Source organism: Streptomyces sp. NPDC002784, assembly GCF_053592135.1.
In genome coordinates, this window is the sequence record NZ_JBSFVD010000003.1 from 167016 (window position 1) to 221483 (window position 54468).

Consider the following 54468-nt stretch of genomic DNA (forward strand, 5'->3'; position numbering starts at 1 on the left):
TGGGTCAGTGACGGCGCCACCGCCGTGCTGGACTCGTGCCGGGTGCACGACGTGCCGGACGCCCTGTTCGTCCTCGACCGCGGCTCCCGCGCGGACGTCGTCGACAGCGACCTGTCCCAGGTGCGCAACACCGCCGTGTCGGTGAGCGACGGCGCCACCGCCCAGCTCGACGACTGCCGCATCCGGGACGCGGCGACGGGCGCCTGGTTCCGCGACCACGGCAGCGGCGGCACCCTCGCCAACTGCGCGCTGGACGGCGTGCAGACCGGCGTCATCGTCACCAAGGGCGCCGACCCCACCATCGAGCGGTGCACGGTCGACTCCCCCGCCGAGGCCGGCTTCTATGTGTCGGCGGGCGGCCGGGGCAGCTTCCTGAACTGCCGCGTCACCGGCAGCGCGGGGTACGGCTTTCACGTGATCGACGGCTGCCGCACGACGCTCAGGAAGTGCCGTACGGAGCGCTGCGCCCGCGGCGGCTACGAGTTCGCGGACGCCGGCCCGGACACGGGCTCCGGGACCGGGCCCGTGGTGGAGGACTGCACGAGCGACGAGAGCGCGGGACTGCGCTCCCCGGCCGCGCCCCGCGAGCCGGCCGTGCAGACCGCGAGCCAGTCACCGGGCCTGCTCGGCGCCATCCCCGGCCAGCGCGCCACCGGCCAGGACCCGTCGGCCGCCCCGCCCGCGCCGGAGCGGCCCGCGCGGACCTCCCAGGACGTCCTCGGTGAACTGGACGCTCTGGTCGGCCTGGACAGCGTCAAGCGCGAGGTGCGCGCGCTCACCGACATGATCGAGGTGGGCCGGCGCCGCCGGGAGGCGGGCCTGAAGGCCGCCTCCGTCAAGCGGCACCTGGTCTTCACGGGCTCCCCCGGCACCGGCAAGACGACGGTCGCCCGGCTCTACGGCGAGATCCTGGCCTCCCTCGGTGTCCTGGAGAAGGGCCATCTCGTCGAGGTGTCCCGGGTCGACCTGGTCGGCGAGCACATCGGTTCCACGGCGATCCGCACCCAGGAGGCCTTCGACAAGGCACGCGGGGGTGTGCTGTTCGTCGACGAGGCCTACGCGCTCTCCCCGGAGGACTCCGGCCGGGACTTCGGCAAGGAGGCCATCGACACCCTGGTGAAGCTGATGGAGGACCACCGGGACGCGGTGGTGGTGATCGTCGCGGGCTATACGGCGGAGATGGAACGCTTCCTTTCGGTCAACCCGGGGGTGGCCTCCCGCTTCTCGCGGACCATCACCTTCTGCGACTACAGCCCCGAGGAACTGCTGCGGATCGTGGAGCAGCAGGCCGAGGAGCACGAGTACCGGCTGGCGCCGGGCGCCGCTCAGGCGCTGCTGGCGTACTTCACGGCGCTGCCCAAGGGGCCCGCGTTCGGCAACGGCCGTACCGCGCGGCAGACCTTCGAGGCCATGGTGGAGCGGCACGCGGGCCGGGTCGCCCAGGTGGCGGAGCCCAGCACGGAGGAACTGACGCTGCTCTACCCGCAGGACCTGCCCGAGTCGCCCTGAGCCCGGGGGGCGGGCAGCTGGAGGCGCAGCCGGGCCAGCAGCCGTTCGCGTTCCTCGGCGAAGGCCGGGTCCGCCTGGTAGTCGGAGTGGCCGAGGACCGGCGCGGGCAGCGGGTGCAGTTCGGTGCGGCCGAAGGCGAGGGGGTCCTTCAGGGCGTCGCGGTCCACCTCGGGGCCGCAGGCGCCGGACAGCAGGACGGGGCCGCCGATGGGGTCGGTGGGCCGGTGGAGGTTGCGCCAGCAGTCGACGTCGTGGTGCAGGGCGCTGAGCGCGGCGGGGCCGAAGTGGGCGGGGAACCAGCGGCCGTAGAGGCGCTCCAGGGGTGAGCCGTAGGTCAGCAGGGCGACGCGTTTGCGGACGGTCGGGTGCAGTTGCCAGGCGGCGGCCGCGGCGAGGACGCTGCCCTGGGAGTGGCCGGACAGCACCAGGCGGCCGCCCGTGGCCCGGGTCCAGGTGGCCATCCGCCAGGTCAGATCGGGCACCGCGCGCTCGGCGTAGCAGGGCGGGGCGAAGGGGTGGGCGGCGCGCGGCCAGAAGGTGCCCACGTCCCAGAGGATGCCGATGGTGCGGCGCGCGGAGGCGTCCTTGTAGGCACGCCGGCCCCAGGTGACGAACAGTATGAAGCCGAGGCCGATCAGCCAGGAGCCGAGGGCCTGGGCGGTCTCGGCGGCGCCCTGCACGAAGGCGTGCGCGGGTTCGGTGGCCTCGGCGGGGGTCTCGTCGGTGGTGAGGGCGCCCACCAGGGCTCCCGCGCCGAGCAGCAGGGTGGCGGTGGAGACGACGGCGACCAGGAGCGGGCCCCGGTCGGTGAGGGAGGCCATCGCGCGGGTGCGGGCGATACGGCGGCTGCGCGTGCTGTCCTGCGGTTCGCCGCCGTAGTCGCGCCGCACGGCGGCGAGTTCGGCGCGCGCGAGCCGCACGGTGTGCCGGGCGAGCCAGCCGCACAGCAGGAGCACCAGGATCAGCAGCGGCGGGATGACGGACGCCTGCCAGGTCAGCAGGACCGGCGGGCCGGGGATCGAGGCGCGCGTGCCGTCCAGCCAGTCGGCCACGCGCTGGGCGACGCCGCCCGACATCACCCCGCCGAGGGCGCAGGCCAGCATGGTGACGGCCGGACCGCCGAGGCCCCGCATCGCGGCCCGTCGGTCGGGGTGGGTGCGGTGCAGGACGGAGGCGATGACGGCGAGGGCGATGACGAGCAGTCCCTGGACGAAGGCGAGGGCGCCGAAGGTGGCGTCGCCGGGGAGCCGGCCGCTGGACGTCCACTGCGGGCGCTGCCAGGCGGCGTAGACCAGGGTGAGGGCCAGCAGGGCGAGGGAGACGAGTGGCAGGCGCCGTACGAGAGCGTTGTCGCGCCGCTGGTCGAGGCGGTGCTCGCTGCGGCCGCGGCGGCACACCACCCAGACCACGACGACCGCCGCGCTCAGCAGGGACGCTTCCATGAGGCGGCCGAGGGCGTCCAGGGCGGCGGGGCCGCCGGGCCGGTGGTCGAAGCGGGCCGCCGGCAGACCGGCCGCGGCGGCGACGGTGAGCAGGCCCGCCGCGGTGTGCGCGGCGCGCAGCCGGGCGACCAGGCGGCGGCCGTACCAGAAGCCGGGGCGGCCCAGCGCGGTGCGGTCGGTGTCCTCGTCGGGCTCGCCCGCGCGGGTCAGCGGCTCCTGGGACTCGTACGCGCTCCAGGTGCGGTGGGAGAGGTACCAGAGCAGGCCGGTGAGGGCGAGCGGCACCAGGGCGGCGAGGGCGAGGCGGCGGCCGGGCAGGCTCCACCAGCCGGCGTCGGCGGCTCGGGGCGACAGGAAGTCCAGCCAGGAGTGGCGCTGCGCGCACGCGCGGGTGCCCGCGCACTGCCAGGCGGTGAGGTCGAGGGCCACCTCGCAGGCCGCCGCGACGAGCAGCACCGTCAGGGACAGCGCGGCGAGGCGGACGAGCAGGCCGTAGAGGCGGACCGTGCGGAGTCGGCCGCGGACGCCGGGGCGCATCCAGTGGGCGAGATTGACCACCATGAAGGGCAGCAGCAGCAGCCACAGGGCGCGGGCGCCGTGGCCGGAGGTGAGGTTGCACCAGACGTAGGCCTCGGGGACCGGCCGGTCGCGGTAGTCGGCGGGGCGGGACTCGGCGTCGGCGTCGTCGGCGCGCCGGAAGACGGCCGCGGTGTCGTCGCCGGCGATCCGCTGAGTGCGGGGATCGCCGAGCATGTCCGCGGGTGTGGTGCCGCCCACGCCGTGGACCAGGAGTTCCAGGGCGATGTCGGCTTGCTCGGGCCGCGTCGCGGCGGCCGAGGCATGGTCTGGCGCACGCTCCACTGTTCGCCCTTCCCCCGTGACGAGCCGTCGGCTGGTGTGGTGCGGGCACCAGGATCGCCGGTCGGCGGGCGGCTCACACCCCTCGTCACGGAATCTCCCCGATCCGGATGACAGGACGGGGAACGGATGATGCGCGGGTGACATGCGCGCGTCGGACAGCCGGTGGCGCGGGCCGTGCCCCGGCGTGCGAGGATGGGACGTCCGCGGCCCCTCAATGGCGAGAATGTGCTCGTCGGAGCGGGTGCGCGAGGCGGGTGAGACGGCTTGAGGCGAAAGGAACCGGAGCGTACGTGAGTGAGAATCAGAACCTCCTCGCGGAGCAGCGGCGCGCCCTGATCCTGGACGAGGTCCGGCGCCGCGGCGGGGTCCGGGTCAATGAGCTCACCCGCAAGCTCGGCGTGTCGGACATGACCGTGCGCCGCGATCTCGACGCGCTGGCCCGGCAGGGCGTGCTGGAGAAGGTGCACGGCGGCGCGGTGCCGGTGGTCGAGGCGAGCACCCACGAGCCGGGCTTCGAGGCCAAGTCGGGTCTGGAGCTGACGGCCAAGGAGGACATCGCGCGGGCCGCGGCCGAGCTGGTCGCCCCGGGCGCGGCGATCGCGCTGTCCGGGGGGACGACGACGTACGCGCTGGCCCATCAGCTGGTGGACGTGCCCGACCTCACCGTCGTCACCAACTCGGTGCGGGTGGCCGATGTCTTCCATGTCGCGCAGCGCACCTCGGGCCCCCGGCAGGGCGCGGCCACGGTGGTGCTGACCGGCGGGGTGCGCACCCCGTCCGACTCGCTGGTGGGGCCGGTGGCCGACCAGGCCATCGCCGCGCTCCACTTCGATGTGCTCTTCCTCGGGGTGCACGGCATATCGGTGGAGGCCGGCCTGTCGACGCCGAACCTCGCCGAGGCCGAGACCAACCGCCGTCTGGTGCAGTCGGCGCGCCGGGTCGTGGTGGTCGCCGACCACACCAAGTGGGGCGTGGTGGGGCTGAGTTCGTTCGCGGCGCTGCACCAGGTGGACACGCTGGTGACGGACCGGGGCCTGCCCGTCGAGGCGCGGACCGAGGTGTCGGAGCAGCTGCGGCGGCTGGTCGTCGCCGGAGAGCCGGAGGACCCCGCAGACAGCTGATGCGCCGTCAGCTAGGGTGGCGCTTGAGGCCCATCGCCAAGGGGGTTGCGTCCATGCTGCGCCAACTGCGGCCGGAGGGGCTCGACTTCGTCGAGAGCGCTCCGGTACGGCTCGTCTTCGCCCGCGAGATCTCCGCGCCGCCCGAGGTGGTCTTCAGCGCCCTCGCCGATGACGTGCCCGGCTGGGCGGAGTGGTTCTCGGCGGTGACCCGGGCCCGCCCCGTCGAGGGCACCGGCGCCGGCCGCGACATCACCCTGCGCGGCGGCATCCGCTTCGTGGAGCACGTCCTCGCGGCGCGGAACCCCGAGGTGTACGCCTACGCCGTCGCCTCCACCAACGCACCCGGCCTGCGCGCCCTGGTGGAGGAGTGGCGGCTGGCCCCGGCCGGGACGGGCACGCGCGTGCGGTGGACGTTCGCGGCGGACGGCCCGGCGCCCTTGCGGATGATGCTCAGGGCCGCGCGGCCCGGACTGGGGCGGGCGTTCCGGGACGCCGTCACCGCGCTGGACCGGCGGCTGGCGGACCGCTGAGTCAGGACGGCCAGACGCCCGTCTCCAGCAGTGATTCGATCGCCTCGGTGTACGGCTGGATGTCCAGGCCCTGTTCGGCGAGCCAGGCGTCCGAGTAGTACTTGTCGAGGTAGCGGTCGCCCGGGTCGCACAGCAGCGTCACCACGCTGCCCTGCCGGCCCTCGGCCACCATCTCGGCGACGATCTTCAGCGCGCTCCACAGCCCGGTGCCGGTCGAGCCGCCCGCCTTGCGGCCGATGACCTTCTCCAGCGCCCGTACGGCGGCCACGCTCGCCGCGTCCGGGACCTTCATCATGCGGTCGATCGCGCCGGGCACGAAGCTCGGTTCCATCCGCGGTCTGCCGATGCCCTCGATGCGCGAGCCGCAGTCGCAGGTGACGTCCGGATCGCCGGTGGTCCAGCCCTCGAAGAAGCAGGAGTTCTCCGGATCGGCGACACAGATGCGGGTGTCGTGCTGCATGTAGTGGACGTACCGGGCGATGGTCGCCGACGTGCCGCCGGTGCCCGCCGTCGCCACGATCCATGCGGGCTCCGGATACCGCTCCAGCTCCAGCTGGCGGAAGATCGATTCGGCGATGTTGTTGTTCCCGCGCCAGTCCGTGGCCCGTTCCGCGTAGGTGAACTGGTCCATGTAGTGGCCGCCGGTCTCCACCGCGAGGCGGGCGGACTCCTCGTACATGGTGCGCGGGTCGTCCACGAAGTGGCACTGCCCGCCGTGGAACTCGATGAGGCGGATCTTCTCGGCACTGGTCGTGCGCGGCATGACCGCGATGAACGGCACTCCGATCAGCTTCGCGAAGTACGCCTCGGACACCGCCGTCGAACCACTGGACGCCTCGATCACCGGGCACCCCGGCCTGATCCAGCCATTGCACAGGCCGTACAGGAAGAGCGAGCGGGCCAGGCGGTGCTTGAGGCTGCCCGTCGGGTGGGTCGACTCGTCCTTCAGGTACAGGTCGATGCCCCACTTCTCCGGCAGCGGGAAGCGGAGCAGATGCGTGTCGGCCGAGCGGTTCGCGTCGGCCTGGACCTTGCGGACGGCCTCTTTCAGCCAGTGCCGATACCCGACGTCGGTGTGATCGACATCGAGGGTCGCGCCGGTCCGGGTCTGCTGAGGGGTGCTCACGACGGGCTCCTTACGCTTCGCGCCGACGGCGGCTCGCGCGGCCGACGCCCCGATCATAGACACCTTCAGCACCCTTCTCACCTGCATAAACACACCTTTGGGCAGCTCAAAGGCCACCCTGGGGGCAGCGCCGCGCAAGCGGTGGGGGCGCACTCGGGCGAGTGCTCCGGCCCCGCACGGGCGACCCGCCGTACGTACTGGTGCTCGACGCCGGACGGGGGCAGACTTCACCGAGGGCACACACGGGATCACGCACACGAGCCGGACCTCGCCCGCTCAGACCCTTCGGTCCGGCCGAACGACACGCACAAGGGGGCGGGACGGCATGGCGGAGCCGGAGTTCACGGCGACGGGCGTGCGGATCGGGAAGCGGCTGCGCTCGCTCACCCGGGCCGGACAGGTCCGGATCAGCGGCGGTCGGCTGGAACTGCTCACCAGCTACGGCAGCGAGATCGACAGCGCGCCGGTGCAGGCGGTGCGGGCCTCCAAGCCCTGGTTCGCACCGGACGACCGGGCGCTCGCGGACCTCAACGGCAACCGGTACCTGCTGACCCTGGGCGACCACGACCCGGCACCCGGCGAGGCGGGGCCGCCCGCGGCGCGCCGGTTCATCGAGGCGGTACGGAAGGCTGCGGGACGTAACCGCTGATGTACGGCGAGTTGCGGTACCGCACCCCCTGCGTCACGCTGGTCTCACGTCACTATGGGTTTACCGGCGACAACGCTGCGAACCAGCCGCCGGCCACGACAGCAGGCGGCCGTAGTACCAGGCACTCTGCTGGATCGATCCGAATCCCGTGTTCTTCCGGACCTCAAGTCGGGGAGTCGCAGCCGTGATCAGTCACCCAAGCAGGCACTGCACGGTGGAGCTCCAAGCCCTGCCGTCGCGGATCGGCCAGGTCCGCAGAATCGTATCTGCGCAGTTGCGCTACTGGCATCTGGATCCCTTGATAGACCGGGCGGCGCTCGGTGTGACGGAGCTGTTGACCAACGTCCACCAGCACGCACAGCCCGACAAGATGTGCACCGTGGAGATCGAGCTGCTGCTCGACCGGCTCATGGTCTCCGTGCACGACCACGACCCGCGTCTGCCGGTCGTGGAGGACATCGACGATGTCGCGACCCTCGCCACCTGCGGCCGGGGCCTCGCGATGGTGGCCGCCGTCAGCGAGAGCTGGGGTGTGCGGCCGGACGGCGAGTCGGGCAAGGTCGTCTGGTTCACGCTGCCGACCCCGGCGTCGGCCAGGGCAGCGGCGGCGCGTCCGCCACGGCGGACGGTGCTGGACACGCACCGGTACACGGACATCGGACCGCGTGTCGACCTGCGCAGGCCCGAACACGCTCCCGCCCGGTCAGCCGCTGTCGGCTGACCGGGCGGTGAGAGTTCTGCGGTGACGCCGATCGCGCTCAGCCCTCAGGGGTTGGGCGCGATCGGCATCTTGGCCCCGACCCCGCCGTCTCTGGCTTCTGTAACTACTAGTATGTACAGTGACGGTATGAGCACCCCCGAGCGGCTGATCGAGTCCACGCGCGCATTGCTGTGGGAGCGCGGTTACGTCGGCACCAGTCCCAAGGCGATCCTGGAGCGGTCCGGTGCCGGGCAGGGCAGCATGTACCACCACTTCAAGGGCAAGCCCGATCTCGCCCTGGCCGCGATCCGGCGGACCGCCGAGGAGCTGCGGGCCACCGCGGAGGCGGTCCTGAGCGCGCCGGGGACGCCGTACGAGCGCATCGAGGGCTATCTGCGGCGTGAGCGCGAGGTGCTGCGCGGCTGTCCGGTCGGGCGGCTGACCATGGACCCGGAGATCGTGGCGTGCGAGCAGCTGCGCGCGCCGGTCGACGAGACCCTCGACTGGCTGCGCGAACGGCTCGCCGGGATCGTCGAGGAGGGCAAGGAGCAGGGCCAGTTCGCGCCCGGCCTGGACGGCGAGGAGATCGCGGCGACGATCGTCGCGACCGTCCAGGGCGGCTATGTACTGGCCCGCGCGTCGGGTTCCCCGGCCGCGTTCGACACCGGGGTCCGGGGGCTGCTCGCCCTGCTCCGTCCGACCGTCTAGGGGGTTTCTGTGCACGCCATGCAGTACGAGATCAGCCTGCCCGCCGACTACGACATGGGCGTCATCCGGCGGCGGGTCGCCGAGCGGGGGCATCTGCTCGACCGCTGGGAAGGGCTCGGGCTGAAGGCCTATCTGATGCGCGAGCGCGGGGTGCACGGTTCGCCGGTCAGCCAGTACGCGCCGTTCTACCTCTGGAACACCGCGGAGGGCATGAACTCCTTTCTGTGGGGCGGCGGTTTCCAGGGGATCTGCGACGACTTCGGGCGGCCCTCGGTGCGGGGGTGGACCGGGCTGGCGTACGCGGAGGGCAGCGGTTCGCGGGCGCGCACGGCGGTACGGCGGCGACGACCGGTGCCGGAGGGGGCCCGGCTGGCCGACGTCGCCGAGGGCGCGCTGAGCGAGGCGCGGCGGCTCGCGGCGCGGGAGGGGGCGGTGCTGGCGGCGGCCGGAGTGGACACCGGGGCCTGGGAGTCCGTGCACTTCTCGCTGTGGGAGCAGGAGGCGCCCGAGGCCGAGGGTGAGGTGTTCCAGGTGCTGCATCTGTCGGCACCCGAGCGGGACCGGCTGAGTCGGAGGGGCCCGCGCGGCGGGTGATCCGTCGCCTGGCCCCGCGGCTGGCCCGATCATGTTGATCTCTGTCCCGGCGGGCCCTTTCGGCCACGCCCGGCGCGCGGAGGATGGAAGCCGGCGGGTTGATTCCCAGGAAAGGCGCGGAGATGGCCCTGGAGATGCGTGACCGCTGCGAGCGCTGCGGGACGGCGGCCCTGCCGGCCGACGGGCCCGCCCTCATCTGCTCCTACGAGTGCAGCTTCTGCGTGGCGTGCGGCGAGGCCATGCGCCAGGTGTGCCCCAACTGCGGCGGCGAACTGGTGCCTAGGCCGCGCCGAGTGGCGTCTGCCGGCCGGCCTTGACCGGTCACCGGGAGGTCAGCGCGCCCAGGGGATCGTCCAGCACCGGCTGCCAGGCCAGCTCGGCCGCGCCCACCAGGCTGTTGTGGTCGAGCGTGCACGCCAGGATCGGCACGCCGCCGCTCTGCCCCCACAGGCTGCGGTCGGCGACCACCGCGCGCAGCCGGTCGGGGTCGGCGGCCAGCAGGGTGCGGTGCAGGCCGCCGAGGATGATGCGGTCCGGGTTGAGGATGTTCACCAGGCCCGCGAGGCCGAGGCCGAGCCGGTCGATCAGCGCCTCGGTGGCGGTGCGGACGCCCGGGTCGTCGTAGTGGTGCCGGATCAGGTCGTTGGCCTGCTGCAGCAGCGACACCTCGGGGCCGGTCTCCCGGCCCGCGGCGGTGAGCAGGGCCAGCGGGTCCGCCTCGACGTCCAGGCAGCCGCGGCTGCCGCAGTGGCAGGGGCGGCCCTCGGGGTTCACGGTGAGGTGGCCGACCTCCAGGGCGAGCCCCGAACTTCCGGTGTGCAGCCGCCCGTCGAGCACCAGCGCGCCGCCCACGCCCCGGTGCCCGGTGGCCACGCACAGCAGGTCCCGGGCACCGCGCCCGGCGCCGTGCCGGTGCTCGGCGAGCGCGGCGAGGTTGACGTCGTTGCCCGCGAACGCCGGTCCACCGATCCCGGCCGCCCGTACGCACTCGGCGAAGATCCGGCGCACCGGGGCGCCCACGGCCCACGCCAGGTGCAGCGGGTTCAGGGCGAGGCCGTCGGGTTCGGCGACGGCGGACGGCACGGCGAGGCCCGCGCCCACGCAGCGCCGGCCGGTCGTGCGCAGCAGGTCCGCGCCCGCCTCGACGACCGAGCCGAGGACCTTCGCGGGGTCGGGGTCGACGGTCTCGCAGCCCGGCGCGGTGGCGACGATCCGCCCGCCGAGACCCACCAGCGCGGCCCGGAAGCCGTCGGCGTGCACCTGGGCGGCGAGCACGACGGGGCCGTCCTCGGCGAGTTCGAGCCGGTGCGAGGGGCGGCCCTGGGAGCCGGCCGCCGCGCCGGGCCGGGCGTCGACCCGGATCAGGCCGAGCGCCTCCAGTTCGGCGGCGACCGCGCCGGCCGTGGCCCGGGTCACCCCGAGTTCGGCGGTGAGCACGGCACGGGTGGGGGCGCGTCCGGTGTGCACGAGCTCCAGCGCGGGCCCGAGCGCACCGCGCCCCCGGTCCAACCGCGTCCTCGAGGTGGTCCCTTCCCCCGCCGGCCGGGGGTCAGCCTTGCCGCTCATGAGGGCGAGTCTCCCATGATCCGCAGGTGCGCCGGTCTACCGGCCACTGACTCTGAGCGTGACGTTCAGCCTCCCGGTCAGCCCCAACTCGGGGGGCGCGGTGCCCGGATACACCTTGGGCACCCCGTGATAGGCGAGCCGGGACGGTCCCCCGAAGACGAAGAGATCCCCGCTGCGCAGCTCCACGTCCGTGTACGGCCGGGTCCGGCCCTCGGTGTTGCCGAACCGGAAGACGCAGGTGTCCCCGAGGCTCAGCGACACCACCGGGGCGTCCGCCTCCTCGTCGCTGTCGCGGTGCATGCCCATGCGGGCGTCGGCGTCGTAGAAGTTGATCAGCGCGATGTCGTACGGCGCCGCCGCCCCGTCCCCGAGCGTGTCCCGCACCGCTTGCCGGCCCAGCTCGCCGAGCCAGGGCGGGAAGGGCTTGACCGGGGCGCCGTCGCCGTCGACGACGGTGCGGGCGTAGCCGTACGGATACCAGTGCCAGCCCAGGCACACCTGCCGCGCGGTCATCGTGCCGCCGCCGGGGGTGCGCACCGTGCGCAGCCCCGCCGGCGGCCGTGCCCACTCCCGGCAGGCCGCCAGCAGCTCGCACTGCCGGTCCGGGTCCAGCCAGTCCGGTACGTGCACCGCGCCCGGCGCGAGGTGCGCGCGGGGCCTCGGGAACAGCTCGGCGTCCATCCCTCCATCCTGCCCTGAGCTGGGGTTCCGCTAGCCTGGACGGACGATGGACGACTGTATGAAGACGCCGTGGGGCGAGACCCCGCTGTCCCGCTTCCCGGAGGACCCGCGCGACCGGCTGCGAGCCTGGGACGCCTCCGACGAGTACCTCCTGCGGCATCTCGCGGACCGGGAGATCCCGCTGTCCGGGACGGTGGTGGTGGTCGGCGACCGCTGGGGCGCGCTGGTCACGGCGCTGGCACCGCACCGGCCGACGCAGATCACCGACTCCCACCTCGCCCAGGAGGCGACCCGGGCGAACCTGGCGCGGGCCGGGGTCGAGCCCGGTGCCGTGCGGCTGCTCACCACGCAGGACCCGCCGCCGGAGCGGATCGACGTGCTGCTGGTGCGGGTCCCGAAGAGCCTGGCGCTGCTGGAGGACCAGCTGCTCAGGCTGGCGCCCGCCGTGCACGCGGACACGGTCGTGGTCGGCACCGGCATGGTGAAGGAGATCCACACCTCGACGCTGAAACTGTTCGAGCGGATCCTCGGCCCGACCCGGACCTCCCTCGCCGAGAAGAAGGCGCGGCTGATCTTCTGCACGCCGGACCCGGCGCTGAAGCGGGGCGCGACCCCGTGGCCGTACAGCTATGAGCTGCCCGACGGCGTCGGCGCGGTCTCCGGTCGTACGGTCGTCAACCACGCGGGTGTCTTCTGCGCGGACCGGCTCGACATCGGCACCCGGTTCTTCCTGGCGCATCTGCCGGACAGCCGGGGCAGCCTGCGGGTGGTGGACCTCGGCTGCGGCAACGGCGTCGTCGGTACGGCGGTGGCGCTGGGCAACCCCGAGGCCGAGGTGCTGTTCGTGGACGAGTCCTTCCAGGCGGTGGCCTCGGCGGAGGCGACGTACCGGGCGAACGGGGTGCCGGGGCACGCCGAGTTCCGGGTGGGCGACGGTCTGGCCGGGGTACCGGCCGGAAGTGTCGACCTGGTGCTGAACAACCCGCCCTTCCACTCCCACCGGACGACCACCGACGCGACGGCGTGGCGGATGTTCACCGGGGCGCAGCGCGCGCTGCGGCCGGGCGGCGAGCTCTGGGTCGTCGGCAACCGCCATCTGGGCTACCACGCCAAGCTGCGCCGCCTGTTCGGGAACTGCCAACTGGTCTCCGGTGACCCGAAGTTCGTGGTGCTGAAGGCGGTCAGGCGCTAGCGCCGGCCAGGGTGCGGACGATCCCGGTCACGGCCCGCACCATCGCCTCCCTCCCGGCGCTCAGGTAGGTGCGCGAGTCGACCGCCTCGGGGTGCGCCGCGAGGTGGGCGCGGATGGCGCCGGTCATGGCGATGTTGAGGGCGGTGCCGATGTTGACCTTGGCGATGCCTCCGGTCACCGCCGCGGTGAGTTCGGCGTCCGGCAGGCCGGAGGAGCCGTGCAGGACGAGGGGGACGTCCACGGTGGCGGCCAGCCGTTTGAGGCGGTCGTGGTCGAGGGCTGCGGTGCGGGTCGTCATGGCGTGGGTGCTGCCGATGGCGACGGCGAGCGCGTCCACTCCCGAGTCGGCGACGAAGGCGCGGGCCTGGGCGGGGTCGGTGCGGGCGCCGGGGGCGTGGGCGTCGAGGGCGGGCTGTCCCTGCTTGCCGCCGACCTGGCCCAACTCGGCCTCGATCCAGAGCCCTTGGGCGTGCGCCCAGTCGGCGGCGGCCCGGGTCGCGGTGAGGTTCTGGGTGTAGGGCAGCCGGGCCGCGTCGTACATCACGGAGCTGAAGCCGGCGCCGGGTGCCTGGCGCAGCAGGTCGTCGCTCTGGACGTGGTCGAGGTGCAGCGCGACGGGGACGGCGGCGCGTTCGGCGGCGGCGACGGCGGCCCGGGCGAGCGGGAGCAGCCGGCCGTAGCGGAACTTGACGGCGTTCTCGCTGACTTGGAGGACGACGGGGGCCTGCGCGGCCTCGGCTCCGGCGATGACGGCCTCGATGTGCTCCAGGGTGATGATGTTGAAGGCGGCGACGGCGGAGCGCTGTCGTGCGGCCCGGGTGACGAGCTCGCCGGTGGTGACGAGGGGCACGGCTGGTCCTTCCGTGGACGTCGGGGAGGTCGGCGGCGTCAGGGGGCGAGGATCACCGAGCGGGTGAGGTGGCGCGGGCGGTCCGGGTCGAGGCCGTGGTCCCGGGCGACGGCGACCGCGAGGCGCTGGGCGCGGATCAGGTCGGCGAGCGGGTCGAGGGTGGTGGTCACCCAGGCGGCGCCGGTGGCGCGGACCTGCGCTGCGAGGCCCTCGGGCGGCTCGCCGAGCATCCAGGTCGCGGTGCCGTCCGCGGAGATGCTGATCGGGCCGTGCCGGTACTCCATCGCCGGGTAGGACTCGGTCCACGCCTGGGCTGCCTCGCGCATCTTCAGCGCGGCCTCGTGGGCGAGCCCGACGGTCCAGCCGCGCCCGAGGAAGGTGAACTGCGCGCTGTCGACGAGCCCTTCGGGCAGCGGGGCGGCCAGCGCGGCGCGGGCGTCGGCGACGACCGCATCGGTGTGCAGACCGAGGTGGGCGCGGAGCAGGGTGAGCGCGGTGGTCGCGAAGCGGGTCTGCACGACGGAGCGTTCGTCGGCGTAGTCGAGGACGACGACGTCGTCGGCGGCCGCCATGACGGGGGTGTCCGGGTCGGCGGTGATCGCGGTGGTGCGGGTGCGGCCCCGCACCTGGCCGAGCAGGTCCAGCACTTCGGTGGTGGTGCCGGAGCGGGTGAGGGCGACGATCCGGTCGTAGGCACGTCCGCGCGGGAACTCCGAGGCGGCGAAGGCGTCCGTCTCGCCCTGGCCCGCGCCCTCGCGCAGGGCGGCGGCCGACTGCGCCATGAAGTACGAGGTGCCGCAGCCGACGATCGCGACCCGTTCCCCCGGCGCGGGCAGCGCCCCGCCGTCCGCGGTCGCCTGGGTCGCGGCCCTGGTCCAGCACTCGGGCTGGCCGGCCAGTTCCTCCTCGACGTGGGTCATGCCCACCCCTCCCCTGGTGTGATTTTTCCTGCAAGATATAGCCAGCTTTCGAGCAGAATCAAGCATTCCGGTGAAGTGGGGGTGCGCTAGGGTCGCCGGGAGATCGAGGAACGGAGGTGCGGATGTCGCGCGACGCCCGCTGGAAGTCACTGCTGGAACTGCTCGTCGAGCGCGGCCGTCTCGACGTGGAGGAGGCCGCCGCCGAGCTGGCGGTCTCGGCCGCCACGATCCGCCGCGACTTCGATCAGCTGGCCGAGCAGCAGATGCTGGTGCGCACCCGCGGCGGCGCCGTCGTCCACGGTGTCTCCTACGAGCTGCCCCTGCGCTACAAGACCGCCCGGCACGCCTCGGAGAAGGAGCGCATCGCCAAGGCGGTGGCCGCGCTGGTCGCCCCCGGTGAGGCGGTGGGCCTGACCGGCGGCACGACGACGACCGAGGTGGCCCGCGCACTGGCCGTGCGCGGCGACCTGACCACCGGCTCCCCCGCGCTGACCGTGGTCACCAATGCGCTGAACATCGCCAACGAGCTTGCCGTACGGCCCCAGTTCAAGATCGTCGTGACCGGCGGGGTCGCGCGCCCGCAGTCGTACGAACTCATCGGGCCGCTCGCGGACGGGGTGCTCGGGCAGATCACCCTCGATGTGGCGGTGCTCGGTGTCGTCGCCTTCGACGTGGCGCACGGGGCGGCGGCCAACGACGAGGCGGAGGCCGCGATCAACCGGCTGCTGTGCGAGCGGGCGGGACGGGTGGTCGTCGCCGCCGACTCCAGCAAGCTGGGCCGCCGCGCGTTCGCCCGGATCTGCGCGGCCGACGCGGTGGACACCCTGGTCACCGACACGACGGCCGGCGCCGACACGGTCCGGCGGTTCACGGAGGCCGGTATCGAGGTCGTCACGGTCTGACGTCGTTACGCGCCCACGGGGTACCCCTTTCCGCCTAGGCTGGTGACGTGGCAGTGTCGGGGGCCAGGGAGGCTGCAATGAGCGGAACAGCACCGAGCGACCAGGACGACGCCCCCGGGGCTTCGCGCTATCTGCCGATCGCCGAGCACGGCCTGATCGGCGATCTGCGCAGCGTGGCCCTGGTGGGGACCGACGGCACGATCGACTGGTACTGCTGCCCGGCGTTCGACGCGCCGAGCGTCTTCGCCGCCATCCTCGACACCGAGCGCGGCGGCTCCTTCGAGCTGGCGGCGGCCGTACCGGCGCAGACCAAGCAGTTCTACTTCCCGGACACCAACGTCCTGATCACGCGCTTCTTCACCGAGGACGGCGTCGGTGAGGTGCAGGACTTCATGCCGGTCGACGGCGACGCGGTGGAGACCGAGCGGCATCGGCTGATCCGGCGCGTGCTGTGCGTGCGCGGCTCCATCCCGTTCCGTACCCGGGTGGCCCCCCGCTTCGACTACGGCACTCAGCCGCACACCGTCCGGATGGCCGGTGACGTGGCGGTCTTCGAGTCCCCCAAGCTGTCCCTCGGGCTGACCGCCACGGTGCCGCTGGAGCCCGACGGCCTCGATGTGCGGGCCGACTTCAAGCTCTCCGAGGGCGAGTCGGCGGTGTTCGCGCTCGACCAGGTCGGCGGCGAGGTGCCGCCGCGCAGGTGTGCCAGGACCGAGGCGGAGGAGCAGTTCAGCACCACCGTCGCGTACTGGCGGCACTGGCTGTCCGCCTCCAAGTACCGGGGCCGCTGGCGGGAGATGGTGCACCGCTCGGCGCTCACCCTCAAGCTGCTCACCTACGCGCCCACCGGAGCGATCGTCGCCGCGCCGACGACCAGCCTGCCCGAGCAGATCGGCGGCGAACGCAACTGGGACTACCGCTATGTGTGGGTGCGCGACGCCGCCTTCTGCGTGTACGCGCTGCTGCGTCTCGGCTTCACCGGCGAGGCCGAGGCGTTCATGAACTTCGTGACCCGGCACGTCAGTCCGGGCGACGGCAAGCCCTCGGGCCCGTTGCAGATCATGTACGGCGTCGACGGCCGCACCGATCTCACCGAGCGGGAGCTCGGCCATCTGGAGGGCCACCGCAGGTCCGCGCCGGTCCGCATCGGCAACGCCGCCGCCGAACAGCTCCAACTCGACATCTACGGCGCCCTGATCGACTCGATCTACCTCTACGACAAGTGGGCCAAGCCGATCTCCAGCGACCAGTGGGACGACGTGTGCGCGCTGGTGGACTGGGTGTGCGAGCACTGGGACCAGCCGGACGAGGGGATCTGGGAGACCCGGGGCGGGCGCAAGAAGTTCCTGTATTCGCGGCTGATGTGCTGGGTGGCGATCGAGCGGGCGATCCGGATGGCCAACCGGCGCGGGCTGCCCGCCGACATCGTCCACTGGCGCAACTGCCGGGACACCATCTACCGCCGCATCATGAGCAAGGGCTGGTCGGAGACGCGCCAGGCCTTCGTCCAGCACGAGGACGACGACGTACTGGACGCGGCCGTCCTGATGATGCCGCTGACGAAGTTCATCGCGCCGACCGACCCGAAGTGGCTGTCCACCCTGGACGCCCTGACCCAGGACCTGGTCTCCGACTCCCTGGTCTACCGCTACGACCCGGTGGCCAGCCCCGACGGACTGCGCGGCGACGAGGGCACGTTCTCGATCTGCTCCTTCTGGTACGTCGAGGCCCTGGTGCACGCGGGCCGCGTCGACGAGGCCCGGCTGGCGTTCGAGAAGATGCTCACCTACGCCAACCATCTGGGCCTGTACGCCGAGGAGATCAGCCACACCGGGGAGCAACAGGGCAACTTCCCGCAGGCGTTCACCCACCTGGCGCTGATCAGCGCGGCCTTCAACCTCGACCGGGCGCTCGGCTGACGTCAGTGACCGTGGCCGGGGGCCTCCTCGTGCGAGGCGGTCTGCTCCGGTGACGGCGCCGGCGCCGCTCCGGTGCGCACGGTGAACGCGGCGGTGCGGACCTTGCCGTCGTGCTTGAAGTCGAGGAAGAGGCGGTAGGTGCCGCTGCTCGGCGCGGTCGCGCCGAAGGAGATGCCGGGGCCGGGCTTCGTCCTGCCGTCGCCGGGTTCGCCGTTCGGGTGGACGTGCAGGTAGGCGAGGTCACCGAAGCGCAAGGCGACCAGGTGGCCGTAGGCGCCGAGGTAGGGCTGGAGGTCGGTGACGGGCTTGCCGTCGCGTGACACGCTCAGCTTCAGCTCGCTCGCCGCGCCGGGGCGCAGGGTGCCGTCCAGGCGGACCTGGTAGCCGTCGACCTCGGCGGTGGCCTTCGGGGCGGGGAGGTTCTGGGGCCGGTACGGGCCGGAGGCGGCGAGGTCGGCGCCGAGGGTCAGGTTCGCGGCGCCCTTCTTCGCCGGGGTGAAGTCGGCGAAGACGCGGTAGCCGCCCGCGCGGGGCAGGTCGACCGGGGTACTCCAGGTGCCGTCGGCGGCGCGGGTCGGGTGCAGGTGGCGGTAGGTGACGAGGTCGCGCGAGGCCACGATGAGGTGCAGTTCCTTGTCGTGCTCGCGCTGGTAGGCGGTCACCGCGCGGCCGCTGTCGTCCCGGATGACGAAGCGCAGGTCGGTGCGGGTGCCGGCGGCGAGGGCCGGGGTCTTCAGGTCGAGGGTGTAGCCGCCCTCGGAGATCTGGAGCCCGCCGGGCGCCGCCTGGTGACCGCCGCCCTTCTCCGGGCTCGGTGAGCCCTCGCTGTGGCTCTCGTGGCGCGCGGGCGCGGGGTCCTCCCCGACCGGTCCGACGCCCTTGCCCACGCCGTAGGCGGTGCCGAAGGTGGCGGCCAGGCCGGCGGCGAAGGCGGTGATCTTCAGTCCGGCATTCATGACGATCTCCTCGGTCTCACGGTCTCCATGCCGCCCACCATACCCCTGGGGGGTATGAAGTCAACCCTGGATCTCCCTTGCTTTCGATACCCCCCATGGGTATACATGGAACCACCGGTCGGGATACCCCCACCGGGTATATCGACAGTCTATCCAGGAGGCACCTCATGCCCACGCAGACGATCACCACGTATGCCGTCGCCGGTATGTCCTGCGGCCACTGCAAGGCCACGCTCACCAAGGTCATCGGCGAGCTGGACGGCGTGACCGGGGTGGAGGTCGACCTCGACCGGGGCCAGGTCACCGTCAGCAGCAGCGCCGAACCGGACGACACACTGATCGCCGAGGTCGTCGACGACGCCGGATACGAGCTCACCGGCCGAGCCTGACCCCCGCACGCCCACACGAGGAGCAGACAATGACCACCACCATCGACACGGAACTCACCATCGGCGGCATGACCTGCGCCTCGTGTGCGGCGCGCATCGAGAAGAAGCTCAACCGCATGGACGGCGTCACCGCCACCGTCAACTACGCCACCGAGAAGGCGAAGGTCTCCTACGGCGGTGACGTCTCCGTCGACGATCTGATCGCGACCGTCGAGGCCACCGGGTACACCGCCCGACTCCCCGCCCCAGAACCTGAAAAGGCACCCGAGCGGGACGAACTGCGGCCGCTGCGGGAACGGTTGGTCACCGCCGTCGTCCTGGCCGTACCGGTCGTCGCGATGGCCATGGTTCCGGCCCTGCAGTTCGAGTACTGGCAGTGGCTGTCCCTCACCCTGGCGGCGCCCGTCGTGACCTACGCCGCCTGGCCGTTCCACAAGGCCGCGTTCACCAATGCGCGGCACGGCGCGGCCACCATGGACACGCTGATCTCGGTCGGCACCTCGGCCGCCTTCCTGTGGTCGCTGTGGGCGCTGTTCCTCGGCACGGCCGGCGAGCCGGGGATGACGCACCCCTTCGAGCTGACCATCTCCCGCAGCGACGGCTCCGGGAACATCTATCTGGAGGCGGCCGCCGGAGTCACCGCGTTCATCCTGGCCGGGCGGTACTTCGAGGCGCGCTCCAAGCGCAAGGCGGGCGCGGCCCTGAAGGCGCTGCTGGAGCTGGGCGCCAAGGACGTCACCGTGCTGCGCGACGGACGTGAACAGAGCATGGCGATCGATGAATTGAAGGTCGGCGACCGGTTCGTCGTACGGCCGGGCGAGAAGATCGCCACGGACGGTGTGGTCACCGAGGGCTCGTCCGCCGTCGACGCCTCGATGCTCACCGGCGAGTCGGTGCCGGTCGAGGTCGGCGCGGGCGACTCCGTCACCGGGGCCACGATCAACGCGGGCGGGCGCCTGGTCGTCGAGGCCACCCGGGTCGGCGCCGACACCCAACTGGCCCGGATGGCCCGGCTGGTGGAGGACGCGCAGAACGGCAAGGCGGCGGCGCAGCGGCTCGCCGACCGGATCTCCGCCGTCTTCGTGCCGATCGTGATCGCCCTCGCGCTGGGCACCCTGGGCTTCTGGCTGGGCAGCGGTGCCGGGGTGGCCGCCGCCTTCACCGCGGCCGTCGCCGTCCTGATCATCGCCTGCCCCTGCGCCCTGGGCCTCGCCACGCCCACCGCGCTGATGGTCGGCACCGGGCGGGGCGCCCAGCTCGGCATCCTGATCAAGGGCCCGGAGGTGCTGGAGTCCACCCGCAAGGTCGACACCGTCGTCCTGGACAAGACCGGCACCGTCACCACCGGCCGGATGACCCTGCTCGCGGTGCACACCGCCGACGGCACCGACGAGGCCGAAGTCCTGCGGCTGGCGGGTGCGTTGGAGCACGCCTCCGAGCACCCGATCGCCCGTGCCGTCGCGGACGGCGCGCTTCAGAAGCTGGGTGCGCTGCCCGTGCCGGAGGACTTCGCGAACGTGCCCGGGCTCGGTGTGCAGGGCATCGTCGACGGCCACGCGGTCCTGGTGGGCCGGGAGCGGCTGCTCGCGGAGTGGGCCATGGAGCTGCCGCCGGCGCTGGCGCGGGCCAAGTCCGAGGCCGAGGCGGGCGGCCGTACCGCCATCGCCGTGGCCTGGGACGGCCGGGCGCGGGCCGTGCTGGAGGTCGCCGACGCCGTGAAGGAGACCAGCGCGGAGGCGATCAGCAGGCTGCGGGCGCTCGGTCTGACGCCGATGCTGCTCACCGGGGACAACCGGGCCGTGGCCGAGTCCGTGGCCCGGCAGGTGGGGATCGCGCCGGAGCATGTCATCTCCGAGGTGCTGCCGCAGGACAAGGTCGATGTCGTCAAGCGGCTGCAGGGCGAGGGGCGTTCGGTGGCGATGGTCGGCGACGGCGTCAACGACGCGGCCGCGCTGGCCCAGGCCGACCTCGGCCTCGCGATGGGCACGGGGACGGACGCGGCGATCGAGGCCGGTGACCTGACCCTGGTCCGCGGGGACCTGCGGGCCGCGGCGGACGCCATCCGGCTGGCCCGCCGGACCCTCGGCACCATCCGCTCCAACCTGTTCTGGGCCTTCGCCTACAACGTGGCCGCGCTGCCGCTCGCCGCGGCCGGCCTGCTCTACCCGATGCTCGCCGGAGCGGCCATGGCCTTCTCCTCGGTCTTCGTGGTCGGCAACTCCCTGCGGCTACGGTCCTTCAGGGCCACCGCCTGACCGGGCACGGCGCCCGGCCGCCCCGCCCGGCGGCCGGGCACGCGCCCCTCCTGCGTCTGCGCTCAAGCTGCCGCACCGCCCGTCGGCGACCGCCACCCGGGTCACCCGGAAACGACGGGGCTGTGAAGTCGTGTTCGTGGGGCGCCAGCAGAGCCGGGTGACCGGGCTGGCGGCAGGCGGCAGGCGGCAGGCGGCAGGCGGCAGGCGGGGGACGGTCAGGCACATTGAGCGACTGCCCCCGCTGACCGGTCTGCCCACCGGGGCGCGCACATCCCGCGCCCGGTGGAACACGGCACGCAGCCTCGCCCGCCGCGGCACCACCACCCCCGCGTTCGAACACCGCCTCACAGCCTCGCCCGCAACATCACCACCCCGTCCCCGGCCAGCCGTTCGGGGAGGTCGGTCAGGGTGGGCAGTTGCTCGATGTGCCGTACGCCGGCCGGCAGTCGGCCGGTCATCACCTCGCGGGTCACCTCGGCGGCGACCAGGGCGGTCACCCGGCTCTGCTCGTGGCCGGTGAGGGCGAACGCGGCATGGCGGTCGCCCCGGTGGGCGTCCGCTCGTAGCGCGAACGCGTCTCCGCCGAGGTGCACGCGGCGGAAGACGTCGGTCAGCGCGCGCCGCACCGGTGCCCGCCGCTCGCCGCGCAGCACTCCCGTCCGGCGCAGTGCGAAGAGCGCGGCGGTCTGGGCGCGGGAGTCCAGGCACAGCCGCGTCGTCACCTCCGGCACGCCGAGTGTGCGGCGCAGGGTGTACTGGTCGGAGAACGGGAACGGATACGCGCTGTGGGTGCCGTGGCCCGGCAGGAAGACCCTCCGGGGTGCGGCCGTCACCGGCTCGGCCAGACCGTCGACGGTCCAGCGCACCGCATCGGTGCCGTGGCGCTCGCCGGAGCCCAGCAGCACCGTCAGATCCAGCCGCTCCGCGCCGCCGACCGCCTGGTGGGCGCGGTGGGCGAGCAGGTTGGTCAGACCGGGCGCCACACCGACGCTCAGCACGGCCGTGGCCCCGGACGCGGCGGCGAGACCGTCACAGTCGGCGACGGCGTCGAGCAGGTCCCGGGAAGCGCCCACGTCCACCAGATGGATGCCCCGGTCCAGGCAGACCCGGGCGAGCGAGGCGTCCTCGGGCTCGACGCAGAGCACCACCGCACGCACGTCACCGAGTTTGTCCAGCGCCCGCCGGAACCCGGTCAGGTCCCCGACGTCGACCGCCACCCCTCCCAGCCGGCGCGCCCGGACCTCGTCCCGCCCGGCCGGGACCACCCGCCCGGGGAACCACTCCGCCAGCCGGGAGGTGACCGCGGCGCCGACGGCTCCGTAGCCTCCGATGACGAGAACCCGCCCATACGCATCGCCCGTAGTCATGGGCCTCAACGTAAGGCACGCTGGGTGCGCGGTGAGGCGTTCGCTCAGCGTTCACGGCTCCCTCACCCCGGGGCAGTCGAGCGCGTCCGCCCCCGCAATAGCGTCTTCTGGTCGCCCGAACCCACATGATCGAGGTTGCCATGTCCGCACGACACGTCCTCGCCGGCCTGGCGCTGGTGCCGGTGTTCACCGTCCCGGCGGCGGCACACGAGCCCGACGTCCGGCACCGGCCGTCCTTCGACCTCCAGGCCCACCGCGGCGGCCTCGGCATGACCACCGAGTCGTCGCTGGAGGGCTTCGCCAAGGCCCTTCGGCTGGGCGTGTCCACGCTGGAGCTGGACACCCAGGTCACCAAGGACGAGAAGGTCGTCGTCACCCACGACCGCCAGGTCAGTGCCACCAAGTGCCGGGACACCGCGCCCCTGGTGCCGGGCGACCCGATGTACCCGTACGTCGGCAAGTACATCAAGGACCTGACGCTCGCTCAGATCCGGACGATGGACTGCGGCTACCAGCAACTGCCCGGCCACCCCGAGCAGGAGCGGATCGCCGGTCTGCGGATGATCGAGCTGAAGGACGTCCTGAACCTGGTCAAGCGCTACAAGGCCCGGCAGGTCACCCTCAACATCGAGACGAAGGTGGAGGCGGGCGCCCCCGAACAGACCGCGCCCCGCGAGCTGTTCGTCCGCCGCGTCTTCGAGGAGATCCGCCGCTCCGGCATCGAGCGGCAGGTCACCGTCCAGTCCTTCGACTGGGGCGCGCTGAAGGCGATGCACAAGCTGGCGCCCAAGTGGCCGCTGGTGGCGCTCACCAACTACGACTTCCTCCAGGTCGGCAAGGAGGGCGCCTCCCCGTGGCTCGGCGGGATCGACGCCGACGACTACGACGGCGACTTCGTGAAGGCCGCCGACACCCTCCCCGGGGTCACCACCCTCTCCCCCAACTACGGCTTCCCGCAGAGCGGCAAGGTCGGTGACCCCGGCTTCCGCTTCTACGCCGACGCGGCGATGGTCGAGGCGGCGCACGCCCGGGGCCTGAAGGTCGTCCCGTGGACCTGCGACGACCCGGCCACGGTGGAGGCGCTGATGGACGCCGGGGTGGACGGCATCATCACCAACTACCCCGACCGGGTACGGGAGATCATGGCTGAGCGGGGCATGCGGCTGCCGAGGGCGTATCAGCCGCGCTGACACCGGCGGCGGCCCCGGAGGGGGCAGGGCGCGGGCCGGTCCGCCGTCCCGCGCCCGGTGCACGCTTACGGCAGCGTCGCGCCCGGCAGCGCGTACTCGTCCCGCCTCCCGCACATCCCGAACCCGCCGTGCCGCGTCGGTGAAGCCTGGTGTGCCGTCGCTTCGTTCAGGTACGCCGGTTCCCCCGCGGCCAGGGCGTCGAGCTGGGCGCCGGTGCGTTCCGCCGCGGCGAGTGCCCCCGCCTGCCACAGTTCCCGCCAGGCCGTCACCTTGTCGCGCACCAGCCGGGCGGCGGCGCGCTGGAAGGCCAGATACGGGCCGTCGTCGCCCGCGACAAGGGCCTCGCGCAGGACGAGGTAGCCCTCGACGGCGAGGTCCCTGCGGCGCCGGGCGGCCTCGGCCGTGTCGACTCCCGTACCGGGCGGGAGCGTTGCCGCCGCCGCGTACCGCTCGGGGTCGGCGAGCACCTCGGGCGGGAAGGTGAACACCGCGTCCCCGGCCTCGGGCAGCCCGCTGTTCTGCATCAGCACGGTGACCCGCAGGTCCCCGCCCTGCACCATGCGGTGGACGGTGCCGGGTGTGAACCAGGCGACCGTGCCGGGCTCCAGCGGGATGTCCCGGTAGCCGTCGGGGCTCAGGGTCTGCACGGCACCCCGGCCGCCGGTGACGACGTACGCCTCGGTGCACACCAGGTGCAGATGCGGGCTGCCGCCGCACACGCCGTCCGCCGCCTCCCAGTCGTAGGCGGTGAGGTGGGACAGGCCGACCGCACCGGGCAGCGGACGCGGCAGGGCGGGCCTCACCACGGCAGGCCCGCCAGATGCGCGGCCACGCGCTCGGCGTCCCAGGCGCCGTCGGCGATCAGCACCCGGTAGCGGTAGCCGAAGGACTCGCCCGGCGGCAGCGCGAACTCCTCGAAGAACGCCCAGGAGAACGCGACCGTGGGGAAGGGCTCGGAACGCACGAACCAGTGGGACTCGTGGATCGCGTCGAGGTTCTCCGGGGCGTGCGCGAAGACGATCGTGGAGTGCGCGTCGACGTCGTCGTGCTCGGTGGTGAAGGCCAGCCAGGGGCCCTGGGAGCCCATCAGTTTCTCCGGGTCGGCGCCGGGGGCGAAGACCGTGCCGCCGGTGAAGTCGCGCGGTCCACGCCACTGGAGTCCGGTGTAGCCCGCCATCTCGCGCCCGGCGGTGGTCGGTGACCCGAACCGCAGAGGGGTGTCCCGCACGTTGGTGAGCCGGATCGACCAGTCCAGGGCCCAGGCCCCGGCTGCCTCGTCGACGGAATGGACGAAGAGGCCGCGGGACTCGCGCGCCCACTCCTCACCGCCGTGGGCCAGCCAGGTCAGCTCCTCGGTGACGGCGAGAGCGTCGTCGGTCACCGTGAACCCGGGGAAGCCGTCGTGGCGCATCGAGCCGACCCGGTCGGGCAGGCGCAGATATCCCTCGCCGTGGACGTAGCTGTTGCCGCCCCAGAAGTTCTGCCCGGACAGGTGGCTCGCGGTCATCTGCAGGCCCTTGTGCCAGCGGTGGTCACTGGGCCGGTATCCGGTGACCGTACGGCCGGACAGGGTGCGCAGCGGGTGGGCGTAGGGCTTGCGGGACTCGAAGGCGTCGGGGTCGGGGCGGTAGACGTAGCGGAGGATCTCCGTGCCGTTCGCCGCCGCGACCGCGAGGTGCTCGCCGTGCGTGTGGCTGACCCGGATGCTCATGCGCGCTCCTCGGGGGCCCAGTCGGGGTGGTCTCCGTGCATCGCCGCGTAGAAGGGATCGCCCGGCGTGATCTCGCCGGAGCGGACCGGCAGGCCGGTGAACGCCGACTTGTACAGCGCGGCGGCGAATTCCAGCGTGGCCCGCGCCTCGGGGCCGCTGCCCGGGGGCCGTACACCCGCGTCGTACGCGTCGAGGAGGCCGCCGAGCTGGGCGGTGTGGGAGCTGGGGACGTCGGTGGCGGGGGTGCGCCAGGCGTCGGCGCGGCCGGCGGCGACATGCGGGGCCGGGGTGTAGACCCAGTCCTCGTTGCGGTGACCGTACAGGTGGGTCAGCTCGACGGTGGCGTCCGCGCAGTCGACGCGGATGCGGCTCATCTCGTGCGGGGAGAGCACGCTGTTGACGACGGTGGCGAGGGCGCCGTTGGCGAAGCGGACCAGCGCGGTGGAGACGTCCTCGCTCTCGGTGTCGTGGACCAGCCGCGCCGCCATCGCGCGGATCTCGTCCCACTCGCCGAGCAGGTGCAGCAGCAGGTCGTACTGGTGGATGCCGTGGCCCATGGTCGGGCCGCCGCCCTCGCTGGCCCAACGGCCGCGCCAGGGCACCGCGTAGTACCGCGCGTCCCGGTGCCAGGTGGTCTGGCAGTGCGCGACCAGCGGGGCGCCCAGCTCGCCCCCGGCGATCAACTCGCGGGCGTGCGCGGCACCGGAGCCGTAGCGGTGCTGGAAGATCACGGCGGCGTAGGCGCCGGAGGCCTCCTCGGCCGCCGCGATCTCGTCGTACTCGGCGAGGGACAGGGTGAGCGGCTTCTCGCACAGCACCCAGGCTCCCGCCTTGAGCGCGGCCACCGTCTGCTCCCGGTGCAGGGAGGGCGGGGTGCCGATGAGCACCAGGTCGGGGCGTTCGGCGTCCAGCATCGCGTCGACCGACGTGTATCCGGTGACCGCGCCGCCCGCCAGTTCCCGGAAGGCGTCGAGACTGCCCGGGTCCACGTCTACGGCGGCGACCAGTTCCGTGCGGTCGGCGTGGGCGGCGAGGGCGGCCAGATGGCTGCCGCTGACGATGGCACCGGTGCCGACGACGGCGACGCGGCGGCGGACGGGGTTCCCGGACAACACGGACATGCGGCGCTCCTCGAACGGCCGACGGACTGCCAACAGAAAGCGCTTGCTCCCGAGGGCAGACCCTAGGCGCCGAGGCGGCGCCCGAACAACCCCTCCACCCACACTGCCGGGACGCTTCTCAGGTCACAGCGGTCGTCGACGCCTGCCGCAGGGGTGGCCGTGCCGTCGCCGCCCGCTCCCGGGTGAGGGCGCCGGTCATCCGCCGGGCCGTCAGCGGGTCGGCGGGCAGGACGTGGGAGGCGAACCAGCGGGCCGCGGAGGGGTCCGGGGAGGGTTCGACGAACTCCGCGCTTGCGTAGTCGTCGAGCGGTGGGTCGTAGACGTAGCCGCAGACCATGCCGTGGTCCACCAGGCGTTCCAGGAGGGCGTCGCGGTCGTGGACCAGGAGCGGGACGCGGAACAGCGGGAGGGGCCCGTCGGGGACCGCCCGTTCGCGCAGGGCCGGGGAGGCCCAGGCGCTGCTCGCCAGCAGGGCGACTCCGGCCCGGCGGCGGGTGAGGCGTCGTCGAGGCGGGCCATGCGCAGGGTGAGCTGCCCGCGTACCAGGGTGCCGTGGCGGACCCGGAAGCCGTGCAGATCGACGCGGACCCACGGCTCGTAGGCGGTCAGGCTGGGTGCCGAGAGCGCCGTGGCGGTCAGGCGCGGGGCGTGCAGGGCCATCCGGAACGCGTCGCGCTCCAGCAGTCCGAGCCGCCGCATCGTGCGCCACACCGGGCGCACCAGGTGCAGGGTGCGGACGGACGAGCGGGCCAGCGGGCGCAGGGTCACGGTGAGGTCGTCGCGCAGTCGGCGCGGGGTGAGCAGGTCGTCGCGGAGCAGTTCCAGCTCGCGCCGGGTGCGCGCGTCCTCGACGGCGAGGAACCCTCCGGCCGTCGCGGCCACGTGCTTGGAGAGGCTGAACGCGGCGGCCGTGCCGAAGGTGCCGACCGGCCGGCCGTTCACATGGGTGCCGATGGCGTGGGCCGCGTCCTCGATCAGCGGGATGCCCAACTCCTCGCAGCGGCGGCGCAGTTGGGGAAGACGGTCGGGGATGCCGTAGAGGTTGGTGGTCAGGACGGCGTCGATGCCGCGCCAGGTGGACTCCGGTACGGCGGCCGGGTCGATGTTGCCGTCCCACACGCAGACCGGTGCCTGCACCGGGCGGCAGCCCGCGGCGAGGACCACGAAGAGGATCACGTCGTCGTTCACCGGCGACATCAGCACCCGGGCACCGGGCCGGCACCAGCGCCGCAGCGCCAGGTAGAGGGCGAGCCGGGCCGAGGGGGTGTAGACGCATTCGCGTCCCAGCCGCCGCGTCATCGTCGCGGCGAGCCGCGTTCCGTACGGCATCGTCACTTCTTCCGTCGGAGGGGTGGACGGACGCGGCGCGCCTCCGCGCGCGCCGAGCTGCCGTGGGGCCGGCTCAGGGGGTTCGCGGGGCCGTCCGGCGGGAGGACCGCAGTGCGCCGGCCGTCTTCAGCAGCCGGTCGGCGGGGTCCCGCAGACGGGGATGGGCGAGGACGGTGTTGCGCAGTCCGCGCACGGGCCTGCGCCACATCCGGTGCGCCGTCGCCACGGGGTGCGGCCGGGTCGCGAAGCCCTCGCCCACCCGCAGTTCGCGTGTCTTGAGCCAGTCCTTGTACTCCTTGGCGCCCCGCCCGAGGTCGATCAGCCGCACCCCGTGCCGGGCCGCCGCCTCCGCGGTGCGCAGATGCATCATCAGCCCCGGCGAGTAGGAGGGGAACCCGGGGTCGTAGGCGGTGAACCAGGCGGCGAGCACGGTCCTTGACCTCGGCCCGAAGTGCGCGGCCACGGGACGCTCACCGGCGTAGAGCACGGACAGCACGCCGGTGCAGTGCTCCTCGCGCAGCCGGAACAGATGGTCCACGAGACCGACGATCCAGGGCCGGGCGAACCGGTCCATGCGCCCGGTCCTGCGGTACTGGGCGGACTTCCACTCCATGAGCCGCCGCAGCACCTTCGGGTCCCGCTCGTCGAAGACGAACCGCACCTCACCGACGTCACGCCCCAGCCGGCGCTCCTTCTTCAGCGTCGTCTTGGCCTGCCCGGGGTAAGTGGCCCGCAGCCACCGCGCGTAGTCGCCGTCGCCCGGCTCCAGGTCGATCACCGGGGAGGCGAACATGCCGGTCACGTACCGGGCGAACGGCTTCTGTTCCGCAACGAGATGGTCGAACTCGAAGCTGGCGAGCCCGCAGCCGCGCAGCAGTTCCTCGGTGTCCCAGACGATCCCGGGGCGGTGCACGAGCGCCTGGCGGTCGGAGAGGCCGAGCCCGATCGCCTTCCCCACCCCGAGGACGGTGCGTTCGTACGGCAGGAAGCCGACGGGTTCGCCGTGTTCGTGCAGGACGCCGATCTCGACCCCGCGCCGGTGGGCGCCGACCCCGAGGGCGAACTCCGGGGACAGGAAGGGGTTTGCGTACTCGGGTGACTCGTCCATCGCCCGGTGCCAGGCCGCGCGCAGCGGGTCGCTCAGTTCGCCGGGTCCGTGGACGGTGATCTCGGTATCGTTGCTGCTCATGGAACGCATGGGCGACCGCTCCCCCCAGTTCCCCCCGGTGACGCGCGGTGCGCGTCACGCCCCTCGGCCCAGGGATCAAACGTGGCGAAACCGCACCGAGACTGTCAAGGGTGGCGTTCGCAAAGGAACGGCATGTTTCGGATGGCCCGCGCCCTCCTGTCCCATGACTGGCCGAACGGCCCTCTTCTGCTCAACACGCCTCTCCCGTACCGTCGTTGTCGCTTGTCGCGGCCATGACTACGAAGGGGTTCTCATGGGCAGAGGTCTGCTGTCGCTGATGCTGGCCGCGGTGACCGGGGCCGCCCTGCTCGGGGCGCCGGCGTCCGCGGCGCCACCTCCGCCGCCGACCGATGTGTACCGGCCGGTCCGGGGTCCGGCGGCCCCCGCGGAGTACCGCTACCTGCAGAAGACCCTGCCCGGGCAGCCGATCCCCCGGCACGCCCATGACCGCGCCGCGGCCCAGGCCCGTGAACTGCCCGTCGTGGGCGGGCGCTGGAAGAGCGTCGGGCCGACCGACATCGGCGGCCGGATCGTCTCCCTCGCCCTGGACCCCCGGCGCGCCGACACCCTGTACGCGGCGGCCGCGAGCGGCGGCCTGTGGCGCAGCACCGACGCCGGGCAGACCTTCCACTCGGTGTGGCCGGACAGCTGGACCCAGGCCATGGGCGCGGTCACGACCGCCCCCGACGGCACCCTGTACGTGGGCACCGGCGAGCCCAACCCCGGTGGCGGCAGCATCACTTACGAGGGGACCGGGCTGTACCGCAGCAAGGACGGCGGCCTCAGCTGGCAGCCGCTCGGCCTGCGCGACTCCGGCGCGATCAGCGCCATCACCATCGACCCGGCCGACCCCCGCCGCATCTATGTCGCCGCGGCGGGCTCGCTCTACAACGGCGGCGGCGACCGGGGCGTGTACCGCACCGAGGACGGGGGCGCGACCTGGCAGCGGATCCTCGCGGGCGCGAACGAGTTCACCGGCGCCACCGAGATCGTCAAGGACGGCGACCGCCTCTACGCCGTCCTGTGGGACCACCGCCGCCGCCCCGACCTGCGCACGTACGGCGGTGTCGGCTCGGGCGTCTTCCGCAGTGACGACGACGGCGCGACCTGGCGGCGGCTCGGCGGCGGACTGCCCGCAGCGGGCCCCGACGTGGGACGCATCGGCCTCGCCGTGGCCGGGGACCGCCTCTACGCGATCGTCAACAAGGCGAGCGGCCCCTTCGAAGGCTTCTACGCCTCCTCCGACGGCGGCGACACCTGGAACCGCACACCGGACAACGCCGAACTGGCCAACTCCCAGTCCAGCTTCGGATGGTGGTTCGGCAAGGTGTGGATCGACCCCCGGGACACCGAGCATGTCCATGTGGCCGGGGTCGCCCTGCTCACCACGAAGGACGGCGGCGCCACCTGGACCGCGGACGACACCAGCATCCATGTCGACCACCACGCCATGGTGTGGGACCCGCGCCGGCCGGGCCGCGTCTATCTGGGCAACGACGGTGGCGTCTACCGCTCCGACTCCGACGGCGACGGCGGCTGGGTCAAGGCCCGGCACGAGCCGTACACCCAGCTCTACAGCGCCGCGATCAGCCCGCAGGACGTCACCCGGATCTCCGGGGGCTCCCAGGACAACGGCTCCCTGCGCTCCTGGGGCGGGGACGGCTTCAACGAGTACCTCGGCGGGGACGGCGAGGAGAACCTGATCGACCCGACCGACGTGAACACGGTGTACGCCTGCTACCAGTACGGCAACTGCTTCCGCTCCACCGACGGCGGCGACACCCTCACGTACTTCGCGAACAGCACGACGTACAAGCGCCGCAACTGGTTCACCCCGGTCGTCCTCGACCCGCGCGACCCGAAGATCCTCTACTACGGCGCCGAAGTGCTCAACCGCTCCACCGACGGGGGCGTGACCTGGCAGCCCATCAGCCCGGATCTGACCGGCGGACCGGGCGCGGACCCGATCTACACCAACTTCGGGACCATCACGTCGATCGCGCCCGCCGCCGACGGACGCACGGTGTACGTCGGCACGGACGACGGCCGGGTCTGGGTCACCAAGGACCTCGGGGCGACCTGGACCAAGCTCGCGGAGGGGCGGCCCTGGGTGACCCGGGTGGTCGTCGACCCGAAGGACCCCGACCGGGTCTGGACGACCCACTCCGGCTACCGCTCCGGCTCACCGCTCCCCCATGTGCACGGCAGCACCGACGGCGGCGCGACCTGGCGGAACCTGTCCGGCAACCTCCCCGCGGCCCCCGTCAACGACCTCGTCGTCGCCAAGGGGGGTGCCCTGTACATCGGCACCGACCAGGGCGTGTTCGCGAGCTTGCGGGGCGGCGGGCACTGGATGCGGCTGGGGCGCGGCATGCCCGCGGTGCCGGTGGACGACATCGAGTACGACCCGGGCCACCGACGGCTGGTGGCGGCGACCTTCGGGCGGGGGTTCTACGAGCTGAAGGTGCACTGAACCTGATCCGGCGGCCTCCTGTGCCACATGGAAGGCGGAGGCGGGAGGCGCACGTCCGACCGCCTCGGCGGCCTTCGTCAGCGCTCCACCAGGGCCAGCACCCGGGCGGGAGAGCCGGAGCCGGTGACGATCGGCAGCGGGCCGGCGATCACGACGCAGCCCGTCGCGGGCAGCAGCGCCAGATTCTGCAACTGGGTCAGGCCGTACTTGTCGTTGCCCATGAGGTAGGAGTGGCAGGGGAAGGCCGGTTCGAAGGCGTGTCCGCGTCCGGCGTCCGTGCCGACCGTCTCCACGCCCAGTCCGATCACCGGCGACTCCTCGGCGACCCAGCGTGCGCACTCCGGCGACAGACCGGGCGTGTGCGGGCCGTTGTCGTCGGCGTTCAGGAACTCCTCCTGCGACTGCGCGCGGGCGTCCCAGCCGGTGCGCAGCAGCAGCCAGCCGCCGTCGGGCAGGGGGCCGTGCTCCGCCTCCCACGCCTTCACATGGTCGACTTCCAGGAGGAAGTCCGGATCGCGTTCCGCCTCGGCGGTGCAGTCCAGCACCGCGGCCGGGGCGACCAGCCGGCCCGCCGGTACGGACGCCACGTCGGCGAGATCCTTGCCCGTCACCCAGTGGTTGGGGGCGTCGAAGTGGGTGCCGGTGTGTTCGCCGGTACGGAAGTTGTTCCAGTACCAGTCCGGTCCCCGGCCGTCGTACCGGCTGATCTCCTGCAGCTCGAAGGCCGCCGTCTGCCCGAACACGGACGGCAGTTGGATCAGCGGGGTCGCCGCCGACAGCGGCGCGGTGAGGTCGACGACGTCGATCGTGCCCTCCCGCAGGGCGGACACCAGCGAGGCGAGGACGGACGGTTCGGGCATGGGGGCCTCCGGACGGTCGCGGACCTCCCAGCATGGATCGTTTCCGGGGTATTCACCATGCGGCGTCCACGAGTCCGGCGATGTGCGCGGTGACCGTGTCCAGGACGCCGACCCAGGACTCCTCGTCGCCCAGCACCAGGTAGTTCAGGGTCAGTCCGTCCGTCATGGCGGCGAGATAGCGCGCCAGCACCGGTACGGGCACCCGCAGGCGCAGGTCCATGGTGCGGCTCAGCTGCTCGATGAGCTCGGCGTAGGTGTCGCGGTACAGCTCGTGCTGGCGCCGGGCCAGATGCTCGAACCCCGGCTGGCGCAGGGCGTACTGGGTGAGTTCGTAGGTCAGCATGTGCTCGTCGGGGTGGGCGCGGACGTGGCCCCAGTACGCCTGGAGTGCGGCCCGGACGGTCTCCTGGAGGGTGGCCCTGGGGACCAGGGCCTGCTTCACCAGCGTCACGTAGTGGTCGGTGATGGTCGTGATGACGGACTCCACCAGGGCCTGCTTGGAGTCGAAGCAGTAGTGGAAGACGCTGAGGGACACGCCGGCCTCGGCGGCGATGGACCGGGTCGTCGTCCGTGCGACGCCGTCCCGGGCCATCGCCCTGATCGCCGCTTCCGTCAGCTGCAGGCGCCGTTCTGCCGACGGCATGCGTGCCATGTCCGTGTCCCTCGTGCTCGTACCGGCGCTCAGTCGCTGTGGACGCTCACCTCGCGCAGTGAGTACCCCCATGGCGTGCCGCGTTCCAGACCGAGGACGCGTACGTAGCGGGCGGGCGTGCCGGCGAACCGGGCGGTGTCCAGGCCGCCGTCGCCGGCGGTGGTGGACCAGGCGGTCCGCCAGCTCTGGCCGTCGGCGGAGAGTTCGACACGGTACGACCTGCCGTAGGCGCGCTCCCAGTCGAGGGTGACCCGGCCGACGCGGTGGGTGGCGCCCAGGTCGATCCGCAGCCACTGGTCGTCGCTCCAGTCGCTGGCCCAGCGGGTGCCCCGGTCACCGTCGGCGGCCCGGCCGGGCGCATAGCTGGTGAACGGGTTCCACTCCGCCGAACTGGCCGCCGCAGCAGCACCGTCGGCGAGGTTCACGGCGGACTGGTGCCGCTCGGAGGCGCCCCAGGTGTCCAGGTAGGACTCGGCGCCCCGGAAGAGGTCGTCCACCACCTCCTGGCCGCCGACCTTGCGGATGTCCTCGATCCAGTCGGGAACGAGGCCGTAGTGGGCGGCGCCGTCGGTGTTCAGGTCCCAGGTGCGCTGTCCGGTGGTCTGCCTGTCGATCACGGAGCCGCCGTCGACGCTCGTGAAGGGGTACGTCACCTTGTTCGGGGCGTCCGCTCCGCGCGGTGCCGGCCAGCCGCCGACGCCGTTCATGTCGGTGCCGTAGGCGTAGCCCACGCCGTACTTGTCGCGCAGGGCCTCGGTGCGCTCCGCCTCGGCGATGAAGCCCTCGGAGCCGTGCATGTACTGGCCGATGAAACCGCCGAGGCCGTAGACCCGCTCGGTCCAGTCCATGTCCATCCAGCTGTGCGAGGAGAGCACGCCGGGGTAGGACTCGGCCTCGAAGATGTCGAGCACCCGGCCCGTGGCCTTGACGCTCATGTGGTCGATCTCCAGCATCATGCCGCGGTTCATCATGCCCCGCACGGCGTACTCACCGAGGTCGCTGAGCCCGCGCACATTGCACTGCGCGCCGCTGGCGTACGAGGGCACCTCGACGCCCGCCGGGAGCTTCGCCTCGGCCTCGGCGGCGGTGGCGTTGCCGATGGGGTTGTCGCGCTGGGGGCCGGCGCACTGCTCGGTCTTCCAGAAGGTGCCGGTCGACAGGAACTGGCCGACGTTGATGGCGGTGCCGAGGGTGCCGGAGTCGAAGCGGACGCCGCAGAGCGCGTTGTCGAACTTGTGGCACAGGAACATGCTGCGCACGCCCAGGTCGTACAGCTCGTCCAGGCCCTTGTCGATGTCCGCCCGGCTGCACTGCGGGATGTCCAGGATCTGCTTGCAGCCGAAGGGTTCGGAGGTCTCGACGCCGAGGACGACCGCCAGCTTGCCCTGCTCGATGACCTGCCGGGCCTGGGCGCTGTCGGTGACGATCCGGAACCAGCCCTTGCCCGTGCCGCCGTACATCTTGTCGATGTGGGCCTGGAGGTCGTAACTCAGCTTCGCCTGCAGGCGGATCGACGTCATCTCGTCGCAGGAGCGGTCCTTGAAGAAGTAGACCGAGCAGATCACGCCGTTGGTGACCAGGTCATTGACGAGGACCCGCTGGCCGCCGCGCCAGGCACGCTCCACCCAGGCGTAGTAGTTCTGCTGGTGGGTGAGGGAGTCATGGGCGGGCCAGTCCTTGAAGGTGGGCCAGCCGACCGGGTCGTGCCTGCCGTCGCCGCCGTTGGTGATGAAGTCGAAGATGGCGAGTGAGCCGTCCGGGTAGTGCTCGGGGCAGTCCTTGAGGGCGTCGGCGATGCCGGCCTCGGAGAAGGTCTTGCCGCAGATGAGCCGGCCGCCGAACGCCTCGTTGGAGAACAGGTGGTTGTGCACGTCGGCGAAGCCGCGCACCTCGCCCTGCGCGTCGGTGCCGGTGAACGGCTCGCCGGTGACGTTGATCTGGGAGTCCGGCGTGGGCCGGGCCGTCGGCTGCCACCAGTCGGTCCCGGCCGCCGAGCTCGGCGCGGGGCCGAGCAGCAGGGCCAGGACCAGCAGGAGCAGCGACGCGACCGTGACGTTCTTGCGTCGGCGGTGCGGGAGTCGAGCCATGGACCCACCCTCCTGGAACGGCATGACGCAATTGTCATGACCAGTCCAATACGTGGGTCGAGGATGACGACTGGGTCACTCCGAGTCAAGGGTCCGGGACACCTGACCTGATGGCGGGTCACAGCGTGCCGCTGCGAGCCGTACGGCTCACCGCTGGTGCTGCGAGAGGCGGCGCGCCAGCAGGGGGATGATCACTGCCGCGGCCACCACATGGGACACGGCCAGGACGATCTGCGTGGAGGTGGCCGTGTGCGGGGCGACGGCCGGGCCGACCAGCGACAGCGCGGTGAGCGCGACGGTGGTGACCGTGAAGACGCGGGCGGGCCGCCGGGCCCAGCGGGCGAGCGCGACGGCGAGGACGATGCCGGCGACCGACCAGAACAGCACGCCGCCCGCGAAGCCCCCCACCGGGATCTCCGCCGCCTCCGCGGCCCCCGGACCGGCCGCGTCCATCGGGACCCCGGCCGCCCGCGCACCGAGCGCGAACGCCTCGGTCACCACGGCGCCGGCGACCGTGGCGACGATGCCGACCAGCCATACGGGGCGCTGCGCGAGGGAGGACTCGAGGGTGCTCCGGGTCCGGATCTGGGTCGTGGTCACGCTCATGGAAGGTCTCCTGTTCGGTGGTGGGGCTCGGGATGCCTTTCATGGGGTTAGACCGTGCGGGGCCCCGGAACTGAGCGGTCTGCGGCGGAAGTTCATGTCGCGGGTCGCCTCCGGGGCTCCGGCCGGCTGTCGCGGGCGCTGACCACACCGCTGATGCCGGCGGGCTATCCCGTACGGGCGGTCCCGGCCGCCCGGAGGAGGCGGCGGAAGGTGGGGCACTCCAGGTGGCTCGGTGCGGGGCAGGCCGCCGCGTGCCGGAGGGAGTCGCGCAGGACGGCGAGTTCCCGGATCCGCGCTTCCAGTTCGTCGGCCTTGGCCGCGAGCATCCGCCGGTCGATGTCCGGCGTCCCGTCGGGGGCGAACATCCGGGCGATCTCGTCGAGGGAGAACCCGGCGGTGCGGCCCAGCACGATCAGCGCCAGGCGTTCCAGCACGCCGGGGTCGTACTGGCGGCGCAGGCCGCGCCTGCCGGTGGAGGCGATCAGCCCCTTCTCCTCGTAGTACCGCAGGGTCGACGCGGGCAGTCCGGCGCGGCGCGCCACCTCGGCGATGTCCAGCTCCGTCATCCTCTTGACCTCAAGTCGGCTTGAAGTAGCAAGCTGTCATCTCCGCCCGGCGACGGCAAGCAGGGGAGACGATGATGAACGTGACACACAGCACCGATGACGGCCAAGCGGCCCGCTGGAACCGAGCGGGTCATGTCTGGGTCCAGGAACAGGCGTTGCTGGACGAGATGCTCCGGCCCTTGGAGGAACTGCTCGTGGAGGCGGTGCCCGCCGGACACGGCGGGCGGGTCCTCGACGTCGGCTGCGGCACCGGCAGCACGACGGTGGCGGTGGCCAGGCGTCTCGGTCCGGAGGGCCGCTGCGTCGGCGTCGACATCTCCGAACCGATGGTCACCGCCGCACAGGAGCGCGCCGGGCGGGAGGGCGCCCCGGCGTCGTTCATCCTGGCCGACGCGGCGGAGTACGCCTTCGTACCCGCGACCTTCGACACCGTCGTCTCGCGCTTCGGCGTGATGTTCTTCGACGACTCGGTCCGCGCGTTCACCAACCTGCGGCGCGCGGCCGAGGACGGTGCCGCACTGCGGTTCGTCGCCTGGCGCGGCGCCGAGGAGAACCCGTTCATGACGACGGCCGAACGCGCCGCCGCGCCCGTGCTCCCCGACCTCCCCGCCCGCCGCCCGGACGGGCCGGGGCAGTTCGCCTTCGCCGATCCGGACAAGGTCCGGCATCTGCTCACGGAGAGCGGGTGGGCCGAGATCGACATCCGGCCGATCGACGTCACCTGCGCCCTGCCCACCGCGGATCTGGTCCGCTACTTCACCCGGCTGGGTCCGCTCGGCCAGATCCTGCCGGACGTGGACGAGCGGACCCGGGCCCGGGTCGTCGAGACGGTCCGCCCCGCCTTCGACGAGTACGTACAGGGCGCGGAGGTCCGTTTCACCGCGGCGTGTTGGTCGGTCGGCGCCCGGGCGTCGTAGGCGCGGCCGTAACCGGGCGTCCTCAGCTCCGGGCACCCTCAGCGCCGGGCGAACTGCACTCGGGTCGGCTGTGCGACGTCCGGCCGGATCGCGATCCCCTGGACGGTGAGCCGCTCCCCGTGGATGTCGGTGACCCTGATCGCGCCGCCGCACCCGCCCCCGTCCTCGGCGAGGAAGTAGTTGTACTCGGCGCGCGGCAGCTGACGCCAGCCGGTGCCGGTGCCGACTTCCAGCCGTGTCACCGGGTTGCGGTGGCCGATCACCTGGATGCCGCACCAGTGACGGCTGGACCCGGTCTTGTACCGGACCGACAGCGTGCCCGCGCCGCTCGGGCTCGCCAGCTCCCACGTGATGGGGATCTGACCGGCCGAGGGCGCGGCGAGTGCGGCGAACGCCTCGGCGCTGAGGTCGAGGTGGCCGGGTGCGCACTCCGGGCATTCATTGGTGACGCGCACCGTGGCGGAGCGCCCGCCGGCCGCGCGGACGGTCACATACGCCCCGCACGCCTTGGCCGTCTCGTAGTCGGTGTGGTTCATCGCCGCCGTCATGACGTCGTCGCTCGCGTCGTACATGCAGGCGCCCGTGCCGTCGGAGTCGTAGAAGGTGGCCATCCCGCGATAGGAGACACCGGGCCGGATGCGCCCGGCCGACGAGCCCGTGGAGGAGGGCACTTGGGACGTACGGGTGGCCGAGGGCTTCGGCGAGGCGGAGGTCGCGGAGGCGGACGGCTCGCGCGAAGCGGACGGCTCGGCCGCGGAGTTGGTCGTGCGGGGTGCGGGAGACCGTGTGGCGTCCGGGGCGTTCACGGGGGAACCGGTGGTGGGCGGGGCCGCCGCGGGGCGTTCGGCGTCGGCCTTGCCGCCGGAGAGCAGCACCGCGGTCAGGGACGCCACGATGAGCGCCGTGGCCGCCGATATCCACAGCCAGCGTCTGCGCACCGGGCCTCCTTGACGGCCGACATCCGTGGCCGTGAGTGACAGGAGCAGCGATCGTGCCAGACCCGGAAGGACACCGACAAGGCCCGTCTCGCGGGGCGGGCCCGGTGCCGGGCGGCCGCCGCCGCGTCAGTACTGGAGGGCGGTCACCACATCGCGGCCGATGCGTTCCACGGCGGCGGTGTCCAGGCCGTAGTGGACGTACCGGCCGTGTCGTCACGGACCGGTCGGCCGGATGGAACATCAGCGCCGCGTCGACGCCCTCGAACACCCCGGCCTCGGCGAGCCGTACCTTGCCGGCGCCGCCCATCTCCTCACCCGGGGTGCCGATGACGGCGACGGTGCCCGGGTGCGCGGGCAGGGCCCGTACGGCGGCCATGGCAGCGGCCGCGGCACCGGCCGCGATGAGGTTGTGCCCGCAGCCGTGTCCGACACCTGGCAGGGCGTCGTACTCCGCGAGCACGGCGACGCGGGGCCCCGGCCGCCCGCCCTCGTGCACCGCGACGAACGCGGTGTCCAAGCCTCCCGCGTCGGCCGTCACCGTGAACCCGGCTTCCGAGAGCCAGCGCGTCAGCACCTGGTGGGCGTGGAACTCGGCGAACTTCAGCTCGGGCCGGGCGTGGATGGCGAGGCTCACGGCCTCCATCCGCGGACGCAGGACGGCGAGTTCGGCGGCGAGAGCGGCCGGCGGGGGTGGCTGGGTGGCGGGCATGGTGGCCTCCGTCGTACGGGGTGGCGGGCGGCGGTCGATCCGCCGTGTCGTTGGCAGCGTGCGCCCAAGTCCCCGTCAGCGGTCCGCGATTACCGCGGCTCAGGTAATCCGGGCCGGGGCGGGCGCCGGCCGAAGAGCCCGGCGATTTCGATGCGGTCGGCGGTACGGGTGTCCGTGGACTAGACAACTCCTCGGCTGACGCTCAAGGTTCGCGGGACCCACGCCAGACGCCGAATGTTGGTGGAACCAACACTGTTACGGTGTTCGCCATGGACGAGATCCCCGAGCGGCTGACGACGATGCCGAGCTGGCTCATCAGCCAACTCGCCCTGCACACACGTCGGTTGGTGTTCGACGGGGTCACCGGGGCGGGCGCGCGCGGGTACCACTACCGCATCCTGGCCGCGCTGCAGGAGTTCGGGGCGGCGAGCCAGGCCGAGCTCGGCCGGCGGTGCCGCATGGACCGCAGCGATGTGGTGACGGCCGTCAACGAACTGGTCGAGGAGGGCTACGTCGACAAGGCGCCGTCCCCGGACCACGGGCGGCGCAACCAGGTGACCCTCACCAGCGACGGCGCCCGGCAGCTGCGGCACCTGGACCGCGTACTGGACCGGGTGCAGGACGACCTGCTGCGCCCGCTGTCGCCCGCGGACCGGGAGACCCTGATCCACCTGCTGACCCGGGTGCTCGCCCAGTACGAGGCGGAGTGATCCAGGGACGACGACCCGATCCCCCTCCTCCTCCACGTCCAGGTCCAGGTCCAGCCTTGCCCTCCCCCCGCCTTCTCCCTACCCTGACTTTGTGCCGCAAATAAACAAACTCCGTTCGCACAACGTCGTGCCGGGAACCTCCACCGACCTCACCCGCCTCCGCATCGCCCTCACCGTCTTCTTCGCCATGGACGGCTTCGTCTTCGCCGGCTGGGTCGTGCGCATCCCCGCGATCAAGGAGCAGGTGAACGCCTCGGCCGGAAGCCTGGGGCTCGCCCTCCTCGGCGTGTCCGCGGGCGCCGTGATCACCATGACGCTCACCGGGCGCCTCTGCCGCCGCTACGGCAGCCATCCGGTCACCGTCGTCTGCGCCGTACTGCTCTCCCTCAGCGTCGCGCTGCCGCCGCTGACCCACTCCGTCCCCGCCCTCGCCGCCGTGCTGCTGCTGTTCGGCGCCGCGTACGGCGGGATCAACGTCGCCTTCAACAGCGCCGCCGTCGACCTCGTCACCGCACTCCAGCGGCCGATCATGCCCAGTTTCCACGCGGCCTTCAGCCTGGGCGGGATGGTGGGCGCGGGCCTCGGCGGGCTGGTCGCCGGCAGCCTCTCCCCCACCCGGCACCTCCTCGGCCTCACCCTCGTCGGTCTCGTGGTGACCTTCTTCGCGGGCCGCGTCCTCCTGCGGATCGAACCGCCGCGGGCGGCGCAGCCGCTGGAAGCGGGCCCGCGGCGCCCGGACCGCCGTACCCGTCGGCTCGTCGCCGTCTTCGGGCTGATCGCGCTGTGCACGGCGTACGGCGAGGGCGCCATGGCCGACTGGGGGGCGCTCCATCTCGAACAGGACCTGGGCGCCTCGCCGGGGCTCGCGGCGGTGGGGTACTCCTGCTTCGCGCTCGCCATGACGCTCGGGCGGCTGACGGGGTCGACGCTGCTCCAGCGGCTCGGCCGCACCCGTACCGTCGTCGTCGGTGGCGCCACCGCGGCAGCGGGCATGCTCCTCGGCTCGCTCTCCCCGTCGGTGTGGGCCACGCTCATCGGGTTCTCGGTCACCGGGCTCGGACTCGCCAACCTCTTCCCGGTCGCCATCGAGCGCGCCGGTGCGCTCGCCGGGCCGAGCGGTGTGGCGACCGCGTCCACCCTGGGCTACGGCGGCATGCTCCTCGGGCCGCCCGCGATCGGCTTCATGGCCGAGTGGTTCTCCCTGCCCACGGCCCTGACCAGCGTCGCCGCCCTCGCCGCCGTCGCCGCGGCCATCGGCTTCGCGACCCGGCGCGCGGCCACCGGCTGACCACGGCACGCGGCCGGCTCACACCGGTCAGCCCGGGGGCCGCACGGCCCCCACCCCGTCATACGACCCGCCACCGCGGCGCCCTGGTCTCACGCCCCGCAGCCCCGCAGCCCCGGCGCCCTCACCTCACCCCCGCCCACTCTCAGGCGCGAGCCAGCTCCGCCGCGCCGAAGGACACGTCGAACCGGTCGCACCAGATGCTGACGCTGCTGTACCGCGTCAGCTCGACGTCGGCCGGTACGGCGTAGTTCTGGCTCCCCTTGTTGCCCTTGAGCTTGCCAAGGCTGACGTACCGCCCGTCGTCGAAGACCCGCCAGCCGGCGGTGCCCTCCTTCACGGGGGCGTCGGTCAGCCAGACGCGCAGGTCGGGACCGTTGCTGGTGTCGAGGTTCTCCAGCCGGACGACATGGGATCCGTCGGCCAGCCGTACCAGCCGCACGCTGCCCGAGGTGTCGTGTTCGTGGCTGATCAACTCGCCGCTGGCGAGAGTCCGCGGCGCCGGCGGCGCGGAGGTCTCCCCGGCGGTGGACGGCGCGGACGGCTCCCCGGCGGCCGGCGCGGACGTCCCCACCGCGGCGGGCAGGGCCTCGTCCACCGTCTCGTCCTGCCACAGCTTCCACGGCTGGAACCAGTACAGCCCGAACCCCGCCCCCACGACGGCCACCACCAGCACCCCGGCGATCAGCGACTTCCGTACGCGCCCCATGCTCTTCCCCCGATACGTGAGAGTTCCTGTCGGCTCCCATTCCAACCGATCATCGCCGCGCACGGCATCCCTGAGGGGATGACGAAATCCTTACGGCCCCTCCCCTTGGACCGCGCTTCATCAGGCAGACTCGGCCGCATGCAGACTGCTGAGTTCATACGCGTCCTGGACCGGGAGGGCCGGCTGCTGGCCGAGGCGGCCGAGCGGGCCGGGACGCACGCCAAGGTGCCGACCTGCCCGGAGTGGCAGGTGCGCGACCTGCTGCGGCACACGGGGATGGTGCACCGCTGGGCGGCGGCCTTCGTCGCCGAGGGCCACCCGGCCTTCCAGCCCTTCGGGGACCCGCCCGACCTGGACGGCACCGAGCTCACCACCTGGTTCCGCGAGGGTCACCGCCACCTCGTCGGCACCCTGACCGGCGCCCAAGTCGACGTGCGGTGCTGGCACTTCCTGCCCGCGCCGTCGCCGCTCGCCTTCTGGGCCCGCCGCCAGGCCCACGAGACGACGATCCACCGCCTCGACGCGGAGGCGGCACGCGGCGGTACGCCGACCGCCATCGACCCCGCCTTCGCGGCCGACGGCATCGACGAACTCCTCCTCGGCTTCCACGCCCGTACCAAGAGCCGGGTCCGCAGCGCCGAGCCGCGCGTGCTGCGGGTGCGGGCGACCGACACGGACGACGCGGTGTGGACCGTACGCCTGTCCCAGGAACCGCCCGCGGCGGAGCGCGGGGAGACCGCGGAGGCCGACTGCGAACTGGCCGGGGCCGTCGCGCAGTTGTACCCGGCGCTGTGGAACCGGCTGCCCTTCCCGGCCGTGCGCGGCGACGCCTCGCTGGCCGCGCTGTGGCGGGAGACGTCCGGCGTCATCTGAAGCTGAGCCAGGTCAGCTGGACAGCATCCTGGTCAGTACCGCGCGCTGCACCGGCAGCACATCGCCGTGCAGCGCGCGCCCCTTCGCCGTGAGCGCGACCTTCACCCCGCGCCGGTCCTCGGGGCACATGTGACGGTCGACGAGGCCGTCCTTCTCGAGCCGTGCGATCAGCCGCGACAACGCGCTCTGACTCAGGTGCACATGCTCGGCGATCTCCTGCACTCGCTGCGCGCACTCGCCGCCCGCCAGCACGTCCAGCACCTCGAAGTCGCTGCCGCACAAGCCGTGTTGGTGCAGCGCCCGGTCGAGTTCGCACTGCGTGCGGGCATGCAGCGTCAGGATGTCCCGCCACTGGTCCACGAGCGCCTGCTCGGCCTTCTTAGCCGCCATGGGCGCACCGTAGCAGAGAGCCGGATTTGTTGCATCGGAATTAAATGTATTTGCATTCAATGCATGCGCATGTAGTGTCTCCGGCATGACCTCTCCGCTCACCACCCCCACGTCCGACGGACGTTGGACGCCCCGGCTGTGGGGCACCCTGCTGGTGCTCTGCGCCGCCATGTTCCTCGACGCCCTGGACGTCTCGATGGTCGGCGTCGCCCTGCCGTCCATCGGCGCCGACCTGGGTCTGTCGACCTCGACGCTGCAATGGATCGTCAGCGGCTACATCCTCGGCTACGGCGGCCTGCTGCTCCTCGGCGGACGCGCGGCCGACCTGCTGGGCCGGCGCCAGGTCTTCCTGGTGGCCCTCGGAGTCTTCGCGGTCGCCTCCCTGCTCGGCGGGCTCGTCGACTCCGGTCCGCTGCTGATCGCCAGCCGCTTCATCAAGGGCCTGAGCGCGGCCTTCACGGCGCCGGCCGGCCTGTCGATCATCACCACGACGTTCCCCGAGGGCCCGCTGCGCAACAAGGCCCTCGCCATCTACACCACCTGCGCGGCCACCGGCTTCTCCATGGGCCTGGTCCTGTCCGGACTGCTCACCGAGGCCAGTTGGCGGCTCACCATGCTGCTGCCCGCGCCGATCGCCCTGATCGCCCTGGTGGCGGGCCTGAAACTGCTGCCGCGCAGCGCCCGCGAGAAGAACCACAACGGCTACGACATCCCCGGCGCCGTCCTCGGCACCGCCTCGATGCTGCTGCTGGTGTTCACCGTCGTGCAGGCACCCGAAGCCGGCTGGGCCTCCGCCCGGACCCTGCTGTCCTTCCTCGCCGTGGTCATCCTGCTGACCTCGTTCGTGCTGGTCGAACGGCGCTCGCCCGGACCGCTGGTCCGACTCGGCGTACTGCGCTCGGGCAACCAGATCCGTGCCCAGCTCGGCGCCCTCGCCTTCTTCGGCTCGTACGTCGGCTTCCAGTTCCTCACCACGCTCTACATGCAGTCGGTGCTCGGCTGGTCCGCGCTGCACACGGCGCTCGCCTTCCTGCCCGCGGGCGCGCTGGTGGCGCTCTCCTCGACGAAGGTCGGCTCGATCGTCGACCGGTTCGGCACCCAGCGGCTGATCGCGGTGGGCTTCGGGTTCATGGTCGTCGGCTACGCGCTGTTCCTCCGGATCGACCTCGCCCCCGTGTACGCGGCGACCATCCTGCCGTCGATGCTGCTCATCGGCGCGGCCTGCGCGCTGGTCTTCCCCTCGCTCAACATCCAGGCCACCAACGGCGTCGACGACCACGAGCAGGGCATGGTCTCCGGGCTGCTGAACACCTCGGTGCAGGTGGGCGGCGCCATCTTCCTCGCCGTGGTGACCGCGGTGGTGACCGCGGGGGCACCCGAACAGGCCACCGCGCAGGCGGTCCTGGACAGCTACCGGCCCGGCTTCGTGGTGGTGGCGTTCGTCGCCTTCGCGGGCCTGCTGATCACCCTCCCCGGACTGCGCGGGACACGCGGGGCCCAGCGGCCCCAGCAGTCCGTCGTGGTCGCCAAGTCCACTGTGCGGGAGGCGGAGACGGACCGGGTTCCGGTCCGCGACTAGGGGGACCGCCTCCGTTCCGTGTGCCCGGCCGGGGTCGCTTGCCCGGCCGGGCACACGCCTGCTTGACTCCGGGCATGAGTGTTCACGGGGGCCGGCGGACCAAGGCGGAACAGGACGCGTTCGCCGTCGAAGTGGGATACGCGCTGTTCAGCGCGGTGTTCGCGGCGGGGGTGGTCTACGGGGCCGTCGCCGGTCCGGCGCTGCTGTTCGATCTGCCGCGAGCGGTGGAGTCACTGCTGTGGCAGGGCGGGAAGTGGCTCGCCGTGGTGCTGTTCGCCGTCCGCGTGATCAGCGTGCTGGTGCGCTACCGGCGGGGGGCTCAGCCGAGCCAGCCCGGCCGTACCAACCCCGACTCGTAGGCGAGGACGACCAGTTGCGCCCGGTCCCGGGCGCCCAGCTTCACCATGGTGCGGCTGACGTGGGTCTTCGCGGTGAGCGGGCTGACCACGAGACGGCGGGCGATCTCCTCGTTCGACAAGCCGATGCCGACCAGGGCCATCACCTCCCGCTCCCGCTCCGTGAGCGCGGCGAGGGCGTCGGCCGCCGCGGGCTCCTTGGAACGGGCCGCGAACTCGGCGATCAGCCGACGGGTCACCCCCGGTGACAGCAGCGCGTCCCCGCCGACCACCGCCCGCACGGCGCGCAGGAGTTCGTCCGGCTCGGTGTCCTTGACCAGGAACCCCGAAGCGCCGGACCGGATGGCCTCGAAGACGTACTCGTCGAGCTCGAAGGTGGTGAGCATGACCACCTTCACGTCCTTGAGCCGGTCGTCCCCGGTGATCCGCCGGGTGGCGGTCAGCCCGTCCAGCACGGGCATCCGGATGTCCATCAGCACGACGTCGGGGGCGAGTTCACGCACCGCGCGCACCGCCGCCTCACCGTCCGCGGCCTCACCGGCCACCTCGATGTCGGGCTGCGCGTCGAGCAGCGCCCGGAAACCGGCCCGCACGAGCGACTGGTCGTCGGCGAGCAGTACGCGGATCACCGGTCGTTCTCCTTCGGGGTGCGGGGCCGTACGCGGATCACCGGTCGTTCCCCTTCGCGGTCCGGGGCAGTACGCCGATCACCGGTCGCCCTCCTTCGCCGTGCCGGGCACTACGCCGATCACCGGTCACCCTCCTTCGCGGTCCGAGGCAGTACGCCGATCACCGGTCGTTCCCCTTCGCGGTCCGGGGCAGTTCGGCGAGCACCCGGAAGCCGCCGTCGGCGTGCGGGCCCGCCTCGATCGTGCCACCCAGTGCCGCGGCCCGCTCCCGCATTCCGGCCAGCCCGTTGCCGCTGCCGCCCGCGTCGGCGCCGGTTGCCGGGCCGTCGTCGTCCACGCGGATCCGGAGCGTCCCGCCACCGTGATCGAGGTGCACGCGCGCGTGCCGCGATCCCGAGTGCCGTACGACATTGGTGAGGGCTTCCTGGACGATCCGGAAGGCGGCGAGGTCGGTGCCGGGTGCCAACGGGGGCGCGGCGCCGTGCACCTCGACGGTCAGGCCGGCGCCGGCGGCCTGCTCCACGAGTTCGGGCAACCGGTCGAGTCCGGGCGCGGGCGCGCGCGGCGCGGTGCCCGGCGTGCGCAGCGTGTCGAGCACCTGACGCACCTCGCCGAGCGCCTCCTTGCTCTGGGCCTTGATGGTGGTCAGCGCCGTCCGGGCCTGCTCGGGATCGGAGTCGAGGAGCGCGAGCCCGACGCCCGCCTGCACGTTGATGACGGAGATGCTGTGCGCCAGGACGTCATGCAGTTCTCGGGCGATCCGCAACCGCTCCTCGTCGGCCCGCCGCCGAGCCGCCTGCGCCCGCTCGGCCCGCTCCCGCGCCCACTGCTCCCGCCGGGTCCGCACCAGCTCCGACAGCGCCGCGACGGCCACGACCCAGGCGGCGATCACGCCCTCCTGCCCCCAGGGGGCGGCGGAGTCCCCGGCGGGCGGGAGCCACTGGTAGAGCCAGTGGCTGACCAGTCCATGCCCCACCCACAAGGTGCCCATGGCCGCCCAGGCGCCCCACCGGTGCCCGGCGACGACGGCACTGAAGCAGCCGATCGCCACGGTGAGGAAGACCGGCCCGTACGGATACCCGGCGCCGAGATAGACGAGCGCGGCAGCGGCCGTACCGAACGCGACGGCGACCGGGTACCGCTGCCGCCACAGCAGGACAAGCCCTGCCACAAGCAGCAGGATCCGGGCGAGGACACCGAGGCCGACCCGCTCCCCCGTCTGCTCCTCGGCGGCGAAGGTGGACCCGACGAGCACGAAGGCGGTCACCAGCACGGTCGACCGCCAGGGCCATCGCCCCCGCTCCTCCTGCCGCCACCACGACGGACCGCTCCGCCACCAGTGCGGCACCCGCTGCTCCTCCATGCCCGCCACGCTAGACGCCACCACCGCCGGGCCGCGTCAGCCGAGTGAGGTGATCACACGTACTCCCGGCGAAGTACGAAACCCTCTCCGAGCCACCCCCGTGCCCTCGGCAGGCCGCAGCAGCCAGCCACGCCGGCCGCCGGTCACGCGGCCGGTCCGGTCTGCGGGTACACCAGCCCCACCCCATGGGCGAGCTGGGACACCGCATGCCGGAAGAACCGATCCCGGTCCTCGACCACTCGATGGAACTGGCCGAACACCTCGAAGCCCACCAGGCCGTAGAGCTGCCCCCAGGCCGCGACGAACGCCGCCACCGTCTCCGGGGGGAGGTCGGGGGCGAACTCGGCCGCCATCCGCTCGGCCTCCGGGCGGAGTTCGGCGGGGAGGCGGGGCTTGGCGAGGCCGAGGCCCTGGTGGGCGTCGCGGAGGATGCCGAAGAAGACCTCGCCGGTCCGGGCCGCGGCCGGAATCGTGGTCTCGGGGGCGCTGTAGCCGGGCACCGGCGATCCGTAGATCAGCGCGTACTCGTGCGGATGCGCCAGCGCCCATCCCCGTACGGCCTCGCACACCGCGATCCAGCGGTGCCCGGGGCCGGCGTCGGCGAAGGCGTCGCGCGCGGCCTCGGCGCTTTCACCGAGGGCGTCGAAGGCGTCGATGATCAGCGCGGTCAGCAGCTCGTCGCGGCTCGGGAAGTAGCGGTAGAGCGCGGAGGAGACCATGCCGAGTTCGCGGGCCACGGCGCGCAGCGAGAGCTTGGCGGCGCCTTCTGCGGCGAGCTGTCTGCGGGCCTCGTCCTTGATGGCGGCGGTGACCTCGATCCGGGCGCGGGCCCGGGCTCCCTGGGGAGTGCTGCCGTGTGCGGTGCTCATGCGGGCAGTCTCCCACGCAAGCGAGAGCAGTGCACACAAAGGTGAGCGGCGAACCGAAAGGAGAGCGGTGAACCGACAAGAGAGCACTGCTCTTGCTTTGGAGCACCGATCTCGGCCACACTGTGGGAGCGGCAAGCGAGAGCACCGCTCACCAAACTCAGGGGGATCCTCATGTCCACGCACGTCAAGAAGCCCGGCTGGTTCACGGTCAACGTCCTCAACCGCACCGTCGCCTGGCTGACCCGCCGCGGCCTGAGCGTATGGGGCTCCCGCGTCCTCGCCGTCCGCGGCCGCAAGAGCGGCCAGTGGCGGACCACGCCCGTGAACCTGCTGACCGTCGACGGCCGGCACTATCTCGTCGCCCCGCGCGGGCACGTCCAGTGGACGCACAACATGCGCGCGTCCGGCGGCGGGGAGCTGCGCCTCGGCAAGCAGGCGGACGTGTTCACCGCGACCGAGCTCTCCGACGACGACAAGGTGCCCGTGCTCCGCGCCTACCTCAAGCGCTGGAACGCCGAGGTCGGCGTCTTCTTCAACGGAGTCGGCCCCAAGTCCCCGGACACCGACCTGCGCCGCATCGCCCCGGACCACCCGGTGTTCGAGGTCACCCTCAAGAGCTAGCACGCGCGACCGCCGTAGGCGGAGACGGCATCGACCAGCCCTCGCTCCGGCCGGCCAGGAAGCACCGCACCTCACGACCGGACTGCCCCGAACGGCGAGCCCAACCCTCGGCCCGCCCTACCCCTCTGACCGACCCGGCCTACGCCCGCCCCCTGACGTCCGGTCATCCGCCCGACCTCGCCCCTGACCCCGGCCCGCCCCGGCCCCCGGCCCAACCGCTACCCCTCAGCCCGCTCCTCCGCGCGCCCGCCCTCGCCCCCGGCCTCGGCGTCCGCCTCCCGTCGTTCCGCCGCCGCCTCCGCCTGCCGTCGGTCCAGCGCGTTCAGCGCGCGCTGGGCCATCGGATGGCTGCGGACCAGCTCACCGAGGGACGACGAGCCGCGGGTGATGTCCATGAACGCCCGCCAGGCGGGCCGGAAGCCGGTCAGCGCGGCATGGAAGAGGCCGGGGCGCCTCTCGAACAGCGCCAGCATCCGCTTGCCGACGCTCATCTCGACGCCGAGCCCGGCCTTGACCGCGAACGCGTAGTTCAGGGCCTGGCGCCGGGCGTCCACCGCGTCGTTCGCCTCGGCGATCCGGACCGCCCACTCCCCCGCGAGCCGCCCCGAGCGCAGCGCGAAGGAGATACCTTCACGGGTCCACGGCTCCAGCAGCCCCGCCGCGTCCCCGCACACCAGGACCCGCCCGCGCGACAGCGGCGAGTCGTCGGCCCGGCAGCGCGTCAGATGACCGGAGGAGATGCTCGGTTCGAACCCGGCGAGCCCGAGCCGCCCGATGAACTCCTCCAGATACCGCTTGGTGGCCGCGCCCTCGCCGCGCGCCGAGATCACCCCGACCGTCAGGGTGTCGCCCTTGGGGAAGACCCAGCCGTAACTGCCGGGAATCGGCCCCCAGTCGATGAGCACCCGCCCCTGCCAGTCCTCGGCGACCGTCTGAGGCACCGGGATCTCCGCCTCCAGGCCGAGATCGACCTGGTCGAGCTTGACCCCGACATGCGCTCCTATCCGGCTCGCGCTGCCGTCCGCGCCGACCACCGCACGCGCCAGCAGCGTCTCGCCGCCCTGGAGGACGACGGCGACCGTGCGCCGGTCCGGCACCGCCGAGCCGTGCTGCTCGACCCGCTGCACGGTGACGCCCGTGCGCAGCTCGGCGCCCGCCTTCTGCGCGTGCTCCACCAGCTGCTGGTCGAACTCGGGCCGGTTGATCAGCCCGAACAGCATGTGCCGGGAGCGCCGGGTGCGGGTGAAGCGGCCGTTGTGCGAGAACGTCACCGCGTGCACCCGGTCCCTGAACGGCAGGTCGAAGCCGGGCGGCAGGGCGTCGCGGGAGGGGCCGATGATGCCGCCGCCGCAGGTCTTGTAGCGCGGCAACTCCGCTTTCTCCAGCAACAGCACGCGCCGCCCCGCGACCGCCGCCGCGTATGCGGCCGAGGCCCCCGCGGGGCCCGCGCCGACCACGACGACGTCCCACACCTGCCGCACGTCGTCCGCCGAAGAGTTCTCGCTGCTCACGATGGTCTACTGCTCCCGATCAAGCCGCCCGCTGCTGCTGTCTCCCGCATCCTACGGCGGCGGTTGCCGCAGGCCGCTGTGGGAGGATCGGCGGCGTAGGCGCCCACCGCACCCGGCGGGGCCTACGCTCGCCCGATCAGCCGTACCAAGACGTACGCACTCGTACAACGTCGCACCTACAAGGAGCGTGCCCATGTCGTCGAATCCGGTCGCCGAGACCGTCGCCTCGCTGATGCCGAGGGCGAAGCAGGAGCTCACCGAACTGGTGGCGTTCGCATCGGTGGCGGACTTCGGCCAGTTCCCCCGCAGCGAGAGCGAGGGCGCCGCGCGCTGGGTCGCGGACGCACTGCGCGCCGAGGGCTTCGAGGACGTGGCGCTGCTGGACACCCCGGACGGCACGCAGTCGGTGTACGGCTGCCTGCCCGGCCCGGCGGGAGCGAAGACGGTCCTGCTGTACGCCCACTACGACGTGCAGCCGCCACTGGACGAAGCCGCCTGGCTGAGCCCGCCGTTCGAGCTGACCGAGCGGGACGGGCGCTGGTACGGGCGGGGCGCCGCCGACTGCAAGGGCGGCCTGATCATGCATCTGCTGGCGCTGCGCGCGCTCAAGGCCAACGGCGGGATCCCGGTGCACGTCAAGGTGATCGCCGAGGGGTCCGAGGAGATGGGCACCGGCGGTCTCGAACGGTACGCCGAGGCGCATCCCGAGCTCCTCGCGGCCGACACCATCGTCGTCGGCGACGCGGGCAACTTCCGGGTCGGGCTGCCGACGGTCACCACGACGCTGCGCGGGATGACCATGCTGCGGGTGCAGATCGACACGCTGGTCGGCAACCTCCACTCCGGCCAGTTCGGCGGGGCCGCCCCGGACGCGCTGGGCGCCCTGATCCGCGTACTGGACTCGCTGCGCGCCGAGGACGGTTCGACGACGGTCGACGGGCTGACGTCGGATGCCGTGTGGGACGGACTGCAGTACGACGAGGAGCAGTTCCGCAAGGACGCCAAGGTGCTGGACGGGGTGGAGCTGATCGGTTCCGGCACCGTCGCGGACCGCATCTGGGCGCGGCCGGCCGTCACGGTCCTCGGCATCGACTGCCCGCCCGTGGTCGGCGCGACCCCGTCCGTGCAGTCGAGCGCCCGTGCGCTGATCAGCCTGCGGGTGCCGCCGGGCGTGGACGCGGCCGAGGCCACCAAGCTGCTGCAGGCCCACCTGGAGGCGCACACGCCGTGGGGCGCGCGCCTGCACAGCGAGCAGGTCGGACAGGGCCAGGCGTTCAGCGCGGACACCACGAGTCCGGCGTACGAGGCCATGGCGCGGGCGATGACCGAGGCCTACCCGGGCCAGGAGATGCAGTACGCCGGTCAGGGCGGCTCGATCCCGCTGTGCAACACCCTCGCCGCTCTCTACCCGGACGCCGAGATCCTGCTGATCGGTCTGAGCGAGCCGGAGGCCCAGATCCACGCCGTGAACGAGAGCGTCTCGCCCGAGGAACTGGAGCGGCTCTCGGTGGCGGAGGCGCTGTTCCTGCGCAACTACGCGGCGAGCTGAGCGGACCCGGTCAGGGGGTGGGGATTCCCGCCTCCAGATAGAGCGCGGCCCCGCGTTCCCGTGCGCGCAGGGCCCAGCGCAGGCGCTCGTAGCGGACGGGGGGCAGCAGGTCGGCGGCCTCCTCCTCGGTCACGAAGCGCCAGTCGCGCAGTTCGGGTCCGGGCAGCAGCAGCCGTCCGGCCCGCGCGGAGTCGAGCCGCCCGCCGTCGAAGAGCAGGCGCAGTCCGCCGTAGCCGGGCGGCGCGGGCGGTTCCCAGTCGACGACGAGGAGGCGGGGTACGTCGTCCAGGCGGATCCCCGTCTCCTCGGCGACCTCGCGCATGCCCGCGCGCGCGGGCGCCTCGCCGGGCTCGACGACCCCGCCGGGGAACTCCCAGCCGGCCTTGTACGTGGGGTCGACGAGCAGGACGCGGTCCTCTTCGTCGAAGAGCAGCACTCCGGCGGCCAGCGTCTCGGCGGTCGGCTCGGGTGTCTGCACGATGTCGCTCACCGGCGCCTGACCGGAGGCGACGGCCTCGGCGATCCGGGCGGCCGTCCGGTACGGGGTGAGCCGGCCGTTGTCCACGAGGTGGGCGTCGGCGGTGAGCCAGGAGGCGAGGGCGGAGCGGTAGGGCTCGATGTGGTCGTACCACCACTGCCGGGTGCGGAGTTCGCCGTCGGGGCCTGCGGGGACCTCCCGGTGCGCTATTCGCTCCCGCAGGATCGTTTCCGCCGGGGCCAGCAGGATGTGCCGTACCGCGATCCGGCGCGCGGCCAGACCGCCGAAGATCTCGTCGCGGTACTCCTGGCGCAGCAGGGTCATGGGGACCACGAGGGTCCCGCCGAGTTCGGCGAGCAGCGCGGCCGCCGTGTCGATCACGAGTCGTCGCCAGATCGGCAGATCCTGGAAGTCGCCGACCTCGGCGAGGTGCTTGGGCGGGAGCAGGTGCGGCAGCGCTCCGCCGATGACCTCGGGGTCGAAGAGCGTGCTGTTCGGGATCAGTTCGATCAGTTCCCGTGCGGTGGTGGTCTTCCCCGCACCGAAAGGCCCGTTGATCCAGACGATCACAGACTCCCCCTCTTCTGTTGGCCCCCTGTGGCTTGCCCGCTCCACCCTGCCACGGAAACCAGTTCCCGTTGAGGGCGCAAACGCGGCGGCGCCGGTGCCCCCGGGCGGGACACCGGCGCCGTGCTCCGTGCCGTCGGCCTCGTCAGTCCTTCTGGCCGAGCGGGTTGTCCTCGATGGCCAGACTGTCGCTGGCCACGGTGTCCTCGACGCTGCTGAGGGTCTCCCCCACGTCGAGGTCGGTCAGGTCGCTCCCGAGGGAGTGCGAGGGCGTGACCGCCGCGACGACGAATCCGGTGGCCAGGGAGGCGATGGCGAGCATGCTGCGCTTCTTCATGACCGTTTCAACTGCGCGGTCCGGGCGGGGGTCACGGCGTCCGGCGCAGAAAGCGCCGCCACACCCCCGCCGGAACGTTCCTGCCGAGGACGGTCAGACCCCGGCCGCGCCCTTTCGCCAGGTGAGGGCCGCGGCTGCCGCGCCCACCAGCCCCGCGTCCGTCCCCATCTGCGCCGACGTCACCGTCAGGCGCCGGACGAAGGAGAGGGTGGCGTAGTCGCCGAGCGCCTTGCGCAAGGGCGCGAGCAGCACCTCGCCCGCCTTGCCGACGCCGCCGCCGATGACGGCGATGTCGATCTCGACCAGGGTCGCGGTGGCCGCGATCCCGGCGGCCAGGGCCTGCGCGGCCCGTTCGAAGGAGGCCACGGCGACCGGGTCGCCCGCGCGGGCGGCGGCGGCCACCGCGGCCGCGGAGGTGTCACCGTCGGGGCCGGGCTCCCAGCCGTGCTCCAGGGCGCGGCGGGCGATGTTGGGGCCGCTCGCGATGCGCTCCACGCAGCCACGCGCGCCGCACGGGCAGGGGTCGCCGTCGAGATCGACGCTGATGTGACCGATGTGGCCGGCGTTGCCCGTGGGCCCGGGGTGCAGCCGCCCGCCCAGGACCAGCCCGCCCCCGACACCCGTGGACACCACCATGCACAGGGCGTTGTCGTGGCCGCGGGCGGCACCCTGCCAGTGCTCGGCCGCGGTGATGGCCACACCGTCGCCGATCAGCTCGACCGGCAGTCCGCCCGTCGCCTCGCGGACCCGCCGGACCAGCGGATAGTCGCGCCAGCCCGGAACGTTCACCGGGCTCACCGTCCCGGCGGAGGCGTCCACCGGGCCCGCGCTGCCGATCCCGAGGGCCGTCGCCCGCCCCCACAGCGGGTTCGCGGTCAGTTCGCCGAGCACCGCCTCGACGGCGCCCATCACGGTGTCACCGTCCTCCCGCGCCGGGGTGGGGCGCTGGGCGCGCGCCAGGATCCGGCCGCGGCCGTCCACAAGACCTCCGGCGATCTTCGTTCCGCCGATGTCGAGTGCGGCCACGAGGTCGGTGCGCATCAGAGTCAGATCTCCCGGTCAACCAGTGGAAAAGGGCAGGCCGGCCCAGCTGTGGGGCGCGGGCCGGAGAATTGCGGTGGACAGTGTCCCCTGCACCTGACAACGTTGTCCAGGCTCTATGCTCGACGCCACATCCTCATACAAACCATGGATCGCCGCATCCCCATGGACAAACAGGACAGGACCCGCATCGTGCCCGAGACCATCCGCCGCGCCGACCGCACCCCCGGGAACCGTTACGGCAATCGGCCGACGATGAAGGACGTGGCCGCTCGGGCGGGTGTCGGACTGAAGACGGTCTCGCGGGTCGTCAATGGCGAGCCGGGCGTCACACCGGAGACGGAGCGCCGCGTCCAGGAGGCCATCGACGCCCTGGGCTTCCGCCGCAACGACAGTGCCCGGGTGCTGCGCAAGGGCCGTACCGCCAGCATCGGCCTGGTCCTGGAGGATCTCGCGGACCCGTTCTACGGCCCGCTCAGCCGCGCGGTCGAGGAGGTGGCCCGGGCGCACGGCGCGCTGCTGATCAACGGCTCCAGCGCCGAGGACCCGGAGCGTGAGCAGGAGCTGGCACTGGCGCTGTGCGCGCGGCGGGTGGACGGCCTGGTGGTGATCCCGGCCGGGGACGACCACCGCTATCTGGAGCCCGAGATCCGGGCGGGCGTCGCCACGGTGTTCGTGGACCGTCCGGCCGGGAAGATCGACGCCGATGTCGTGCTGTCGGACAACTACGGCGGCGCCCGGGACGGCGTCGCCCATCTGATCGGCCACGGACACCGCCGGATCGGCTTCATCGGTGACATGCCCCGCATCCACACCGCCGCCGAGCGGCTGCGCGGCTACCGGGCGGCCATGGAGGACGCGGCCATACCGGTGAAGGACTCCTGGATGTCCCTGGGCGTCACGGGCCCCGAGCGGGTGCGCAGGGCCGCCGAGGAGATGCTCTCCGGGCCCCGGCCGGTGACCGCGATCTTCGCGGGCAACAACCGGGTGACGGTCACCGTGATCCGGGTCCTGGC

The 54468-nt window shown here is 72.7% G+C and carries 51 protein-coding genes and 2 pseudogenes (2 of these 53 running past the window's edge); 24 read left to right on the forward strand and 29 right to left on the reverse strand.

Going from position 1 to position 54468, the window contains the following annotated elements; all coding sequences use genetic code 11:
- Positions 1–1509, forward strand: the 3' portion of a protein-coding gene (locus ACWD1Z_RS08095) for a right-handed parallel beta-helix repeat-containing protein (protein WP_451116576.1). Its footprint begins 930 nt before the window's first position; only the last 1509 of its 2439 coding nucleotides appear in the window; its start codon lies off the left edge, out of view; its stop codon occupies positions 1507–1509.
- Here ACWD1Z_RS08095 and ACWD1Z_RS08100 read toward each other — a convergent pair.
- Positions 1479–3812, reverse strand: coding sequence for a hypothetical protein (locus ACWD1Z_RS08100; protein WP_451116578.1), 2334 nt, complete (start codon positions 3810–3812; stop codon positions 1479–1481). The two genes, ACWD1Z_RS08095 and ACWD1Z_RS08100, sit on opposite strands and share 31 nt — an antisense overlap.
- Before the next feature lie 290 nt (positions 3813–4102).
- Between ACWD1Z_RS08100 and ACWD1Z_RS08105 the strand changes: the two genes are divergently transcribed.
- On the forward strand, positions 4103–4933 hold the full coding sequence (locus ACWD1Z_RS08105) for a DeoR/GlpR family DNA-binding transcription regulator (RefSeq protein ID WP_451116580.1): 831 nt from the start codon (positions 4103–4105) through the stop codon (positions 4931–4933).
- Positions 4934–4986: 53 nt separating this feature from the next.
- Positions 4987–5463 (forward strand): SRPBCC family protein, encoded by a 477-nt coding sequence (locus ACWD1Z_RS08110; protein ID WP_451116582.1) that lies wholly within the window; start codon positions 4987–4989, stop codon positions 5461–5463.
- Between the two features lies 1 nt (position 5464).
- Here ACWD1Z_RS08110 and ACWD1Z_RS08115 read toward each other — a convergent pair whose 3' ends face one another.
- Entirely contained in the window at positions 5465–6589 is a 1125-nt protein-coding gene (locus tag ACWD1Z_RS08115; RefSeq protein ID WP_451116583.1) for a PLP-dependent cysteine synthase family protein, read from the reverse strand.
- Between the two features lie 325 nt (positions 6590–6914).
- On the opposite strand from ACWD1Z_RS08115, the gene ACWD1Z_RS08120 reads away from it, so the two are divergent.
- The 5 genes from ACWD1Z_RS08120 (at position 6915) to ACWD1Z_RS08140 (ending at position 9557) form a co-directional block, all read left to right on the forward strand.
- Positions 6915–7238 (forward strand): hypothetical protein, encoded by a 324-nt coding sequence (locus ACWD1Z_RS08120; protein WP_250072931.1) that lies wholly within the window; start codon positions 6915–6917, stop codon positions 7236–7238.
- Positions 7239–7422: 184 nt separating this feature from the next.
- On the forward strand, positions 7423–7959 hold the full coding sequence (locus ACWD1Z_RS08125; RefSeq protein ID WP_383367014.1) for an ATP-binding protein: 537 nt from the start codon (positions 7423–7425) through the stop codon (positions 7957–7959).
- A gap of 111 nt (positions 7960–8070) precedes the next feature.
- A complete protein-coding gene (locus ACWD1Z_RS08130; protein WP_451116585.1) occupies positions 8071–8646 on the forward strand; it encodes a TetR/AcrR family transcriptional regulator in 576 nt (191 codons plus the stop codon).
- A gap of 9 nt (positions 8647–8655) precedes the next feature.
- Positions 8656–9240 carry a DUF4865 family protein gene (locus ACWD1Z_RS08135; protein ID WP_451116587.1) on the forward strand — a complete coding sequence of 195 codons (585 nt, stop codon included), beginning with the start codon at positions 8656–8658 and terminating at the stop codon, positions 9238–9240.
- Between the two features lie 122 nt (positions 9241–9362).
- Positions 9363–9557, forward strand: coding sequence for a DUF1272 domain-containing protein (locus ACWD1Z_RS08140; protein WP_451116588.1), 195 nt, complete (start codon positions 9363–9365; stop codon positions 9555–9557).
- A 4-nt stretch (positions 9558–9561) separates the two neighbouring features.
- Here ACWD1Z_RS08140 and ACWD1Z_RS08145 read toward each other — a convergent pair whose 3' ends face one another.
- Both ACWD1Z_RS08145 and ACWD1Z_RS08150 read right to left on the reverse strand, forming a co-directional pair.
- On the reverse strand, positions 9562–10806 hold the full coding sequence (locus tag ACWD1Z_RS08145) for an ROK family protein (RefSeq protein WP_451116590.1): 1245 nt from the start codon (positions 10804–10806) through the stop codon (positions 9562–9564).
- A 36-nt stretch (positions 10807–10842) separates the two neighbouring features.
- Positions 10843–11487, reverse strand: coding sequence for an alpha-ketoglutarate-dependent dioxygenase AlkB family protein (locus ACWD1Z_RS08150; protein WP_451116591.1), 645 nt, complete (start codon positions 11485–11487; stop codon positions 10843–10845).
- 58 nt (positions 11488–11545) lie between these two features.
- Here ACWD1Z_RS08150 and ACWD1Z_RS08155 point away from each other — a divergent pair, with 58 nt between their 5' ends.
- Positions 11546–12679: a methyltransferase gene (locus tag ACWD1Z_RS08155; RefSeq protein ID WP_451116593.1), complete on the forward strand. Its 1134-nt coding sequence runs from the start codon at positions 11546–11548 to the stop codon at positions 12677–12679.
- On the opposite strand, the gene ACWD1Z_RS08160 is transcribed toward ACWD1Z_RS08155, so the two are convergent.
- Both ACWD1Z_RS08160 and ACWD1Z_RS08165 read right to left on the reverse strand, forming a co-directional pair.
- Entirely contained in the window at positions 12669–13529 is an 861-nt protein-coding gene (locus tag ACWD1Z_RS08160) for a class II fructose-bisphosphate aldolase (RefSeq protein ID WP_451116594.1), read from the reverse strand. The genes ACWD1Z_RS08155 and ACWD1Z_RS08160 overlap by 11 nt on opposite strands.
- Before the next feature lie 38 nt (positions 13530–13567).
- Positions 13568–14449, reverse strand: a complete 882-nt coding sequence (locus ACWD1Z_RS08165; protein ID WP_451116596.1) for an SIS domain-containing protein — start codon at positions 14447–14449, stop codon at positions 13568–13570.
- 122 nt (positions 14450–14571) lie between these two features.
- Here ACWD1Z_RS08165 and ACWD1Z_RS08170 point away from each other — a divergent pair, with 122 nt between their 5' ends.
- Positions 14572–15351 carry a DeoR/GlpR family DNA-binding transcription regulator gene (locus ACWD1Z_RS08170; RefSeq protein ID WP_451116597.1) on the forward strand — a complete coding sequence of 260 codons (780 nt, stop codon included), beginning with the start codon at positions 14572–14574 and terminating at the stop codon, positions 15349–15351.
- Positions 15352–15428: 77 nt separating this feature from the next.
- Positions 15429–17270, forward strand: a complete 1842-nt coding sequence (locus ACWD1Z_RS08175; protein ID WP_451116599.1) for a glycoside hydrolase family 15 protein — start codon at positions 15429–15431, stop codon at positions 17268–17270.
- Positions 17271–17272: 2 nt separating this feature from the next.
- On the opposite strand, the gene ACWD1Z_RS08180 is transcribed toward ACWD1Z_RS08175, so the two are convergent.
- On the reverse strand, positions 17273–18226 hold the full coding sequence (locus tag ACWD1Z_RS08180; protein ID WP_451116601.1) for a hypothetical protein: 954 nt from the start codon (positions 18224–18226) through the stop codon (positions 17273–17275).
- A gap of 167 nt (positions 18227–18393) precedes the next feature.
- Between ACWD1Z_RS08180 and ACWD1Z_RS08185 the strand changes: the two genes are divergently transcribed.
- Both ACWD1Z_RS08185 and ACWD1Z_RS08190 read left to right on the forward strand, forming a co-directional pair.
- Positions 18394–18615 (forward strand): heavy-metal-associated domain-containing protein, encoded by a 222-nt coding sequence (locus ACWD1Z_RS08185; RefSeq protein ID WP_451116603.1) that lies wholly within the window; start codon positions 18394–18396, stop codon positions 18613–18615.
- 29 nt (positions 18616–18644) lie between these two features.
- Positions 18645–20870 carry a heavy metal translocating P-type ATPase gene (locus ACWD1Z_RS08190; protein WP_451116605.1) on the forward strand — a complete coding sequence of 742 codons (2226 nt, stop codon included), beginning with the start codon at positions 18645–18647 and terminating at the stop codon, positions 20868–20870.
- Between the two features lie 344 nt (positions 20871–21214).
- Here ACWD1Z_RS08190 and ACWD1Z_RS08195 read toward each other — a convergent pair whose 3' ends face one another.
- On the reverse strand, positions 21215–22237 hold the full coding sequence (locus tag ACWD1Z_RS08195) for a saccharopine dehydrogenase (protein ID WP_451116607.1): 1023 nt from the start codon (positions 22235–22237) through the stop codon (positions 21215–21217).
- Between the two features lie 140 nt (positions 22238–22377).
- On the opposite strand from ACWD1Z_RS08195, the gene ACWD1Z_RS08200 reads away from it, so the two are divergent.
- On the forward strand, positions 22378–23427 hold the full coding sequence (locus ACWD1Z_RS08200) for a glycerophosphodiester phosphodiesterase family protein (protein WP_451116609.1): 1050 nt from the start codon (positions 22378–22380) through the stop codon (positions 23425–23427).
- A gap of 65 nt (positions 23428–23492) precedes the next feature.
- On the opposite strand, the gene ACWD1Z_RS08205 is transcribed toward ACWD1Z_RS08200, so the two are convergent.
- The 5 genes and pseudogenes from ACWD1Z_RS08205 to ACWD1Z_RS08225 all read right to left on the reverse strand — a co-directional run bounded on the left by ACWD1Z_RS08205 (position 23493) and on the right by ACWD1Z_RS08225 (position 28786).
- Positions 23493–24233, reverse strand: a complete 741-nt coding sequence (locus ACWD1Z_RS08205) for a cupin (RefSeq protein ID WP_451116611.1) — start codon at positions 24231–24233, stop codon at positions 23493–23495.
- A complete protein-coding gene (locus tag ACWD1Z_RS08210) occupies positions 24227–25138 on the reverse strand; it encodes a DUF6807 domain-containing protein (RefSeq protein WP_451116613.1) in 912 nt (303 codons plus the stop codon). Before ACWD1Z_RS08210 ends, ACWD1Z_RS08205 begins: the two co-directional genes overlap by 7 nt.
- Positions 25135–26250, reverse strand: coding sequence for a Gfo/Idh/MocA family protein (locus ACWD1Z_RS08215; protein WP_451117130.1), 1116 nt, complete (start codon positions 26248–26250; stop codon positions 25135–25137). Before ACWD1Z_RS08215 ends, ACWD1Z_RS08210 begins: the two co-directional genes overlap by 4 nt.
- A gap of 127 nt (positions 26251–26377) precedes the next feature.
- Positions 26378–27588, reverse strand: a pseudogene (locus ACWD1Z_RS08220) (DegT/DnrJ/EryC1/StrS family aminotransferase).
- Positions 27589–27661: 73 nt separating this feature from the next.
- Positions 27662–28786: a GNAT family N-acetyltransferase gene (locus ACWD1Z_RS08225; RefSeq protein ID WP_451116615.1), complete on the reverse strand. Its 1125-nt coding sequence runs from the start codon at positions 28784–28786 to the stop codon at positions 27662–27664.
- A gap of 244 nt (positions 28787–29030) precedes the next feature.
- Between ACWD1Z_RS08225 and ACWD1Z_RS08230 the strand changes: the two genes are divergently transcribed.
- Positions 29031–31250, forward strand: a complete 2220-nt coding sequence (locus ACWD1Z_RS08230; protein WP_451116617.1) for a WD40/YVTN/BNR-like repeat-containing protein — start codon at positions 29031–29033, stop codon at positions 31248–31250.
- A 77-nt stretch (positions 31251–31327) separates the two neighbouring features.
- Here the strand turns inward: ACWD1Z_RS08230 and ACWD1Z_RS08235 are convergent, their stop codons facing one another.
- The 5 genes from ACWD1Z_RS08235 to ACWD1Z_RS08255 form a co-directional block, all read right to left on the reverse strand.
- Positions 31328–32110 (reverse strand): cyclase family protein, encoded by a 783-nt coding sequence (locus ACWD1Z_RS08235; protein WP_451116618.1) that lies wholly within the window; start codon positions 32108–32110, stop codon positions 31328–31330.
- Positions 32111–32162: 52 nt separating this feature from the next.
- Positions 32163–32762 carry a TetR/AcrR family transcriptional regulator gene (locus ACWD1Z_RS08240; protein WP_451116620.1) on the reverse strand — a complete coding sequence of 200 codons (600 nt, stop codon included), beginning with the start codon at positions 32760–32762 and terminating at the stop codon, positions 32163–32165.
- A gap of 29 nt (positions 32763–32791) precedes the next feature.
- Entirely contained in the window at positions 32792–34849 is a 2058-nt protein-coding gene (locus ACWD1Z_RS08245; protein WP_451116621.1) for a galactose-binding domain-containing protein, read from the reverse strand.
- A 147-nt stretch (positions 34850–34996) separates the two neighbouring features.
- Positions 34997–35455 carry a DUF6069 family protein gene (locus tag ACWD1Z_RS08250; protein ID WP_451116623.1) on the reverse strand — a complete coding sequence of 153 codons (459 nt, stop codon included), beginning with the start codon at positions 35453–35455 and terminating at the stop codon, positions 34997–34999.
- A gap of 164 nt (positions 35456–35619) precedes the next feature.
- Complete coding sequence (locus tag ACWD1Z_RS08255) at positions 35620–36021, reverse strand: helix-turn-helix domain-containing protein (protein WP_451116625.1); 402 nt, start codon at positions 36019–36021, stop codon at positions 35620–35622.
- 74 nt (positions 36022–36095) lie between these two features.
- On the opposite strand from ACWD1Z_RS08255, the gene ACWD1Z_RS08260 reads away from it, so the two are divergent.
- Complete coding sequence (locus tag ACWD1Z_RS08260; protein WP_451117132.1) at positions 36096–36938, forward strand: class I SAM-dependent methyltransferase; 843 nt, start codon at positions 36096–36098, stop codon at positions 36936–36938.
- A gap of 38 nt (positions 36939–36976) precedes the next feature.
- Here ACWD1Z_RS08260 and ACWD1Z_RS08265 read toward each other — a convergent pair whose 3' ends face one another.
- Positions 36977–37876, reverse strand: coding sequence for an expansin EXLX1 family cellulose-binding protein (locus ACWD1Z_RS08265; protein WP_451116627.1), 900 nt, complete (start codon positions 37874–37876; stop codon positions 36977–36979).
- Positions 37877–38147: 271 nt separating this feature from the next.
- A pseudogene (locus ACWD1Z_RS08270) lies at positions 38148–38585 on the reverse strand (M20/M25/M40 family metallo-hydrolase); the annotation flags it as partial.
- Between the two features lie 269 nt (positions 38586–38854).
- On the opposite strand from ACWD1Z_RS08270, the gene ACWD1Z_RS08275 reads away from it, so the two are divergent.
- Positions 38855–39295 (forward strand): MarR family winged helix-turn-helix transcriptional regulator, encoded by a 441-nt coding sequence (locus tag ACWD1Z_RS08275; protein WP_451116628.1) that lies wholly within the window; start codon positions 38855–38857, stop codon positions 39293–39295.
- 127 nt (positions 39296–39422) lie between these two features.
- On the forward strand, positions 39423–40583 hold the full coding sequence (locus ACWD1Z_RS08280) for an MFS transporter (protein WP_451117134.1): 1161 nt from the start codon (positions 39423–39425) through the stop codon (positions 40581–40583).
- A 142-nt stretch (positions 40584–40725) separates the two neighbouring features.
- Here ACWD1Z_RS08280 and ACWD1Z_RS08285 read toward each other — a convergent pair whose 3' ends face one another.
- Positions 40726–41289: a DM13 domain-containing protein gene (locus ACWD1Z_RS08285; RefSeq protein WP_451116630.1), complete on the reverse strand. Its 564-nt coding sequence runs from the start codon at positions 41287–41289 to the stop codon at positions 40726–40728.
- Positions 41290–41427: 138 nt separating this feature from the next.
- Here ACWD1Z_RS08285 and ACWD1Z_RS08290 point away from each other — a divergent pair, with 138 nt between their 5' ends.
- Complete coding sequence (locus ACWD1Z_RS08290) at positions 41428–42162, forward strand: maleylpyruvate isomerase family mycothiol-dependent enzyme (protein ID WP_451116631.1); 735 nt, start codon at positions 41428–41430, stop codon at positions 42160–42162.
- A 12-nt stretch (positions 42163–42174) separates the two neighbouring features.
- On the opposite strand, the gene ACWD1Z_RS08295 is transcribed toward ACWD1Z_RS08290, so the two are convergent.
- On the reverse strand, positions 42175–42552 hold the full coding sequence (locus ACWD1Z_RS08295; protein ID WP_451116632.1) for a MarR family winged helix-turn-helix transcriptional regulator: 378 nt from the start codon (positions 42550–42552) through the stop codon (positions 42175–42177).
- Between the two features lie 85 nt (positions 42553–42637).
- Here ACWD1Z_RS08295 and ACWD1Z_RS08300 point away from each other — a divergent pair, with 85 nt between their 5' ends.
- Positions 42638–44131 (forward strand): MFS transporter, encoded by a 1494-nt coding sequence (locus ACWD1Z_RS08300; RefSeq protein WP_451116634.1) that lies wholly within the window; start codon positions 42638–42640, stop codon positions 44129–44131.
- 74 nt (positions 44132–44205) lie between these two features.
- Entirely contained in the window at positions 44206–44490 is a 285-nt protein-coding gene (locus tag ACWD1Z_RS08305) for a DUF6332 family protein (RefSeq protein WP_451116635.1), read from the forward strand.
- Here the strand turns inward: ACWD1Z_RS08305 and ACWD1Z_RS08310 are convergent.
- The 3 genes from ACWD1Z_RS08310 to ACWD1Z_RS08320 all read right to left on the reverse strand — a co-directional run bounded on the left by ACWD1Z_RS08310 (position 44451) and on the right by ACWD1Z_RS08320 (position 47348).
- Positions 44451–45116, reverse strand: coding sequence for a response regulator (locus tag ACWD1Z_RS08310; RefSeq protein ID WP_451116637.1), 666 nt, complete (start codon positions 45114–45116; stop codon positions 44451–44453). The genes ACWD1Z_RS08305 and ACWD1Z_RS08310 overlap by 40 nt on opposite strands.
- Before the next feature lie 160 nt (positions 45117–45276).
- Positions 45277–46479 (reverse strand): sensor histidine kinase, encoded by a 1203-nt coding sequence (locus tag ACWD1Z_RS08315; RefSeq protein ID WP_451116638.1) that lies wholly within the window; start codon positions 46477–46479, stop codon positions 45277–45279.
- Between the two features lie 143 nt (positions 46480–46622).
- On the reverse strand, positions 46623–47348 hold the full coding sequence (locus tag ACWD1Z_RS08320) for a TetR/AcrR family transcriptional regulator (protein ID WP_451116639.1): 726 nt from the start codon (positions 47346–47348) through the stop codon (positions 46623–46625).
- A 171-nt stretch (positions 47349–47519) separates the two neighbouring features.
- Between ACWD1Z_RS08320 and ACWD1Z_RS08325 the strand changes: the two genes are divergently transcribed.
- Positions 47520–47969, forward strand: coding sequence for a nitroreductase family deazaflavin-dependent oxidoreductase (locus ACWD1Z_RS08325; RefSeq protein ID WP_451116640.1), 450 nt, complete (start codon positions 47520–47522; stop codon positions 47967–47969).
- A 218-nt stretch (positions 47970–48187) separates the two neighbouring features.
- On the opposite strand, the gene ACWD1Z_RS08330 is transcribed toward ACWD1Z_RS08325, so the two are convergent.
- Entirely contained in the window at positions 48188–49480 is a 1293-nt protein-coding gene (locus ACWD1Z_RS08330; RefSeq protein ID WP_451116642.1) for a geranylgeranyl reductase family protein, read from the reverse strand.
- 193 nt (positions 49481–49673) lie between these two features.
- Between ACWD1Z_RS08330 and ACWD1Z_RS08335 the strand changes: the two genes are divergently transcribed.
- Positions 49674–51029 carry a M20/M25/M40 family metallo-hydrolase gene (locus tag ACWD1Z_RS08335; RefSeq protein WP_451116644.1) on the forward strand — a complete coding sequence of 452 codons (1356 nt, stop codon included), beginning with the start codon at positions 49674–49676 and terminating at the stop codon, positions 51027–51029.
- 10 nt (positions 51030–51039) lie between these two features.
- Here ACWD1Z_RS08335 and ACWD1Z_RS08340 read toward each other — a convergent pair whose 3' ends face one another.
- From ACWD1Z_RS08340 to ACWD1Z_RS08350, 3 genes are all read right to left on the reverse strand, one after another.
- Positions 51040–52077 (reverse strand): NUDIX hydrolase, encoded by a 1038-nt coding sequence (locus tag ACWD1Z_RS08340; protein ID WP_451116646.1) that lies wholly within the window; start codon positions 52075–52077, stop codon positions 51040–51042.
- A 142-nt stretch (positions 52078–52219) separates the two neighbouring features.
- Positions 52220–52411 (reverse strand): hypothetical protein, encoded by a 192-nt coding sequence (locus ACWD1Z_RS08345; protein ID WP_451116647.1) that lies wholly within the window; start codon positions 52409–52411, stop codon positions 52220–52222.
- Between the two features lie 93 nt (positions 52412–52504).
- Complete coding sequence (locus tag ACWD1Z_RS08350) at positions 52505–53452, reverse strand: ROK family protein (RefSeq protein ID WP_451116649.1); 948 nt, start codon at positions 53450–53452, stop codon at positions 52505–52507.
- 192 nt (positions 53453–53644) lie between these two features.
- Here ACWD1Z_RS08350 and ACWD1Z_RS08355 point away from each other — a divergent pair, with 192 nt between their 5' ends.
- Positions 53645–54468, forward strand: partial view of a LacI family DNA-binding transcriptional regulator gene (locus ACWD1Z_RS08355; protein ID WP_451117136.1) — the 5' portion only. The gene runs 226 nt beyond the window's last position; 824 of the gene's 1050 nt are visible here — the first part of the coding sequence; its start codon is at positions 53645–53647; its stop codon lies beyond the right edge, outside the window.

What these genes read in the sequence shown, in the direction of transcription:
- ACWD1Z_RS08230 (WP_451116617.1), top strand. Translation starts at nt 29,031, where the DNA reads ATGGGCAGAGGTCTGCTGTCGCTGATGCTGGCCGCGGTGACCGGGGCC.
- ACWD1Z_RS08185 (WP_451116603.1), top strand. Translation starts at nt 18,394, where the DNA reads ATGCCCACGCAGACGATCACCACGTATGCCGTCGCCGGTATGTCCTGC.
- ACWD1Z_RS08150 (WP_451116591.1), bottom strand. Translation starts at nt 11,487, where the DNA reads ATGGACGCCGAGCTGTTCCCGAGGCCCCGCGCGCACCTCGCGCCGGGC.
- ACWD1Z_RS08290 (WP_451116631.1), top strand. Translation starts at nt 41,428, where the DNA reads ATGCAGACTGCTGAGTTCATACGCGTCCTGGACCGGGAGGGCCGGCTG.
- ACWD1Z_RS08190 (WP_451116605.1), top strand. Translation starts at nt 18,645, where the DNA reads ATGACCACCACCATCGACACGGAACTCACCATCGGCGGCATGACCTGC.
- ACWD1Z_RS08245 (WP_451116621.1), bottom strand. Translation starts at nt 34,849, where the DNA reads ATGGCTCGACTCCCGCACCGCCGACGCAAGAACGTCACGGTCGCGTCG.
- ACWD1Z_RS08300 (WP_451116634.1), top strand. Translation starts at nt 42,638, where the DNA reads ATGACCTCTCCGCTCACCACCCCCACGTCCGACGGACGTTGGACGCCC.
- ACWD1Z_RS08295 (WP_451116632.1), bottom strand. Translation starts at nt 42,552, where the DNA reads ATGGCGGCTAAGAAGGCCGAGCAGGCGCTCGTGGACCAGTGGCGGGAC.
- ACWD1Z_RS08235 (WP_451116618.1), bottom strand. Translation starts at nt 32,110, where the DNA reads ATGCCCGAACCGTCCGTCCTCGCCTCGCTGGTGTCCGCCCTGCGGGAG.
- ACWD1Z_RS08225 (WP_451116615.1), bottom strand. Translation starts at nt 28,786, where the DNA reads ATGCGTTCCATGAGCAGCAACGATACCGAGATCACCGTCCACGGACCC.
- ACWD1Z_RS08110 (WP_451116582.1), top strand. Translation starts at nt 4,987, where the DNA reads ATGCTGCGCCAACTGCGGCCGGAGGGGCTCGACTTCGTCGAGAGCGCT.
- ACWD1Z_RS08315 (WP_451116638.1), bottom strand. Translation starts at nt 46,479, where the DNA reads ATGGAGGAGCAGCGGGTGCCGCACTGGTGGCGGAGCGGTCCGTCGTGG.
- ACWD1Z_RS08180 (WP_451116601.1), bottom strand. Translation starts at nt 18,226, where the DNA reads ATGAATGCCGGACTGAAGATCACCGCCTTCGCCGCCGGCCTGGCCGCC.
- ACWD1Z_RS08200 (WP_451116609.1), top strand. Translation starts at nt 22,378, where the DNA reads ATGTCCGCACGACACGTCCTCGCCGGCCTGGCGCTGGTGCCGGTGTTC.
- ACWD1Z_RS08175 (WP_451116599.1), top strand. Translation starts at nt 15,429, where the DNA reads ATGAGCGGAACAGCACCGAGCGACCAGGACGACGCCCCCGGGGCTTCG.
- ACWD1Z_RS08210 (WP_451116613.1), bottom strand. Translation starts at nt 25,138, where the DNA reads ATGAGCATCCGGGTCAGCCACACGCACGGCGAGCACCTCGCGGTCGCG.
- ACWD1Z_RS08240 (WP_451116620.1), bottom strand. Translation starts at nt 32,762, where the DNA reads ATGGCACGCATGCCGTCGGCAGAACGGCGCCTGCAGCTGACGGAAGCG.
- ACWD1Z_RS08140 (WP_451116588.1), top strand. Translation starts at nt 9,363, where the DNA reads ATGGCCCTGGAGATGCGTGACCGCTGCGAGCGCTGCGGGACGGCGGCC.
- ACWD1Z_RS08255 (WP_451116625.1), bottom strand. Translation starts at nt 36,021, where the DNA reads ATGACGGAGCTGGACATCGCCGAGGTGGCGCGCCGCGCCGGACTGCCC.
- ACWD1Z_RS08325 (WP_451116640.1), top strand. Translation starts at nt 47,520, where the DNA reads ATGTCCACGCACGTCAAGAAGCCCGGCTGGTTCACGGTCAACGTCCTC.
- ACWD1Z_RS08335 (WP_451116644.1), top strand. Translation starts at nt 49,674, where the DNA reads ATGTCGTCGAATCCGGTCGCCGAGACCGTCGCCTCGCTGATGCCGAGG.
- ACWD1Z_RS08250 (WP_451116623.1), bottom strand. Translation starts at nt 35,455, where the DNA reads ATGAGCGTGACCACGACCCAGATCCGGACCCGGAGCACCCTCGAGTCC.
- ACWD1Z_RS08275 (WP_451116628.1), top strand. Translation starts at nt 38,855, where the DNA reads ATGGACGAGATCCCCGAGCGGCTGACGACGATGCCGAGCTGGCTCATC.
- ACWD1Z_RS08165 (WP_451116596.1), bottom strand. Translation starts at nt 14,449, where the DNA reads ATGACCCACGTCGAGGAGGAACTGGCCGGCCAGCCCGAGTGCTGGACC.
- ACWD1Z_RS08120 (WP_250072931.1), top strand. Translation starts at nt 6,915, where the DNA reads ATGGCGGAGCCGGAGTTCACGGCGACGGGCGTGCGGATCGGGAAGCGG.
- ACWD1Z_RS08170 (WP_451116597.1), top strand. Translation starts at nt 14,572, where the DNA reads ATGTCGCGCGACGCCCGCTGGAAGTCACTGCTGGAACTGCTCGTCGAG.
- ACWD1Z_RS08260 (WP_451117132.1), top strand. Translation starts at nt 36,096, where the DNA reads ATGAACGTGACACACAGCACCGATGACGGCCAAGCGGCCCGCTGGAAC.
- ACWD1Z_RS08345 (WP_451116647.1), bottom strand. Translation starts at nt 52,411, where the DNA reads ATGAAGAAGCGCAGCATGCTCGCCATCGCCTCCCTGGCCACCGGATTC.
- ACWD1Z_RS08145 (WP_451116590.1), bottom strand. Translation starts at nt 10,806, where the DNA reads ATGAGCGGCAAGGCTGACCCCCGGCCGGCGGGGGAAGGGACCACCTCG.
- ACWD1Z_RS08130 (WP_451116585.1), top strand. Translation starts at nt 8,071, where the DNA reads ATGTACAGTGACGGTATGAGCACCCCCGAGCGGCTGATCGAGTCCACG.
- ACWD1Z_RS08285 (WP_451116630.1), bottom strand. Translation starts at nt 41,289, where the DNA reads ATGGGGCGCGTACGGAAGTCGCTGATCGCCGGGGTGCTGGTGGTGGCC.
- ACWD1Z_RS08155 (WP_451116593.1), top strand. Translation starts at nt 11,546, where the DNA reads ATGAAGACGCCGTGGGGCGAGACCCCGCTGTCCCGCTTCCCGGAGGAC.
- ACWD1Z_RS08320 (WP_451116639.1), bottom strand. Translation starts at nt 47,348, where the DNA reads ATGAGCACCGCACACGGCAGCACTCCCCAGGGAGCCCGGGCCCGCGCC.
- ACWD1Z_RS08350 (WP_451116649.1), bottom strand. Translation starts at nt 53,452, where the DNA reads ATGCGCACCGACCTCGTGGCCGCACTCGACATCGGCGGAACGAAGATC.
- ACWD1Z_RS08305 (WP_451116635.1), top strand. Translation starts at nt 44,206, where the DNA reads ATGAGTGTTCACGGGGGCCGGCGGACCAAGGCGGAACAGGACGCGTTC.
- ACWD1Z_RS08195 (WP_451116607.1), bottom strand. Translation starts at nt 22,237, where the DNA reads ATGACTACGGGCGATGCGTATGGGCGGGTTCTCGTCATCGGAGGCTAC.